General features: G+C 64.7%; 63 protein-coding genes (2 of these 63 cut by a window edge). 37 read left to right on the top strand and 26 right to left on the bottom strand.

Annotated elements, in window-relative coordinates; translation table 11 throughout:
- From lptA to JC616_RS05115, 12 genes are all read left to right on the top strand, one after another.
- A protein-coding gene (lptA, locus tag JC616_RS05170) for a lipopolysaccharide transport periplasmic protein LptA (protein WP_227107057.1) crosses the window boundary here: on the top strand, window positions 1-430 show its 3' portion. It extends 125 nt beyond the left edge of the window; 430 of the gene's 555 nt are visible here — the last part of the coding sequence; the start codon falls outside the window, past its left edge; its stop codon occupies window positions 428-430.
- Window positions 427-1,155 (top strand): LPS export ABC transporter ATP-binding protein, encoded by a 729-nt coding sequence (gene lptB, locus JC616_RS05165; protein WP_227107056.1) that lies wholly within the window; start codon window positions 427-429, stop codon window positions 1,153-1,155. Before lptA ends, lptB begins: the two co-directional genes overlap by 4 nt.
- A 3-nt stretch (window positions 1,156-1,158) precedes the next feature.
- Window positions 1,159-2,580: an RNA polymerase factor sigma-54 gene (locus JC616_RS05160; RefSeq protein ID WP_227107055.1), complete on the top strand. Its 1,422-nt coding sequence runs from the start codon at window positions 1,159-1,161 to the stop codon at window positions 2,578-2,580.
- Window positions 2,581-2,647: 67 nt separating this feature from the next.
- Entirely contained in the window at window positions 2,648-2,962 is a 315-nt protein-coding gene (hpf, locus tag JC616_RS05155; RefSeq protein ID WP_019104259.1) for a ribosome hibernation-promoting factor, HPF/YfiA family, read from the top strand.
- A 121-nt stretch (window positions 2,963-3,083) separates the two neighbouring features.
- Window positions 3,084-3,545, top strand: coding sequence for a PTS IIA-like nitrogen regulatory protein PtsN (gene ptsN, locus JC616_RS05150; protein ID WP_107798242.1), 462 nt, complete (start codon window positions 3,084-3,086; stop codon window positions 3,543-3,545).
- Complete coding sequence (gene hprK / locus JC616_RS05145) at window positions 3,538-4,494, top strand: HPr(Ser) kinase/phosphatase (RefSeq protein WP_019104261.1); 957 nt, start codon at window positions 3,538-3,540, stop codon at window positions 4,492-4,494. The genes ptsN and hprK overlap by 8 nt, the downstream gene beginning before the upstream one ends.
- Entirely contained in the window at window positions 4,475-5,317 is an 843-nt protein-coding gene (rapZ, locus tag JC616_RS05140) for an RNase adapter RapZ (protein WP_107798241.1), read from the top strand. Before hprK ends, rapZ begins: the two co-directional genes overlap by 20 nt.
- Before the next feature lie 34 nt (window positions 5,318-5,351).
- A complete protein-coding gene (locus JC616_RS05135) occupies window positions 5,352-5,987 on the top strand; it encodes a flavin prenyltransferase UbiX (protein WP_107798240.1) in 636 nt (211 codons plus the stop codon).
- 45 nt (window positions 5,988-6,032) lie between these two features.
- Window positions 6,033-7,523 carry an NAD(P)H-hydrate dehydratase gene (locus tag JC616_RS05130; RefSeq protein ID WP_227107054.1) on the top strand — a complete coding sequence of 497 codons (1,491 nt, stop codon included), beginning with the start codon at window positions 6,033-6,035 and terminating at the stop codon, window positions 7,521-7,523.
- Window positions 7,524-7,638: 115 nt separating this feature from the next.
- Window positions 7,639-8,556, top strand: coding sequence for a DMT family transporter (locus JC616_RS05125; RefSeq protein ID WP_107798238.1), 918 nt, complete (start codon window positions 7,639-7,641; stop codon window positions 8,554-8,556).
- 77 nt (window positions 8,557-8,633) lie between these two features.
- Window positions 8,634-10,178: a sensor histidine kinase gene (locus tag JC616_RS05120; RefSeq protein ID WP_107798237.1), complete on the top strand. Its 1,545-nt coding sequence runs from the start codon at window positions 8,634-8,636 to the stop codon at window positions 10,176-10,178.
- Window positions 10,175-11,773, top strand: a complete 1,599-nt coding sequence (locus JC616_RS05115) for a DUF3369 domain-containing protein (RefSeq protein WP_107798236.1) — start codon at window positions 10,175-10,177, stop codon at window positions 11,771-11,773. The genes JC616_RS05120 and JC616_RS05115 overlap by 4 nt, the downstream gene beginning before the upstream one ends.
- Before the next feature lie 108 nt (window positions 11,774-11,881).
- On the opposite strand, the gene trhA is transcribed toward JC616_RS05115, so the two are convergent.
- The 7 genes from trhA to JC616_RS05080 form a co-directional block, all read right to left on the bottom strand.
- Window positions 11,882-12,499 (bottom strand): PAQR family membrane homeostasis protein TrhA, encoded by a 618-nt coding sequence (trhA, locus tag JC616_RS05110; RefSeq protein WP_019100472.1) that lies wholly within the window; start codon window positions 12,497-12,499, stop codon window positions 11,882-11,884.
- Between the two features lie 181 nt (window positions 12,500-12,680).
- A complete protein-coding gene (adk, locus tag JC616_RS05105) occupies window positions 12,681-13,337 on the bottom strand; it encodes an adenylate kinase (RefSeq protein WP_107798235.1) in 657 nt (218 codons plus the stop codon).
- A 70-nt stretch (window positions 13,338-13,407) separates the two neighbouring features.
- A complete protein-coding gene (gene kdsB / locus JC616_RS05100; RefSeq protein ID WP_227107053.1) occupies window positions 13,408-14,181 on the bottom strand; it encodes a 3-deoxy-manno-octulosonate cytidylyltransferase in 774 nt (257 codons plus the stop codon).
- The gene (locus tag JC616_RS05095; RefSeq protein WP_048408720.1) at window positions 14,178-14,360 is read right to left on the bottom strand and encodes a Trm112 family protein; all 183 of its coding nucleotides are present in this window, start codon (window positions 14,358-14,360) and stop codon (window positions 14,178-14,180) included. Before JC616_RS05095 ends, kdsB begins: the two co-directional genes overlap by 4 nt.
- Window positions 14,350-15,372 (bottom strand): tetraacyldisaccharide 4'-kinase, encoded by a 1,023-nt coding sequence (gene lpxK, locus JC616_RS05090; protein WP_107798233.1) that lies wholly within the window; start codon window positions 15,370-15,372, stop codon window positions 14,350-14,352. The genes JC616_RS05095 and lpxK overlap by 11 nt, the downstream gene beginning before the upstream one ends.
- Window positions 15,373-15,376: 4 nt before the next feature.
- Window positions 15,377-15,790, bottom strand: coding sequence for an ExbD/TolR family protein (locus JC616_RS05085; RefSeq protein ID WP_107798232.1), 414 nt, complete (start codon window positions 15,788-15,790; stop codon window positions 15,377-15,379).
- A gap of 2 nt (window positions 15,791-15,792) precedes the next feature.
- A complete protein-coding gene (locus JC616_RS05080; protein WP_107798231.1) occupies window positions 15,793-16,407 on the bottom strand; it encodes a MotA/TolQ/ExbB proton channel family protein in 615 nt (204 codons plus the stop codon).
- Between the two features lie 22 nt (window positions 16,408-16,429).
- Here JC616_RS05080 and JC616_RS05075 point away from each other — a divergent pair, with 22 nt between their 5' ends.
- A complete protein-coding gene (locus JC616_RS05075) occupies window positions 16,430-16,705 on the top strand; it encodes a hypothetical protein (RefSeq protein WP_227107052.1) in 276 nt (91 codons plus the stop codon).
- 89 nt (window positions 16,706-16,794) lie between these two features.
- Here JC616_RS05075 and JC616_RS05070 read toward each other — a convergent pair whose 3' ends face one another.
- Genes JC616_RS05070 through JC616_RS05060 form a run of 3 tightly spaced genes read right to left on the bottom strand, consistent with a single transcriptional unit; the run spans window position 16,795 to window position 19,260 of the window.
- Complete coding sequence (locus JC616_RS05070) at window positions 16,795-17,484, bottom strand: histidinol-phosphatase (protein WP_107798230.1); 690 nt, start codon at window positions 17,482-17,484, stop codon at window positions 16,795-16,797.
- Window positions 17,481-18,155 (bottom strand): DnaA regulatory inactivator Hda, encoded by a 675-nt coding sequence (gene hda, locus JC616_RS05065; protein ID WP_043591991.1) that lies wholly within the window; start codon window positions 18,153-18,155, stop codon window positions 17,481-17,483. The genes JC616_RS05070 and hda overlap by 4 nt, the downstream gene beginning before the upstream one ends.
- A gap of 10 nt (window positions 18,156-18,165) precedes the next feature.
- Window positions 18,166-19,260, bottom strand: a complete 1,095-nt coding sequence (locus JC616_RS05060; protein ID WP_227107051.1) for an AI-2E family transporter — start codon at window positions 19,258-19,260, stop codon at window positions 18,166-18,168.
- An 86-nt stretch (window positions 19,261-19,346) separates the two neighbouring features.
- On the opposite strand from JC616_RS05060, the gene purM reads away from it, so the two are divergent.
- The 11 genes from purM (at window position 19,347) to JC616_RS05005 (ending at window position 29,057) form a co-directional block, all read left to right on the top strand.
- Window positions 19,347-20,384, top strand: coding sequence for a phosphoribosylformylglycinamidine cyclo-ligase (gene purM, locus JC616_RS05055; protein ID WP_107798228.1), 1,038 nt, complete (start codon window positions 19,347-19,349; stop codon window positions 20,382-20,384).
- Window positions 20,353-20,580: a hypothetical protein gene (locus tag JC616_RS05050; RefSeq protein ID WP_146176566.1), complete on the top strand. Its 228-nt coding sequence runs from the start codon at window positions 20,353-20,355 to the stop codon at window positions 20,578-20,580. The genes purM and JC616_RS05050 overlap by 32 nt, the downstream gene beginning before the upstream one ends.
- Window positions 20,577-21,206, top strand: coding sequence for a phosphoribosylglycinamide formyltransferase (gene purN, locus JC616_RS05045; RefSeq protein WP_107798226.1), 630 nt, complete (start codon window positions 20,577-20,579; stop codon window positions 21,204-21,206). Before JC616_RS05050 ends, purN begins: the two co-directional genes overlap by 4 nt.
- 4 nt (window positions 21,207-21,210) lie before the next feature.
- Window positions 21,211-22,383 (top strand): DUF3108 domain-containing protein, encoded by a 1,173-nt coding sequence (locus JC616_RS05040; protein WP_227107049.1) that lies wholly within the window; start codon window positions 21,211-21,213, stop codon window positions 22,381-22,383.
- A complete protein-coding gene (locus tag JC616_RS05035; RefSeq protein WP_404990270.1) occupies window positions 22,379-23,629 on the top strand; it encodes an RsmB/NOP family class I SAM-dependent RNA methyltransferase in 1,251 nt (416 codons plus the stop codon). The genes JC616_RS05040 and JC616_RS05035 overlap by 5 nt, the downstream gene beginning before the upstream one ends.
- 111 nt (window positions 23,630-23,740) lie before the next feature.
- Window positions 23,741-25,123 (top strand): chloride channel protein, encoded by a 1,383-nt coding sequence (locus JC616_RS05030; protein WP_107798223.1) that lies wholly within the window; start codon window positions 23,741-23,743, stop codon window positions 25,121-25,123.
- 79 nt (window positions 25,124-25,202) lie between these two features.
- On the top strand, window positions 25,203-25,514 hold the full coding sequence (gene grxD / locus JC616_RS05025) for a Grx4 family monothiol glutaredoxin (protein WP_107798222.1): 312 nt from the start codon (window positions 25,203-25,205) through the stop codon (window positions 25,512-25,514).
- A 124-nt stretch (window positions 25,515-25,638) separates the two neighbouring features.
- The gene (locus JC616_RS05020; protein WP_107798221.1) at window positions 25,639-26,451 is read left to right on the top strand and encodes an EAL domain-containing protein; all 813 of its coding nucleotides are present in this window, start codon (window positions 25,639-25,641) and stop codon (window positions 26,449-26,451) included.
- Window positions 26,452-26,588: 137 nt separating this feature from the next.
- Window positions 26,589-27,221, top strand: a complete 633-nt coding sequence (upp, locus tag JC616_RS05015; RefSeq protein WP_227107045.1) for a uracil phosphoribosyltransferase — start codon at window positions 26,589-26,591, stop codon at window positions 27,219-27,221.
- 74 nt (window positions 27,222-27,295) lie between these two features.
- Complete coding sequence (locus tag JC616_RS05010) at window positions 27,296-27,808, top strand: GNAT family N-acetyltransferase (protein ID WP_227107044.1); 513 nt, start codon at window positions 27,296-27,298, stop codon at window positions 27,806-27,808.
- A gap of 4 nt (window positions 27,809-27,812) precedes the next feature.
- Window positions 27,813-29,057, top strand: a complete 1,245-nt coding sequence (locus tag JC616_RS05005) for a uracil-xanthine permease family protein (RefSeq protein WP_107798218.1) — start codon at window positions 27,813-27,815, stop codon at window positions 29,055-29,057.
- A gap of 201 nt (window positions 29,058-29,258) precedes the next feature.
- Here the strand turns inward: JC616_RS05005 and JC616_RS05000 are convergent, their stop codons facing one another.
- Complete coding sequence (locus JC616_RS05000) at window positions 29,259-30,158, bottom strand: LysR family transcriptional regulator (RefSeq protein WP_227107041.1); 900 nt, start codon at window positions 30,156-30,158, stop codon at window positions 29,259-29,261.
- Window positions 30,159-30,352: 194 nt separating this feature from the next.
- Between JC616_RS05000 and JC616_RS04995 the strand changes: the two genes are divergently transcribed.
- The 4 genes from JC616_RS04995 to JC616_RS04980 all read left to right on the top strand — a co-directional run bounded on the left by JC616_RS04995 (window position 30,353) and on the right by JC616_RS04980 (window position 31,469).
- Window positions 30,353-30,520, top strand: a complete 168-nt coding sequence (locus JC616_RS04995) for a hypothetical protein (protein ID WP_227107039.1) — start codon at window positions 30,353-30,355, stop codon at window positions 30,518-30,520.
- A gap of 32 nt (window positions 30,521-30,552) precedes the next feature.
- Window positions 30,553-30,723 (top strand): hypothetical protein, encoded by a 171-nt coding sequence (locus JC616_RS04990; RefSeq protein WP_199225798.1) that lies wholly within the window; start codon window positions 30,553-30,555, stop codon window positions 30,721-30,723.
- 152 nt (window positions 30,724-30,875) lie between these two features.
- Entirely contained in the window at window positions 30,876-31,061 is a 186-nt protein-coding gene (locus JC616_RS04985; protein WP_227107036.1) for a hypothetical protein, read from the top strand.
- A 243-nt stretch (window positions 31,062-31,304) separates the two neighbouring features.
- The gene (locus JC616_RS04980; protein ID WP_227107035.1) at window positions 31,305-31,469 is read left to right on the top strand and encodes a hypothetical protein; all 165 of its coding nucleotides are present in this window, start codon (window positions 31,305-31,307) and stop codon (window positions 31,467-31,469) included.
- 40 nt (window positions 31,470-31,509) lie between these two features.
- Here JC616_RS04980 and JC616_RS04975 read toward each other — a convergent pair whose 3' ends face one another.
- Window positions 31,510-32,013 (bottom strand): GNAT family N-acetyltransferase, encoded by a 504-nt coding sequence (locus JC616_RS04975; protein ID WP_227107034.1) that lies wholly within the window; start codon window positions 32,011-32,013, stop codon window positions 31,510-31,512.
- Between the two features lie 170 nt (window positions 32,014-32,183).
- Between JC616_RS04975 and JC616_RS04970 the strand changes: the two genes are divergently transcribed.
- Entirely contained in the window at window positions 32,184-32,735 is a 552-nt protein-coding gene (locus JC616_RS04970) for a hydrolase (RefSeq protein ID WP_227107033.1), read from the top strand.
- A 464-nt stretch (window positions 32,736-33,199) separates the two neighbouring features.
- A complete protein-coding gene (locus tag JC616_RS04965; RefSeq protein WP_227107032.1) occupies window positions 33,200-33,535 on the top strand; it encodes a DUF2322 family protein in 336 nt (111 codons plus the stop codon).
- An 80-nt stretch (window positions 33,536-33,615) separates the two neighbouring features.
- Here the strand turns inward: JC616_RS04965 and rplI are convergent, their stop codons facing one another.
- From rplI to JC616_RS04920, 9 genes are all read right to left on the bottom strand, one after another.
- Complete coding sequence (gene rplI / locus JC616_RS04960; protein ID WP_048410928.1) at window positions 33,616-34,065, bottom strand: 50S ribosomal protein L9; 450 nt, start codon at window positions 34,063-34,065, stop codon at window positions 33,616-33,618.
- A gap of 22 nt (window positions 34,066-34,087) precedes the next feature.
- Window positions 34,088-34,315 carry a 30S ribosomal protein S18 gene (gene rpsR, locus JC616_RS04955; RefSeq protein ID WP_011137185.1) on the bottom strand — a complete coding sequence of 76 codons (228 nt, stop codon included), beginning with the start codon at window positions 34,313-34,315 and terminating at the stop codon, window positions 34,088-34,090.
- 5 nt (window positions 34,316-34,320) lie between these two features.
- Entirely contained in the window at window positions 34,321-34,620 is a 300-nt protein-coding gene (priB, locus tag JC616_RS04950; RefSeq protein ID WP_048415985.1) for a primosomal replication protein N, read from the bottom strand.
- A gap of 17 nt (window positions 34,621-34,637) precedes the next feature.
- The gene (gene rpsF, locus JC616_RS04945; protein WP_048410930.1) at window positions 34,638-35,015 is read right to left on the bottom strand and encodes a 30S ribosomal protein S6; all 378 of its coding nucleotides are present in this window, start codon (window positions 35,013-35,015) and stop codon (window positions 34,638-34,640) included.
- A gap of 313 nt (window positions 35,016-35,328) precedes the next feature.
- Entirely contained in the window at window positions 35,329-35,631 is a 303-nt protein-coding gene (locus JC616_RS04940) for a hypothetical protein (protein WP_048415984.1), read from the bottom strand.
- Between the two features lie 25 nt (window positions 35,632-35,656).
- Window positions 35,657-35,983, bottom strand: coding sequence for a metal-sensitive transcriptional regulator (locus JC616_RS04935; protein ID WP_043632821.1), 327 nt, complete (start codon window positions 35,981-35,983; stop codon window positions 35,657-35,659).
- Between the two features lie 91 nt (window positions 35,984-36,074).
- On the bottom strand, window positions 36,075-37,577 hold the full coding sequence (locus JC616_RS04930) for a multicopper oxidase family protein (protein WP_227107031.1): 1,503 nt from the start codon (window positions 37,575-37,577) through the stop codon (window positions 36,075-36,077).
- 179 nt (window positions 37,578-37,756) lie between these two features.
- Window positions 37,757-38,512 carry a 23S rRNA (guanosine(2251)-2'-O)-methyltransferase RlmB gene (gene rlmB, locus JC616_RS04925; RefSeq protein WP_227107030.1) on the bottom strand — a complete coding sequence of 252 codons (756 nt, stop codon included), beginning with the start codon at window positions 38,510-38,512 and terminating at the stop codon, window positions 37,757-37,759.
- A 68-nt stretch (window positions 38,513-38,580) separates the two neighbouring features.
- Entirely contained in the window at window positions 38,581-41,793 is a 3,213-nt protein-coding gene (locus tag JC616_RS04920; protein ID WP_227107029.1) for a sensor domain-containing protein, read from the bottom strand.
- Between the two features lie 363 nt (window positions 41,794-42,156).
- Between JC616_RS04920 and mfd the strand changes: the two genes are divergently transcribed.
- Window positions 42,157-45,561, top strand: coding sequence for a transcription-repair coupling factor (gene mfd, locus JC616_RS04915; RefSeq protein ID WP_227107028.1), 3,405 nt, complete (start codon window positions 42,157-42,159; stop codon window positions 45,559-45,561).
- A gap of 87 nt (window positions 45,562-45,648) precedes the next feature.
- Here mfd and JC616_RS04910 read toward each other — a convergent pair whose 3' ends face one another.
- Complete coding sequence (locus JC616_RS04910; protein WP_227107027.1) at window positions 45,649-45,933, bottom strand: hypothetical protein; 285 nt, start codon at window positions 45,931-45,933, stop codon at window positions 45,649-45,651.
- Between the two features lie 2 nt (window positions 45,934-45,935).
- On the opposite strand from JC616_RS04910, the gene JC616_RS04905 reads away from it, so the two are divergent.
- Complete coding sequence (locus tag JC616_RS04905; RefSeq protein WP_158274226.1) at window positions 45,936-46,106, top strand: hypothetical protein; 171 nt, start codon at window positions 45,936-45,938, stop codon at window positions 46,104-46,106.
- 5 nt (window positions 46,107-46,111) lie between these two features.
- A complete protein-coding gene (gene xseA, locus JC616_RS04900) occupies window positions 46,112-47,464 on the top strand; it encodes an exodeoxyribonuclease VII large subunit (protein WP_227107025.1) in 1,353 nt (450 codons plus the stop codon).
- A 62-nt stretch (window positions 47,465-47,526) separates the two neighbouring features.
- Here the strand turns inward: xseA and JC616_RS04895 are convergent, their stop codons facing one another.
- Window positions 47,527-48,084 (bottom strand): GNAT family N-acetyltransferase, encoded by a 558-nt coding sequence (locus tag JC616_RS04895; protein WP_107798210.1) that lies wholly within the window; start codon window positions 48,082-48,084, stop codon window positions 47,527-47,529.
- A gap of 152 nt (window positions 48,085-48,236) precedes the next feature.
- Here JC616_RS04895 and JC616_RS04890 point away from each other — a divergent pair, with 152 nt between their 5' ends.
- On the top strand, window positions 48,237-49,004 hold the full coding sequence (locus JC616_RS04890; protein WP_227107023.1) for a hypothetical protein: 768 nt from the start codon (window positions 48,237-48,239) through the stop codon (window positions 49,002-49,004).
- A 42-nt stretch (window positions 49,005-49,046) separates the two neighbouring features.
- On the top strand, window positions 49,047-49,388 hold the full coding sequence (locus JC616_RS04885) for a hypothetical protein (RefSeq protein ID WP_227107021.1): 342 nt from the start codon (window positions 49,047-49,049) through the stop codon (window positions 49,386-49,388).
- Between the two features lie 88 nt (window positions 49,389-49,476).
- Here JC616_RS04885 and JC616_RS04880 read toward each other — a convergent pair whose 3' ends face one another.
- On the bottom strand, window positions 49,477-49,818 hold the full coding sequence (locus JC616_RS04880; protein WP_227107020.1) for a DUF6616 family protein: 342 nt from the start codon (window positions 49,816-49,818) through the stop codon (window positions 49,477-49,479).
- A gap of 420 nt (window positions 49,819-50,238) precedes the next feature.
- Between JC616_RS04880 and JC616_RS04875 the strand changes: the two genes are divergently transcribed.
- Window positions 50,239-50,682, top strand: coding sequence for a hypothetical protein (locus JC616_RS04875; protein WP_227107018.1), 444 nt, complete (start codon window positions 50,239-50,241; stop codon window positions 50,680-50,682).
- A gap of 53 nt (window positions 50,683-50,735) precedes the next feature.
- On the opposite strand, the gene JC616_RS04870 is transcribed toward JC616_RS04875, so the two are convergent.
- The gene (locus JC616_RS04870; RefSeq protein WP_227107016.1) at window positions 50,736-52,133 is read right to left on the bottom strand and encodes an amino acid permease; all 1,398 of its coding nucleotides are present in this window, start codon (window positions 52,131-52,133) and stop codon (window positions 50,736-50,738) included.
- A 484-nt stretch (window positions 52,134-52,617) separates the two neighbouring features.
- On the opposite strand from JC616_RS04870, the gene JC616_RS04865 reads away from it, so the two are divergent.
- Window positions 52,618-54,015: a methyl-accepting chemotaxis protein gene (locus JC616_RS04865; RefSeq protein WP_227107014.1), complete on the top strand. Its 1,398-nt coding sequence runs from the start codon at window positions 52,618-52,620 to the stop codon at window positions 54,013-54,015.
- Between the two features lie 60 nt (window positions 54,016-54,075).
- Here the strand turns inward: JC616_RS04865 and adhE are convergent, their stop codons facing one another.
- A protein-coding gene (adhE, locus tag JC616_RS04860; protein WP_227107012.1) for a bifunctional acetaldehyde-CoA/alcohol dehydrogenase crosses the window boundary here: on the bottom strand, window positions 54,076-54,245 show its end. Its footprint extends 2,500 nt past the window's final position; the window shows 170 of its 2,670 coding nt (coding positions 2,501-2,670); the start codon falls outside the window, past its right edge — the gene reads right to left on this strand; it ends in the stop codon at window positions 54,076-54,078.

Raw genomic sequence — 54,245 nt, 5'->3', positions numbered from 1 at the left:
CCAGATCAAGGGCGTGTCCACTTGCGAAGGCAATGTGGTGATCATCCAGGGCACCTTGCGGCTCAACGCCGACAAAGTCGTCGCCACCCAGGACAAGCAAGGCAACCAGACCCTGGTGGCCACCGGCCGCATCGTCACCTTCCGCCAGAAAATGGACGGCAAGAACGAATGGGTGGAAGGCCAGTCCAGCCGCCTCGACTACAGCAGCGCGGCCAACCTCGCGGTGCTGACCGGCAACGCCCGGGTCAAGCGCGAAGGCGACCTGGTGGTGGGCAATGTGATCACCTACAACACCCAGAACGAAACCTACCAAGTGACCGGCGGCACCGCCACCGGCCCCAACAAGGGCCGCGTCACCGTGATCCTGCAGCCCAAGAACACCGCCTCCCAGCCGGCGACGGTCAAACCCGCCAGCGGAGCCGCCAAATGACGCAAAGCGTGCTCAAGGTGGAGCGCCTGCGCAAGCGCTTCAAGAAACGCACCGTGGTCAAGGACGTGGCGCTGGAAATCGCCAGCGGCGAAGTGGTGGGCCTGCTCGGCCCCAACGGCGCCGGCAAGACCACCAGCTTCTACATGATCGTCGGCCTGATCGGCGCCGACGACGGCGAGATTCGCCTGGACGATCAGGTGATCACCCACTACCCCATCCACCAGCGCGCGCGCCTGGGCCTCGGCTATCTGCCGCAGGAAGCTTCCATCTTCCGCCGCATGACGGTGGAGGAGAACATCGCCGCCATCCTGGAAGTGTCCGGCCTCAAAGGCAAGGAACTGGACAAGGAACTGGACCTGCTGCTGGACGACCTCAATATCGGCCACCTGCGCGACAGCAGCGCGCTGTCGCTGTCCGGCGGCGAACGCCGCCGCGTGGAGATCGCCCGCGTGCTGGCCACCCGGCCGCGCTTCATCCTGCTGGACGAACCCTTCGCCGGCGTCGATCCGATCGCGGTGATCGACATCCAGAAAATCATCTCCTTCCTGAAGGAACGCGGCATCGGCGTGCTGATCACCGACCACAATGTGCGCGAAACCCTGCGCATCTGCGACCGCGCCTACATCATCAGCGAAGGCTCGGTGCTCGCCTCCGGCGAGCCGGAAGAACTGGTCAACAACGAGAAGGTGCGCGAAGTTTACCTTGGCGAACACTTCCACCTGTAAGCGATGAAACAGACACTTCAGCTCAAGGTATCGCAGCAGCTGACCCTGACGCCGCAGCTGCAGCAATCGATCAAGCTGCTGCAGATGTCCACCCTCGACCTGCAGACCGAAGTCGAGCGCTTCTTGCTGGACAATCCCTTGCTGGAGCGCGGCGACGAAGCGCCGCAGGGCGAAGCGCCGGACGCCGCCGCCCAGGAACCGGAGGCCCCGGCGGAAAGCCGCGACGACGCCTCCGGCGACGACGGCGAACGCGGCGCGGAGACCGGCGAACTGAGCGACTGGGGCAGCGGCGGACGCCGCGGCGACGGCGACGACGAGCTGGACCCGATGCTGAACGTGCCCTGTCCTATCAGCCTGCGCGAGCACCTGCTGGCGCAGTTGGGTGAAGTGGCGCTGCCTACGCGCGATCAGGCCATCGTCCAGCTGCTGATTGAAGAGCTGGACGACGACGGCTATCTGGGCCAGACGCTGGAAGACATCGCCAGCCACCTGCCGCTGGAACTGGAAATCGAGGCCGACGAGCTGATGATAGGCCTGCGCCTGCTGCAGCAGTTCGACCCGCCCGGCGTCGGCGCGCGCTCCTTGCCGGAAGCGCTGGCGCTGCAATTGCAGCGGCTGGACCCGGACGAGCCGCAGCGCGGCCTGGCGCTGGCCATCGTCCGCGACCACCTGGCCTTGCTGGGCAACCGCGACTACACCCGGCTGAAAAAACAGCTGGGCGTGGACGACGCCGCACTGCGCGCCGCCCAGGCGCTGATCGCCCGCCTCAACCCCCGCCCCACCGCCGGTTTCGGCGCCAGCGACACCCAGTACGTGATCCCCGACGTCTCGGTCAGAAAACGCAAGGGACGCTGGGTGGCCTCCCTCAACGGCGGCGCCGTGCCTCGCTTGCGCGTCAACCAGATGTACGCGCGACTGCTGGCGGAAAACCGCGGCGGCAACGGCGAAATGTCCTCGCGGCTGCAGGAGGCCAAATGGCTGGTGAAGAACATCCAGCAGCGATTTGACACTATCCTGAAAGTGGCGGAAGCTATCGTTGAACGGCAGCAATCGTTCTTTGAACACGGCGAAGTGGCCATGCGCCCGCTGATTCTGCGCGACATCGCGGACGAGCTGGGCCTGCATGAATCCACGGTGTCCCGGGTCACCACCCAGAAATACCTGCTCTGCCCGCGCGGCCTGTTCGAGCTCAAGTATTTCTTCGGCAGCGCGCTGGAAACCGACAGCGGCGGCGAGTGCTCCGCCACCGCGATCAAGGCCCACATCCGCAGCCTGATCGACGCCGAATCGCCGAGCAAACCGCTGTCCGACAGCGCCCTGGTCGAAGCGCTGGCCAAACAGGGAATACAAGTTGCCAGACGCACGATAGCCAAGTATCGTGAAGCCATGCAGATACCGCCGGTCAACCAGCGCAAGACGCTGTGACCCAGGCGGCGGAATACAGCGATCCGGCCGACCCGACCGGACTGTCAACACCAGAAGGAGCTAGGGTATGAACCTCAAAGTAACTGGACTGCATCTGGAAGTAACTCCCGCCCTGCGCGAATACGTTGAAACCAAAATGGAGCGCGTTACTCGACATGTCGACCATGTGATCGACATTTCCGTTACTCTGTCTGTTGATAAACTGGTGCAAAAGGCCGAAGTCAACGTGCATCTGTCCGGCAAGGACATCCACGTGGAAGCCACCGAATCCGATATGTACGCCGCCATCGATCTGCTGATCGACAAGCTGGACCGTCAAGTGCTGAAACACAAGGAAAAGCAGTCTGAACACCGTGCTCCGGCGCCTGAAGCCAGCCTGTAATCCCTTGAATTGGAAGGCGGGGGCCTGCGGGTTCCCGCTTTTCTTTGCACTTGCCCGTTTTCAGTACTATCAAGGCAACGTAGAATTGCCGGGTTTTTCTCAGCCGCATGCATAATCCAATATGAACCTCATCGGCAAAATCCTGACACCCGAACACGTCCTGCTGGATCTGGACGTCGCCAGCAAGAAGCGCGTGTTCGAGCAAGTCGGCCTCTTGGTTGAAAATACCCGGGGCATCGCGCGCAGCGAAATCTTCGATTGCCTGTTCGCCCGCGAAAAGCTCGGCTCCACCGGCCTTGGCCAGGGAGTGGCGATTCCGCACGGCCGCGCGCGCGGCCTCAAGGACGCGATGGGCGTGTTCATCCGTCTGAAGACCCCGATTCCCTTCGACGCGCCCGACGGCAAGCCGGTGCAGTGCCTGTTCGTGCTGCTGGTGCCGGAACAGGCCACGGACCTGCACCTGCAAGTGCTGTCCGAACTGGCGCAGCTGTTCTCCAGCCGCCAGATGCGCGAGCAGATGCTGGGCATCCCCCTGCGCGACGAGCTCTATCAGCTGCTCAATAATTGGGTGCCCAATGCCTAGCATCAGCGTCCGCCGGCTGTACCAGGAAAACCAGCAGAAGCTCAACCTGACCTGGGTCGCAGGCACCGGCGGCGCCGACAATATGATAGGCAACGACGAACAGCGCCCCACGCAGGCGCTGGTCGGCCACCTCAATTTCATCCACCCCAACCGGGTCCAGGTGCTGGGCCTCGCCGAGGTGGACTACCTGAACCGGCTGGAACAGTCCGCCGCCAAGACCGCGCTGGACCAGCTGTTCCACAAGAGCATGTCGGTGGTGATGGTGGCCAACGACCAGCCGGTGCCCAAGCTGCTGCGCGACTACTGCCACACCCACAACGTCCCGCTGATGACCACCAAGCTGGAAAGCCCCTACCTGATGGATGTGCTGCGCATCTATCTGGCGCGGGCGCTGGCGGTGTCCACCGTGCTGCACGGCGTCTTCCTCGACGTGTTCGAGATCGGTGTGCTGATCATGGGCGATTCGGCGATGGGCAAGAGCGAGCTGGCGCTGGAACTGATTTCCCGCGGCCACGGCATGGTGGCTGACGACGCGGTGGAGCTGTACCGCATCGGCCCCGACACGCTGGAAGGCCGCTGCCCGCCCTTGCTGCGCGACTTCCTGGAAGTGCGCGGCCTGGGCATCCTCAACATCCGCACCATCTTCGGCGAAACCGCCGTGCGGCCGAAGAAGGTGCTGCGGCTGATCATCCACCTGGTCAAGGCCAACGACCAGGCGATGCAGGCGCTGGACCGCCTCAACATCCAGTCGGAAACCCAGGACATCATCGGCGTCACCATCCGCAAAGTGGTGCTGCCGGTGGCCGCCGGCCGCAACCTGGCGGTGCTGGTGGAGGCCGCGGTGCGCAACTACATCCTGCAGCTGCGCGGCATAGACAGCACCCGCGAATTCATCGAACGCCACACCAACTTCCTCAGAGACCAGGAAAATGCGCCTGATATTGATTAGCGGCCTGTCCGGTTCCGGCAAGTCGGTGGCGCTGCGCGCGCTGGAAGACGCCGGCTTCTACTGCGTGGACAATCTGCCGGCCACCATGCTGCACGAGGCGATGTCGCTGTACGCCGACTACGGCTACGAACAGATCGCCATCAGCGTGGACACCCGCTCCGGCCCGTCGCTGGGCGCCTTGCCGGCGGAAATGGAAAAGCTGCGGGCTCAGCATGTGGACGTGCGCCTGCTGTTCCTGGAAGCCACGCCCGCCACCCTGGTCAAGCGCTTCTCCGAAACCCGCCGCCGCCACCCGCTGTCCGGCGCCGACGTCACGGTGGAGGAAAGCATTCTGCTGGAACAGGACATGCTGGCCGAGATCATGGAACTGGGCACCCGCATCGACACCAGCGAGCTGTCCGCCAACGCGCTGCGCAGCTGGGTGCGCGAGCTGGTGGACGCCGACAGCAGCCGGCTGACCCTGATCTTCGAATCCTTCGGCTTCAAGCACGGCCTGCCGCGGGACGCCGACTTCGTTTTCGACGTCCGCTGCCTGCCCAATCCCTATTACGACCCGCAGCTGCGCCCGTTCACCGGCCGCGACCAGCCCATCATCGACTTCTTCCAGCAAACGCCGGAAGTGCAGCAGATGGTGGACGACATCCAGCAGCTGGTCAGCAAATGGCTGCCCTGTTTCAGCATGGAAAACCGCAGCTATCTGACCGTCGCCGTCGGCTGTACCGGCGGTCAGCACCGCTCGGTCTACATCACGGAACGCCTTGCCCGCCTGTTCGCCGCCGAACAGGTGCTGGTGCGCCATCGCCAGCTCTACCGCCAGAACTGAACGCATTCGGGCCGCCCGCCTACAGGAGACATTCATGCGCCCGATCCAAACCGTCACCGTCGCCCTGACCGGCGCCTCCGGACTGCCCTACGGCCTGCGGCTGATCGATTGCCTGATCGCCGCCGGCGTCCGCGTCTGGGTGCTGTATTCGCAGGCCGCGCAAGTGGTGGCCAAACAGGAAATGGACCTGACCCTGCCCTCGCGCCCGGCCGAAGCCCGGCAATGGCTGATGCAACGCAGCGGCGCGCGCGACGGCCAGCTGGCGGTCTTCGGTCGCGAAGAGTGGTTCGCGCCGGTGGCGTCCGGCTCCAACCCGGCCGACGCCATGGTGGTCTGCCCGTGCTCGATGGGCACGCTGGCCGCCATCGCCCAGGGCAGCAGCGACAATCTGATCGAACGCGCCGCCGACGTCAGCATCAAGGAACAGCGCAAGCTGGTGCTGGTGCCGCGCGAGGCGCCGTTCTCCGCCATCCATCTGGAAAACATGCTCAAGCTGGCTCGTCTCGGCGTTGTCATCCTGCCGCCGTCTCCGGGGTTCTATACTCATCCCAAGACCGTGGACGATATGATCGACTTCGTGGTGGCGCGAATTCTGGATCAGCTCCGCATCGACAATCAATTGACGCCGCGCTGGGGCGAGCCCGCCCCGGACCGCCCCGCGGCCCCCTAGCCAGCCGCCGCGCCGCTTGCGGCCCGGTCAAAGAGGAACCTTGGGATGCCGACACAAGACCAAAGCATTCTCAGCCTGGACGCCTTGCGCCAACTGGAGCGCCAAGCCACCGACGCCGGCTACAACCTGATGCAGCGCGCGGCGATGGCCACCGCGGACTGGGTCAGCCACCACCTGCCCAGCGCGTCCCGGCTGTTGATTTGCGCCGGCCCCGGCAATAACGGCGGCGACGCGCTGTACGCGGCGCTGGAACTGATGCGCCGTCGTTTCCGCGTCGACGTGCTGGTGCCCACCCAGCCCACTAGCCCCGCCACCTCGGAAGCCCTGCATGAGCTGGAGCAGGCCCAGGGCCATGTGATGTTCGATCTGCCGCGCGACTACCGCGCGCCGCAACTGGTCATAGACGGCCTGTTCGGCGTGGGCCTGAGCCGGGACTTCGACCTGGAATGGACCACGCTGATCGACCGCATCAACCAATTGGGCAGCCCCATCCTGGCGCTGGACTGCCCCAGCGGCCTGGACGCCTATACCGGCGTGCCGGCCAACACCGCGATCCAGGCCAGCCACACCCTGACCTTTTTGTGCCAGAAGCCCGGCCTGTTCAGCGCCTCCGGCGCCGATCTGGCCGGCAATGTGGAACTGGAACTGCTGGACTGCCCGCCCAGGCTGATCCCCGCGGCGGACGGCAGCATCAACCAGCCGGACGTCCGCGCGCTGCTGCGGCCGCGCAACAGCCACAAGGGCCTGTTCGGCACTGTCTGCGTGATAGGCGGCGCGCCGGGCATGCTGGGCGCGGCGCTGCTGGCCGGCCGCAGCGCCTTGGCCTGCGGCGCCGGCAAAGTCCATGTCTGCCCGCTGGACGACCGGCTGCCGGTGGACCCGGTGGTGCCGGAACTGATGATTTCCGCGCTGGACGAAGCGGCCGGCCTGCCCGAGGCCGACGTGCTGGCCGTCGGCCCCGGCCTGGGCCAGCAAGAACGGGCCGGCCGCCTGCTGGACCAAGTCATCCAGCTGCCGCAGGCGCTGGTATTGGACGCCGACGCGCTGAACCTGCTGGCCAACGACCACGCCGCCGCCGCCCTGATCGCCAAACGCCAGGCCGGCACCGTGCTGACCCCGCATCCGGCGGAAGCCGCTCGCCTGCTGGGACAAAGCACCGAGACGGTGCAAAAGGACAGGCTGATGGCCGCGCGCCGGCTGGCCAACCACTTCAACTGCGTGGTGGTGCTCAAGGGCGCCGGCAGCCTGATCGTCGGCCCGGACGGCTTCTACCATCTGAACACCAGCGGCGGCCCGGCGCTGGCGGTGGCCGGCCAGGGCGACGTCCTGACCGGCATCATCGCCGCGCTGCTGGCCCAGCGCATGGAGCCGTTCGAAGCCGCCAGCCTGGCCGTGCACATCCATGGCCTGGCCGGCGACGATTTCGAAATGGAAACCGGCGGCCCCATCGGCCTGTCCGCCTCCGACACCGCCTGGCGCGCCAGCCTGATGCTGAACCGCCTGATCCAGGAACGCGCGCAGGAACAGGCCACCTAGATCCAAGACCCCGCAAGCCCCCGGGGAAATCCATTTGCATTAGAATGGGTCATCGGCGCGCGGGCCGGCGGCATGGCCGTCCCGCGGCCCCTCATCCGTCACCCTGGGGATTACCTTGCAGTCACAATCTAAAGCTTACGCCTACGGACTCGCCGCCGTCCTGGCCTGGTCCACGGTGGCCAGCGCCTTCAAGATCAGTCTCGCCCACCTTAGCCCGGCCCAGTTGGTGCTCTATGCCAGCGCCGCCTCTCTCTTCTGCCTGCTGGGCTTGCTCGCCGTCCAGGGCAGGCTGCCGGAGCTCGCCCCGGCCCTGCGCCGCCACTGGCGCGCCTCGCTGATCTTCGGCGCCGTCAATCCGGCGCTGTATTATCTGATTCTGTTCCAGGCCTACGCGCTGCTGCCCGCGCAGGAGGCCCAGGCCATCAACTACACCTGGGCCTTGACCATGAGCTTGCTGGCGGTGCCGCTGCTCAAACAAAAGCTGCAGCGCCGCGACATCGCCGCCGCGCTGGTCTGCTATCTGGGCGTGCTGGTGATCGGCACCCGCGGCCAGGTGCTGGAACTGCGCTTTTCCGACTCGCTGGGCGTGGCGCTGGCGCTGGCCTCCACCCTGCTGTGGGCCGGCTACTGGATTTTCAACGCCCGCGACGCGCGCGAGCCGGTGATAGGCCTGACGCTCAATTTCGCCTTCTCGCTGCCGCTGAGCCTGGCCTGGTGCGCCTATACCGGACAGCTGGGCCCGGTGGCCTGGCAGGGCCTGGCCGGCGCCGCCTATGTCGGCGCCTTCGAGATGGGCTTCACCTTTGTCCTGTGGCTGACGGCGATGAAGCTGACGCCGAGCACCGCCCGCATCGCCAACCTGATTTTCCTGTCGCCGCTGCTGTCGCTGGCGCTGATTCATTTCCTGATCGGAGAGGCCATCCTGCCCTCCACCCTGGTCGGTCTGGGCCTGATCCTGAGCGGGCTGGCGCTGCAAAAACTGGCCCCGCGCGCCAAGCCCGCCGCGGCGCTGAGCGCCGACGGCGGCGGCTAGCTCCGCGCGCATCCGGATTTGGTATTCGCGCCAGAACTGCCTAGGATTCAGTGTGGGCACTTGGAACTGTGAACATAATGAAAAGCATAAAAACCAAATTGATGTTCTGGTTGATGGCCTGGATCACCGCCATTCTGGGGACGACGGGCCTGTTTTCCTATTTGCACAACCAGGAACGCAATGAGGCCGATTACCAATCCCAACGCGCCGCGGTCAAAGCCCGCCTGGCGATGTCGCTGCCGCACAGCGTCTGGCAGCTGGACGATGAAAACGTCAGGCTGACGCTGGACAGCGAGCTGAGCTGGCCGTCCATCATCGCCATCAGCGTCAAGGGGGAGTCCGGGCTCAGCCTGGGCCGCAGCCATGACAGCGACGGCAGCATCCGCGACATGCCACCGTCGGAGGAGCCGCGCTCCGACGACATGCTCAACATTCCCATCGTCTACCAGGGCAAGGAGCACTTGGGCAACGCCACCGTCTATCTGTCGCGCCAGGCGCTGGCCAAGCATCAGCGCGACCAGTTGATCGAACTGTCCGCCCAGATCCTGCTGCTGGACGTGATGATCTTCATGATCATGTCCTTCAATCTGCAACGCTTCCTGTTCCAGCCGCTGGCGCGGCTGCAGCAGGCCTTGAACACCGCCATCCGCGCGCCGGACGCCAGCGGCGCCCAGGTCACCCACGTCGCCGACGACGAGATCGGCGGCATCGTCAACGGCTTCAACCGCATCGTGGCGCGCACCGCCGGCGATCTGGCCAAGCGCACCGAGGCCGAAGCGGTGGCCCGCGCCGAGCGCGACCGCGCGGAAGAAGCTTACCGCCAGTTGATGGAAGCGCAGCAAACCCTGGTGGAAACCGAGAAGATGGCCTCGCTGGGCAGCCTGGTGGCCGGCGTCGCCCACGAGATCAACACCCCGGTGGGCATCACGCTGACCACCGCCTCCCATCTGGGCACCGCCACCAGCCACATCATAGAAAAGGTGGACGGCGGCACCGTCAAGAAAAGCGACTTCCAGGCTTATCTGGACACCGCCAAGGAATGCAGCGATCTGATCCTGTCCAACGCCGAGCGCGCGGCCAACCTGATCCACAGCTTCAAGCAGGTGGCGGTGGATCAGACCAGCGAGGCGCGGCGCAGCTTCCAGTTGCAGGATTATCTGAACGAGGTGATCACCAGCCTGAAGCCGCGCTTCAAGCACGCCAACACCACCATCAGCGTGCAGTGCGAGGAAGACATCCTGCTGGACAGCTATCCGGGCTCCTTCGCCCAGGTGGTCACCAATCTGATGGTCAACTCCCTGGTGCACGGCTTTGAAAACCGCAGCAGCGGCAAAATCTTGATCGAGGCCAGGCGCAACAATCCGCATTACATCACGCTGACGCTCAGCGACGACGGCAAGGGCATTCCGCCGGAAAACCTGAGCCGCGTGTTCGACCCCTTCTTCACCACCCGCCGCGGCAGCGGCGGCAGCGGTCTTGGGCTCAACATCGTCTACAACATCGTACGGCAACGCCTGGGCGGGTCGATCGAGGTGCACAGCGAAGTGAATAAAGGCACCACCTTCACCATCACCATGCCCTGCTCCGCCCCGGTCAATCAGAGCAAGGAGAACATAGCATGAGCGACATCACCAACCAGGAAGACGACTGGCTGCTGGACGATGATGACGCTCCATCTGCGTCTTCCCCAGCCTCCGCCGCCGGCGACGGCCGCCACCCGTGGAAAATCCTGATCGTCGACGATGAGAAGGACGTGCACACCGCCACCCGCATCGCGCTGCGCAACATCCGCTACAAAGAACGGCCGCTGGAACTGCTCAGCGCCCACTCCGGCAAGGAAGCCTACGAAGTGGTGCGCCAGCATCCGGACATCGCGCTGATCATGCTGGACGTGGTAATGGAGAGCGAGGACGCCGGCCTGAAGCTGGTGCACCAGATCCGCCAGGACCTGAAGAACGGCCTGGTGCGCATCGTGCTGCGCACCGGCCAGCCCGGACAGGCGCCGGAGCAGGAAGTCATCCTCAACTACGATATCAACGACTACAAGACCAAGACCGAACTGACGGTGCAAAAGCTGTTCACCACCATCATCTCCTCGCTGCGCGCCTACGAAAACCTGCTGTCGCTGGAGAAAAACCGCCAAGGCCTGTCCAAGATCCTGGAAAGCGCGTCCGACCTGTACCAGCTGTATTCGCTGCGCGAGTTCGCCTCCGGCGTGCTGCGCCAGATCAGCGCGCTGCTGGACATCGGCAGCGACGGCATCCTCTGCGTGCGCAACGACAGCAGCAACGGCCGGCCGGAACTGGAAATCCTGGCCGCCTCCGGCAATTACGAACCGCTGGGGCAAAGCGGCGACCTGAGCCCCTTCCCCGAGCTGGAGCAGGTGATCCTGCGTTCCTTCGCCGAGAAGCGCAGCATCTACCAACACCCCTACGACGTGCTCTACATCACCTCGCGCAACGGCCGCGAGTTCATCATCCACTTCACCCCGCAATGGCCGCTGGAAGAAGTGGAGCGCGACCTGCTCGACGTGTTCTGCCAACGCATTTCCGCCGCTTACGACAATCTCTACCTCTACAGCCAGCTGCGCAGCGCGCAGGAGGCCACGGTGGTGGCGCTGGCGGATCTGGCGGAATTCCGCGACACCGACACCGGCAATCACGTGCTGCGCGTGCAGCGGCTGACCGACGCCATCGCCGGGCAGATGCGGGACAACGGCGCTTATCCGGAACTGATGGGCAAGGAGTTCATGGACATGGTGGGCATGGCCAGCATCCTGCACGATGTCGGCAAGGTGGGCACGCCGGACCACATCCTGTTCAAGCCGGGCAAGCTGGACCCGGACGAGCGGGTGATCATGGAGCAGCACGCCACCATAGGCGCGCAGATTCTGGCCAGATCGGCCAGCATGGTGGAGGGGATGAGTTATCTGTCCCTGGGCTCGGAAATCGCCGGCGGCCACCACGAACACTTCGACGGCAACGGCTACCCCAGGAAGCAGAAAGCGCACGAAATCCCGCTGTCGGCGCGCATCGTCGCGGTGGTGGACGTATTCGACGCCCTGCTCAACAAACGGCCCTACAAGGAGCCGTGGACGCTGCACGACACCATGGAATACATTTCCGGCCGCTCCGGCAGCCAGTTCGATCCGGAAGTGGTGCGCGCGCTGGAAACCCTGGTCAAGGAGCGCCGGCTGCAGGACTTGCCGGACGCCTGAGCGAGCGCCAGCGTCCACGCCTCAATAAAACAGGGCGAAAGCAGCGTTTGCGCTGGTTTCGCCCTTCTTCTTCGTCCCGCCGCGGCGCGGAGGACTTCAAGCCTCGGCTCAGGCCACGTAGAACAACACGCTGACAAACTGGCAGACGCTGCCGCCCAGCACGAACAAATGCCAGATGCCGTGGCCGTGGCGGATTTTCTCGTCGTTGAGAAACCAATAGATGCCGACGCTGTACAGAATCCCGCCCAAGGCCAGCCAGAACAGGCCGCCGCTGGGCAAGGACTCGATCAAGGGCGGCAAGGCCACCAGCACCAGCCAGCCCATCACCACGTAAAGAATCATCGACAGCAAACGGGTGCGCCGGCCCAGGGTCAGTTCCTGGATGATGCCGAACACGGCCAGGCCCCAGCTGACGCCGAACAGGCTCCAGCCCCAGGCGCCGCGCAAAGTCACCAACGCGAACGGCGTGTAGCTGCCGGCGATCAGCAGATAGATCGCCGAATGGTCGCACTTCTGCAGCACCGCCTTGGCGCGGCCGCGGAAGCTGTGATACAGCGTGGAAATCAGATACAAGGCCACCAGCGTGGCGCCGTACAGGCTGAAGCTGACCACCTTCCAGGGGTCGCCCTCGCGCGCGGCCATGGTCACCAGCACCACCAGGCCGGTAATGGCCAGCAAAGTGCCGATCAAATGGGAAATCCCGTTGAAACGTTCCCCGTGATACATAGGTATTATCCTTGCGCCGGCATCGCGCCGGCTTGACGCACAAAAACTTTTGGAGCCGCTCGCGGGCTCCGGGTTCAATTGTCCGCCTGTTGCCGCCGCCGCGCCAGCCCTTTCTCTACACGTCAAAAGAAAAGCGGGCCATAAGGCCCGCTTGTCTTCTTGGAGAACCCGGAACAGGTTCTCAGGCGCCCAGCGCCTTCAGCACCTCGTCGCGCACCACTTCCACCGCGCGGGTGCCGTCGATCTTGACGTATTTCGGCGCCTTGGCGTCGCCGCTGGCGGCGCGCTCGCCGTAGAAGCCCACCAGCACCGCGGTCTGTTCGTGGTAAACCGACAAACGCTTCTTCACGGTTTCTTCGCGGTCGTCGTCGCGCTGGACCAGCTCTTCGCCGGTCACATCGTCCTTGCCGGCCACTTTGGGCGGGTTGAAGCTGATGTGGTAGGTGCGGCCGGAGGCCATGTGCACGCGGCGGCCGGCCATGCGCTCGACGATGGCCGCGTCCGGCACGTCGATCTCCACCACGTAATCGATGTCCACGCCGGCGGCGATCATCGCCTCGGCTTGCGGAATGGTGCGCGGGAAGCCGTCGAACAGGAAACCGTTGGCGCAATCCGCGTCGGCGATGCGCTCCTTGACCAGGCCGATGATGATGTCGTCGCGCACCAGGCCGCCGGCGTCCATAATCGCCTTGGCTTCCAGGCCCAGCGGCGTGCCGGCCTTGACCGCGGCGCGCAGCATGTCGCCGGTGGAGATTTGCGGGATGCCGAATTTTTCCTTGATGAAATTGGCCTGGGTGCCTTTGCCGGCGCCAGGCGCCCCCAACAGGATCAGTCGCATGAAGATCGCTCCGTCAATTTGAATAAGATGATTTGATATCGAAATCCGGGCCGCGCCGACGCGGCCCGGCTTATGAGTTCCGTCCGGCGCCCAGCAAGCGGCGCACCCGCTCCAGGTCCTCCGGCGTATCCACGCCGGCCGGCGGCGCGGACTCGACCACCGCCACCTTGATGGCGAAGCCGTGCCACAACACCCGCAACTGCTCCAGCGCTTCGAAACGCTCCAGCGGCGCCGGTTCCAAACGGTTATAGGTCTTCAGAAAACCCGCCTGATAGGCGTACATGCCGATATGCCGCAGCACCGGTAGGTCCGCGGGCAGCGCGCTCGCATCCTGTGCGAAGGCGTCGCGGGCATAGGGAATCGGCGCGCGGCTGAAATACAATGCGCGGCCGGCGTGGTCCAGCACCGTCTTGACCACATTGGGATTGAACATGTCGGCGGCGTCGCGGAACGGATGCGCCAGCGTCGCCACCGGCGCGTCGCCGGCGGCCAGGAGCGCCGCCAGCTGATCGATCAGCGCCGGATCGATCAGCGGCTCGTCGCCCTGGACATTGACCACGATCTCATCGTCGGCCAGGTTCAAGACCTGCGCCACTTCGGCCAGCCGGTCCGTGCCGCTGGCGTGGTCGGCGCGCGTCATCAACGCCTCGACGCCGTGAGCGCGACAAGCGTCCAGCACATCGGCGTGGTCGGTGGCCACGATCACCCGCGTCGCGCCGCTCTTGGCCGCCTGCTCGGCGACCCGCGCCACCATGGGCTTGCCGGCGAGATCGGCCAGCGGCTTGCCCGGCAAGCGGCTGGACGCCAGACGCGCCGGGATCACCACGCAAAAGCCGCGGCTCATTTTATTTCTTCTTCCGGCGCCAGCTCGCGGGCTTCGGCTTCCAGCATCATCGGGATGCCGTCCTTGATCGGGTAAGCCAGTCGGTCGCCCTTGCAGACCAGTTCCTGCTTGGCCTTGTCGAAAACCAGCGGGCCCTTGCACAGCGGGCACACCAGAATATCCAGGAATTTAGCGTCCATGTTTTATCTTCAGTCGATCCAGAATCCAAGCGCTCAGATCAGGCTCCAACTCCGCCTGAACCGGCAAAACCCATAGTCTAGCACGCTGCGCTGCATCATGAATCACCCGCCGCAGCTTGACCGCGTCCTTGCTGGTGACGATCACCGCGTCCATGTCGGCCGGCAGGTCCGCCGCGGCGAACTGATGATGGTCGGGCCAGGCCAGGCAAAGCTCAGGCCGCAGGCCCAGGCCGGCCAGCGTGTCGAAGAAGCGCTGCGGGTGGCCGATGCCGGCCATCGCCGCCAGCCTCAGCCCGGCGAAATCCGCCGCCGCCCGCGTCTCCTCGGGCCGGTCCAGCCGCTGCAGCGCGGCCGGACGCAAACGCATGGCAAAACGCCGCGGCCCGGCCGGCAAGGCCAGGCCGGCGGCGTCGCCGCCGTTGATCACCACCGCGCCGACGGAGCGCAGCCTAGACCACGGCTCGCGCAGCGGACCGGCCGGCAGCAGCCGCCCGTTGCCGCCCCCGCGCGCGCCGTCCAGCACCACGATCTCCAGATCGCGGCTTAAGCGGTAATGCTGCAGACCGTCGTCGGTCAGTATCAATTCCAAATCGGGATGCAGCGCCAGCAGATGACGGCCGGCGGCGACCCGGTCGCGCCCCACCACCACCGGCGCGCCGGCGGCGGCCAGCAAGAGCGGCTCGTCGCCCACTTCTTCCGGCGAGCTGTCCGGCCGCACCAGCGTGGGCTGGCGGTGGCTGCCGCCGTAACCGCGGCTGATCACCCCCGCCTTGACGCCGCCTTGTTGCAAATCGCGCAACAGGGCCAGGGTCAGCGGCGTCTTGCCGACGCCGCCCACATTGATGTTGCCGATCACCGCCACCGGCGCGGCCAGGCGCTCGGCGCGCAGCCAGCCGCGGCGGTAAGCCAGCCGCCTGGTCGCCGCCGACAGGGCAAACAGCCCTTCCAGCGGAGCCAGAAGGGCCGTCAGCCACCAGCGCGGCCGATACCATTGCCGTTCTATCCAATGCATGCGGCTATTGCGAACGGGTGGCGAAGGTCAGCTGGTTCAGACCGGCCTCGCGCGCCGCCTCCATCACCGTCACCACCGATTGGTGGGTGGCTTTGGCGTCGGCGTTGACGATGACGATCACATCGCTCTTGCCCGCGGCGTCGTCCTTCAGCTTGCTCAACAGCGCCGCCTTGTCGCCGGCGGCCAGCTTGGCCTCGCCCACCGCCATTTCGCCGTTGGCGGCCACCGCCACGGTGATTTCCGACGACTTGGTCTTGGCCTGCTCGCCCTGGGCGGCCGGCAGATTGATCTTGAGTTCGGCGAACTTGGAATAAGTGGTGGTGACCATCAGGAAGATCAGGATCACCAGCAGCACGTCGATCAGGGGAATGAAGTTGATCTCGGGCTCTTCGCGGCTGCGGCCTCGGCGGAAATTCATGCTCAACCCCCGTTTTTACGCTCGCCGTGCAGCACTTCCACCAGCTTGACCGCTTGGGACTCCATCTCCACCAGCAGGCCGTCCACCTTGGAGCGGAAATGGCGATAGAACATCATGCTGGGAATGGCGACGATCAGGCCGAAGGCGGTGTTGTACAGCGCGATGGAAATGCCGTGCGCCAATGCTTGCGGGTTGTTGCCCGCCGGCGACTGCGAACCGAAGATCTCGATCATGCCGATCACCGTGCCCAGCAGGCCCAGCAAGGGCGCCATCGCGGCGATGGTGCCCAGCGTGGTCAGCAAGCGCTCCAGTTGATGCGCCACCACGCGGCCCTCGTCCTCGATCGCTTCCTTCATCACTTCGCGATTGCCGCCGACATTGCGCAGGCCGGCGCAGAACAGGCGGCCCAGCGGCGAATGCTCCTGCAGCTTGCGCAACAGCTCTTCGCTGGCGCCGGCGCGGCGGTACTCCTGCAAAGCCTGCCCCAGCAGGCCCTCCGGCGCCACGCTGCTCTTCCTCAGGCTGAACAAGCGTTCAAAGATAATCGCCAGCGACACGACCGAGGCGGCGATGATGGTCCAGATCGGCCAGCCGGCCGCTTCAATGATTGACCACACGAGGAGGTTCTCCGAAAAACGATTGCAAACGCTGAACTTTAGCGGCATCCATGCCGGTTCAGCAACCGGCTCCGCTGCGCGCCGCCGCCGCCGCGCCCTCAAACAGGCGCTTAGCGGCGAAAACTACGCAGAGTTGTCAACAAAGCCGTCTAAACCCATCTTTTATAAAGGCTTTCGAATGCCGGCCCCATTTCATCGGCGTCGCTCGAAACTCAAGCCGGCGAAAGCCGCGCCAGGCAAGGCTTTCAACCCAGACTATCAAGATCCGCGCCATGATTGGAGGCTGCCGCTTTTTTAACCTTTGCCAGCAAAAGCCAAGCCCCGGCAAGCGATCCACACAGTTATCCACAAGGTTATTCAGCCGCCGCTGTGGATAATTGCCGCGCCTCAATCGCGCAGCGAAATCACCCGCCAGCCCTCTTGCTCGGCGTGGGCGCGCAGGGTGTCGTCCGGGTCCACCGCCACCGGATGGTCCACCAGCTTCAGCAAGGGCAGGTCATTGTGCGAGTCGCTGTAGAAAAAGCTCTGGCCGTAGCTGTCCATGCTCAGGCCGCGCTCGTCCAGCCACTGCTGCAAACGGGTGATCTTGCCCTGCTGAAAGCTGGGCACGCCGCTGACGCGGCCGGTGAAGCGGCCCTGCTCGTCTTCCTCCAGCTCGATGGCGATCAGATGCTCCACGCCCAGCTCGCGGGCGATAGGCCCGGTAATGAAGCGGTTGGTGGCGGTGATGATGATGATCTCGTCGCCCTGGGCCGCGTGCGCGGCCAGCAAATCGCGCGCCTTGCGGGTGATGATGGGCTTGATGTGCTGTTCCAGGTAGTCGGCGTGCAAGGCGTCCAGTTCGGCGCGGCTGAAACGCTTCAAGGGCTCCAGCGCGAACACCAGGTATTCGTGGATGTCCAGCGTGCCCTGCTGATACTGCCGGTAGAAATAATTGTTGCGCTCGTCGTAATGCGCCTGCTCCAGAATGCCACGCTGGATCAGGAAGCGCGGCCATTCGAAATCGGAATCGCCGGCGATCAGGGTGTGGTCTAGGTCGAACAGCGCCAGATTGCGCAATGCAGAAGTGTCGGTCATGGTTCCGGGCTTGCGGTTTGCAAAACGTTTTTCACCAGCGGCACGGTGATCGGCCGCCTCATGGCCAGAGAATAGCGGTCCAATATGTCAATCATGCCGATCAGGCTGGACAGGTCGCGCCGCCAATGGGTCAGCAGGTAGCGGTAGACATCGTCCGGAATCGACAGCTGGCGGCTGGCGGCGTGGCTGCGCAAGGCGGCCAGCTTGTCCTCGTCCGACAGCGCCTTGACTTCGAACACCAGGCCCCAGCCCAGGCGGGTGCGCAGATCGTCGCGCACCGCCAAGGCCATCGGCGGCTGGCGGCCGGCCATCAACAGCCGCGACTCCCCGCTCTCTTTCAGCGAGTTGTAGAAGGAAAACAGAGTGATCTGGTCGTCCGGCGCCAGGTCGTCGACATGGTCGACGGCGATGAAGCTGGCTTCGCGCGCGAAGTCCGGCAGATGCTCGGTCTTGCCGTCCAGATAGATGGAGGCGCGCCCCAGCCGCTCGGCGTGGGCGATCCAGGCCTGCAACAGATGCGTCTTGCCGCAGCCGGGCTCGCCCCACAGATAGATGAAGCGCTCGCCGGCCTCGGCCGTCAGCGCGGTAATCACCTCGCGGTTGCGTTCGGCCAGGAAATTGTCGAAGGCCGGCAAGGGGGTGGGCGTCAAATCAAGTATTAACTGGTCCAAGTGAAGGCGATCAAACTAGGTTTTGATGTCTATTCCTGATTTTACGCTGATAAAAGCGTGTGTTGAAATAAGCGCGCGCCAGAAAGCGGCAGATCACCAAGGTGGCGGCCGCCATCGGCAAGGCCAGCAGCAGGCCGGCGAAGCCCAATAACTGCCCGAAGGCGAGCAGGGAAAAGATCACCGCCACCGGCGACAGGCCGATGCGCTCGCCCACCAGCCAAGGCGTGATCAGCAGGCTTTCCAGCAATTGTCCGGCGCCGAACACGCCCAGCACCAGCAGCACCTCGCCGGCGGAATCGAACTGCAGCGCGGCGGCCAGGCCCGCCAGCGCGAAACCGAGAAAAGTGCCCAGATAGGGAATGAACACCAGCAGGCCGGCCACCACGCCGATGGCGATGCCGGACTCCAGGCCCAGCAAGGCCAGGCTGGACGCGAAGATCACCGCCATGATCAGCATCACCGACAGCTGGCCGCGCAGGAATTCGCCCAGCACCCTATCCAGCTCCCGCGCCAGGGCCGTCACCTCGTCCGCCCAGCGCCGCGGCACCAGCGTGGCCAGCGTCGCCGCCATCCGCGGCCCGTCCTGCAGGAAATAAAACAACAGCACCGGCAGCAACAAGAGATTGAACAACAAGCCGGCCAGCATGAAACCGCTCTGGGTGGCGCGCAGGGCCACCGCCGACAGCGCGCTCTTCAAGGCGCCGGCGTTGGCGGCCAGCACCCGCTTCCAGCCGGCGGCGTCCAGCTCCAGCTGGATGGCGAACTCGGCGCGCAGCCAGGGCAGCACCCGGCCCTGGGCGAAGTCCACCAAGACCGGCAAGCGGTCTATCAGGCCCTGGGTCTGCTTGAACAGCATGGGCGCCACCACCAGCAGCAAGGCGAAGGTGGCGGCCATGCCGGCCAGCGTCACCAAGCCGGCGACCAGCGGCCGCGGCAGGCCTTTGCCGGCCAGATAGCGCATCGCGGGATTGAGCACATAGGCCAGCACCGCGGCCACCGCGAACGGCGTCAGCGCGGCCGCCAACTGCTGCAGCAGCCAGCCGGCGAACAGCAGCGCTGTTGCGCCGATGACCCAGGGAATCAGACGGTTTTGGGAGCGTTTCATCGCGACTTCAGTTAAAATGTGCTGCTTTCGCGTCGGCGAAAGCTTGATGTAAAAATACTTCAAGATTTGCAGAAAGCGAGTTTACCTTGAACACCACTTCCCTCAGTTACCGTGATGCCGGCGTCGACATTGATGCCGGCGACGCGCTGGTCGAGAACATCAAGCCTTATGCCAAGCGCACCATGCGCCCGGAGGTGATCGGCGGCATCGGCGGTTTCGGCGCACTGGTGGAGATTTCCAAGAAATACAAGGAACCGGTGCTGGTTTCCGGCACCGACGGCGTCGGCACCAAGCTGAAACTGGCCTTCGACTGGAATCGTCACGATACCGTGGGCATCGACCTGGTGGCAATGAGCGTCAACGACATCCTGGTGCAAGGAGCGGAACCGCTGTTCTTCCTCGACTATTTCGCCTGCGGCAAACTGGACGTGCCCCAAGCCACCGACGTGATCAAGGGCATCGCCGCCGGTTGCGAACAGGCCGGCTGCGCGCTGATCGGCGGCGAGACCGCGGAAATGCCCGGCATGTACCCGACCGGCGAATACGATCTGGCGGGCTTCGCCGTCGGCGTGGTGGAGAAGAGCGCCGTGATCAGCGGCCGCGACATCGCCCCGGGCGACGTGGTGCTGGGCCTGAAATCCAACGGCGTGCACTCCAACGGCTACTCGCTGGTGCGCAAGATCATCGACCGCGCCCAGCCGGACCTGGACGCACCGTTCGAGGACGGCCGCAGCCTGCGCGACGCCATCATCGCCCCCACCCGCATCTATGTGAAGCCTCTGCTCAAGCTGATGCAGGCGCTGCCGGTCAAAGGCATGGCCCACATCACCGGCGGCGGCATCACCGAGAACACGCCGCGCGTGCTGCCGGAACATGTCGTCGCCCAGATCGACGCCGCGGCCTGGCCGCAGCCCAAACTGTTCCAGTGGCTGCAACAGGAAGGCAAGGTCGATAGCCAGGAAATGTACCGGACCTTCAACTGCGGCATCGGCATGGTGGTGATCGTGGCGGCGGAACAGGCGGAACAGGCCGTCGCCCTGCTGCAGGCCGAAGGCGAGACCGCGTACCGGATCGGCGCGGTGCGCGCCCGCAATGGAGACGAACATCAAACTCAGATCGCCTAAAGCGCTGCGTTGGATGCTACTGGCGCCGCTGGCCCTGCTGGCGGCGTTTGTCATTTATCGCGAGGCCGCCATCCTGGCCGACCTCGATCGCTGCCTGGACCTGGGCGGCGGCTGGCACGAACAAGAGTTGCGCTGCATCACCGATGCCGCCGACTGGGAACACTATCTGGCAAAGTCTCCGTCGATTCCATCATGAAGAATATCGTCATCCTGATTTCAGGCCGCGGCTCCAATATGCAGGCCATCGTCGACGCCAAGATCGCCGGCGCGCGCATCGCCGCGGTGATCTCCAACCGACCCGACGCCGCCGGCCTCGCCTGGGCGGCCGAGCGCGGCATCGCCACCGCGGCGCTGGACCATAAAGCCTTCGCCAGCCGCGAAGACTTCGACGCCGCGCTGGCGCAGCTGATAGACGGCCACCAGCCGGACCTGGTGGTGCTGGCCGGCTTCATGCGCATTCTCAGCGCCGGCTTCACCCGCCGCTACGAAGGCCGCATGCTGAACGTGCACCCCTCGCTGCTGCCGGCCTTCACCGGCCTCAACACTCACCAGCGCGCGCTGGAAATGGGCTGCAAGGTGGCCGGCTGCACCGTGCACTTCGTCACCGCCGAGCTGGACCACGGCCCCATCGTCGCCCAGGGCGTGGTGGAAGTGCTGGACGGCGACAGCGCCGACACGCTGGCCGAACGCGTGCTGCAACTGGAACACCAGCTCTACCCGGCCGCAGTGCGCCGCTTCGTCGCCGGCGAGCTGAACATCGTCGCCGGCAAGATCGCCAGCCGCGCCGCGCTTGCCGGCAGCCTGATGGCGCCCGCGCCCTGAACCCATGAAAAGCCGTCGCCTGATCCTGCTGGCCCTGGCCCTGTCGCTCGCCCTGCATCTGGGCGTGCTGGGCTCCGGCCTGCTGCCGGAAGCGGCTTTGGAACTGCCCCCGGATCAGGACTTGCGCAGCATCAGCGTCAAGATGCAGGCGCTGGACGCCGATGAGCCGGCGGCCAAGCCGGCGCCGCAAGGCGCGGTCGCCCAATTGCGGCCGGCCGCGCCCAAACCGGCGCCGGCCAAGCCCAAGCCCGCCGCCAAGAAGACGGAGGCGTCGGCGCCGCAGGCGGCGTCGGAGCCGATGGCCGCCCAGGCGCGGCCAAACAAGAACGCCGGCAGCGCGCCGCTGGCGGAGGCCAAGCCCGACGCCTCCATGCCCGACGCGGAGAACAAACTCGCCTCGTCGGCGCCGGTCGCCGATAATGTGGCGGCGAACGACAAGGACGAGGCCAGCGCGCCGGCGGCCGAAACCGCCGCAGCCGACGACGGCTACCTCCACCCCAAGAGCAAGTTGCGCGGCTTTCCGCGCCAGGCCACACTGGGCTACCAAGTGTTCTGGGGTTCGGTCATGGCCGGCACCGGCACGCTGGAATGGAGCCGCGGCAACGGCGGCTACCGCCTGGACATCAGCGCCAATCCCTTTATCGGCCCGAAGCTGCGCTATCTTTCCGAGGGCGGCTTCCAGCTAAAAAACGGGTTGCGGCCGGACAGCCTACAAGCCTGGCGCGGCGAGCAAGCCAAAGAGTCCGCGCATTTCGACTACAATGCGGGTCAGCTGCGCTACGGCGACCAGGGCGACAAACTGCTGGACCTGAAGCCCGGCGCCCAGGACGTATTCAGCCTGGCTTTCCAGCTGGGGCTGAAAGGCGGCGAACTGGGACCGGAAGCGATCCAGATCACCACCGGCAAAAAAGTGTACGAGTACCCGATGCGCCCCAGCGGCGAAGCCGTTTACGACACCGGCGCGGGCAAGATCCGGGTCATCGTGTTCCGCGCCGAGGGCAACGGCGACATTAATGAATTCTGGCTGGCGCCGGAATTCTCCAATCTGCCGGTGCGCATCAAGCGCACCGACAAGGATAAGCGGATCGACCTCAGAGCCGTCCGCATCGACGTGAACGGCGCGCCGCAATGGAAGCTGCCGCCGCAACCCACGAGAAAACACAAGAATGACTATTAATCACCATCAACTGAAACATATCGAAACCGTCATCGGCCAGATGATACGCTTCGACCGCCCGGCCGACGCGGTGCTGTCGGCCTATTTCCGCGAACACAGCAAACTGGGCGCCAACGACCGCCACATCATCGCCGAAACCGCCTTCGGCGCGCTGCGCCGCCTCTTGCAGCTGCGCGCGCTGATCGCGCCGGACAAGGCCACCCCGCGCCGGCTGGCCCTGGTGGCCCTGCTGAAAATCCACAGGCTCAACGTCAAGGAGCTGGGCGATGCCGCCAGCGCCGGCGAAAAGGAATGGCTGGGCCAGATCAAGGGCAAGGCGCTGCCGGCCAGCCTGGAAGTGGACGCCGAACTGCCGCAGTGGGTGATAGAACGCCTGGGTGAACAGACGCCGGAACAGGTGATCGCGCTGGGCAAGGGCCTGGCCGAAGGCGCGCCGCTGGATCTGCGCGTCAACACCATGAAGATGAAGCGCGACGAATTGCTGGGCCGGCTGCAGGCCGACGGCCTCGAGTGCGAAGCCACGCCCTACTCTCCGCTGGGCATCCGTCTCAAAACCAAGCCCTCGCTGGCCAAGCACGAGCTGTTCAAGGCCGGCGTGTTCGAAGTGCAGGACGAAGGCAGCCAGCTGCTGGGCCTGATCACCGGCGCGCGCCGCGGTGAAATGGTCGTCGACTTCTGCGCCGGCGCCGGCGGCAAGACTTTGCTGCTGGGCGCGCAGATGGCTTCCAGCGGCCGCTTGTACGCCTTCGACGTTTCGGAAAAGCGCTTGGCCAAGCTGAAACCGCGCCAGGCGCGTTCCGGCCTGTCCAACGTCCACCCGCAGCTGCTGGCCTCGGAAAACGACACCAAGGTCAAGCGCCTGGCCGGCAAGGCCGACCGCGTGCTGGTGGACGCGCCCTGCTCCGGCCTGGGCACGCTGCGCCGCAATCCGGACCTGAAATTCCGCCAGAGCCCGGAGAGCGTGGCCGAGCTGAACGCCAAACAGGCGTCCATCCTGGCCTCCGCCGCCCGCCTGGTGCGCGCCGGCGGCCGCCTGGTCTACGCCACCTGCAGCCTGTTGCCGCAGGAGAATCAGGACATCGTCGCCGCCTTCCTGGCCGATCACCCCGAGTTCAAGTTGGTGAAAATGGACGAGGTGCTGGCGGAGCAGAAGATCCCGCTGCAAATGGGCGATTATCTGGAACTGAAACCGCAGTTGCACAATACCGACGGCTTCTTCGCCGCGGTGCTGGAAAAAAACGCCTGAGCATGCTCAAACCCCGGCCCTTGATGCGGCCGGGGTTTGTCATTCCGGGCAATACGCCTTACCATTGAATATTAGAAAAATCTCACATATTCATTCGCAAAGGCCGGCTCCATGCCAGACACCCCCACTGCCAGACAAGTCCGCAGCCGCGTCCAGCGCCGCCTGCGTTACCTCTACTTGTCCGCAGTCCTGTGGCGTCGCCACATCCCGATCTGGACCGCCGCCATTCTGATTGGCCTGATGGCCAGCGTCTTCGCCAACGGCAGCCATCTGTCGCACGCCATCTTCACCCGCATCTACGACAACTCGCCGTACTGGAGCCTGCTGATCACTCCGGCTGGCCTCGCCCTGGCCATCTGGCTGATGCGCCATTACTTTCCCGGCTCCGCCGGCGGCGGCATCCCGCAGTCCATCGCCGCGCTGGAAGGCGGCATGCAGGCGCTGCGCGAGCGCATCCTGACCATACGCGCCGCCATCGGCAAAATGCTGCTGACCCTGATCGGCATCAGCTCCGGCGCCACCTTCGGCTATGAAGGCCCCATCGTGCAGGTGGGCGCGGCCATCAAATACTCGCTGAACCGCCACGCGGCGCTGCGCCACGAGGGCGCGGCGCGCAGCTTCATCCTGGCCGGCGGCGCCGCCGGCGTGGCCGCCGCCTTCAACGCGCCGCTGGCCGGCATCGTGTTCGCCATCGAGGAAATGGGCCGCACCTTCGATTTGCGCGCCAGTTCCACCATCCTGCTGTCCGTGATCGTCTCCGGCCTGACCGCCACCGCCATCCTCGGCAATTACAGCTATTTCGGCATGGTGTCGGTGAATATGGAACTGGAGCAGTCCTGGCTGGCCATCCCGGTCTGCGGCATCATCGGCGGCCTGCTCGGCGGCGTCTGCTGCCGCATCATGCTGGCGCTGACCCAGCGCCTGCCCGGCCCGCTGCACGGCTGGCGGCTGCAAAAACCGGTGCTGTTCGCCGCCGGCTGCGGCCTGGCGCTGGCGGTGATCGGCATCGCCAGCGACGGCGTCACCTTCGGCACCGGCTATTTCCGCGCCCGCGAAATCATCGAGGGCAGCGGCGCCGGCATGCAGGGCTACGGCCTGCTCAAACTGCTCAGCATGTTCATCAGCTTCATCAGCGCGGTGCCCGGCGGCATGTTCGCGCCGTCGCTGGCGGTGGGCGCCGGCTTCGGCCTGAACATGGCCAATCTGCTGCCCTTTCTGCCGCAGACCCTGATCGTGCTCTTGGGCATGGTGGGCTTCTTCGCCGGCATGACCCGCGCGCCGATGACCGGCTTCATCATCGTGATGGAGATGACCGACTCCTCGGCGATGATCATCCCCTTGATGGCCACCGCGCTGCTGGCGTCCAATGTGTCGCGGCTGATTACCCGCCGCGCGCTCTACGACGGCCAGGTGCACATCTTCCTGCGGCAATGGCACGCCGCGCAGGCGGCGCCCGCTGCGAAGCAAATTGACCCGCGGGCGGCCGAAAAGTAAAATAACCCATTGAAACGCTCGGGTATTTCGCCGCAGGCGGCCCCGCAGCCACATTGACGATCCAAGCAAGGACCACTGAATGAGCGCGCAACAAACCATCCAGCAAACCGTGACCGACAACCCGGTAGTGCTGTTCATGAAGGGCTCGGCCCAATTCCCGCAATGCGGCTTCTCCTCCCGCGCGGTGCAAATCCTCAAGGCCTGTGGCCTTGAACAGTTCGCGACCGTGGACGTGCTGCAAGACGCCGACATCCGCCAGGGCATCAAGGACTTCTCCAACTGGCCGACCATTCCGCAGCTCTACGTCAAAGGCGAGTTCGTCGGCGGCTCCGACATCATGTATGAAATGTTCCAAAACGGTGAATTGCAAGAGCTGCTGAAAGACCTGTAAGCGCCTCTCCCAGGTCCCGGCCAAGGCCGGGACCTTTGTTTTTGAAGCGGAATTTAGCGTTTCGAAAACACCCGCCATGTCATACAATCAGGGTGACATCCGCTTGCCCGACCCAAATCGCCCCATGCCGACACATCAGGAAACCAAAGCCGCCCTCAGCCCCGCCAGCGCCATGCCCATCGAAGAGATCTGGCGCGCCTTGGTCAACGATCAGCTCATTCCCTGGTTTCAGCCGATAGTCGAAATCTCCAGCCGCAAGGTGATCGCCGCCGAGGCGCTGGCGCGCTGGCAGCACCCGGCGCTTGGCGTGCTGTCCCCGGTCAGCTTCGTGCCGGCAATGGAAGAGCGCGGCATGATTCGCGAACTCACTGAACTGATCCTGGAAAAATCGCTGTACGCCTGCAGCGACTGGCAGGAGCGCGGCCACGACATTCCGGTCACCATCAACCTGACCTCGATGTCGCTGGACGATGAAAGCCTGTGCGAGCAATTGCTGCAGAAAGTGCGCATCCTGGGCCTGGAGCCGGCCAAGCTGACGCTGGAATTCTCCGAATCCACGCTGCGCCAGCACTGGCAGAAGGCCGACGCGCAGCTGTCCCAGTTGCGCGCCGCCGGCTTCGGCATCGGCATAGACGAGTTCGGCATCGGCGTCACCCTGACCGACAAGCTGTTGATCAGCCATTTCAGCCTGCTGAAAGTGGACCGCGCCTTCGTGCAGGGCGTCAGCTCCAATCAGCATCTGCAAGCCATCCTGCGCGAAGACATCGGCCTGGCCAAGGCCTCCGGCCTCACCACGGTGGCCATCGGCGTGGAGGACAGCGCCGACTTGGCCACGCTGGCCGAGCTGGGCTGCGACGCGGTGCAAGGCTATATCTGCAGCCCGCCGCGGGCCGCCGCCGAATTCTTGCAGTGGATTTCGGAATGGGAAAAGGGGTAAAATACCGCCCCATACCAAATACCCCGCACCGGCAGCCCGGGATCATCGAAGGCTGCCGGCTTCATAATTAATACCAAGAGCTGCTTTTGGCGCGCCCGCGCCGAAAGCAGCTCTTTGCCAAGGTATGGGAACGTCTCATGAACATCACCGTCGTCCAGCATCCGCTGGTGCAACACAAGCTCGGCCTGCTGCGCGAAGCCGACACCAGCACCATGAAATTCCGTCAGCTGACCCAAGAGCTGGCGCGCCTGCTCGCCTATGAAGCCACCCGCGACTTCGAACTGGAAAGCGTCACCATAGACGGCTGGTGCGGCAAGATCGACGTCCAGCAGATCAAGGGCAAGAAGGTCACCGTGGTGCCCATCCTGCGCGCCGGCATCGGCATGCTGGACGGCGTGCTGGACCTGGTTCCCTCGGCCAAGATCAGCGTGGTCGGCCTGGCCCGCAACGAAGAAACGCTGGAACCGGTGTCCTATTTCGAGAAGTTCGTCGGCAATCTGGACGAGCGCATCGCCATCATCATCGACCCGATGCTGGCCACCGGCGGCTCCCTGGTCGCCACCATAGACCTGCTCAAGCGCAACGGCTGCAGACAGATCAAGGCCGTGGTGATGGTGGCCGCGCCCGAAGGCGTGAAGATCGTCAACGACGCCCACCCGGACGTGCAGATCTACGCCGCCTCGCTCGACAGCCACCTGAACGAGCACGGCTACATCATCCCCGGCCTGGGCGACGCCGGCGACAAGATCTTCGGCACCAAGCAAGCCTGATCATGAGCCCGTCCAGCGCCGCTGCTCCCACTCCGGAAGCGGCGCTTTTTTGCGCGCCCAGCCCGGCCCCAAGCATGAAAATACGTCCCGCTACCGCAAGCGACCTCGCGGCGATCTGCCGCCTGGCCGACGAGATCAACCTACAGCACCATCGCGCGCTGCCGCACATCTTCGCCGCCAACGGCGCCGCCGACCGCGACCGCGCGTTCTGGGCCGGCCTGCTGGACGCGCCCGGCGGCGCGCTGCTGCTGGCGGAATCCGGCGGTGAGGTCAGCGCTTTCATCGCTCTGTCCCTGCTGGAACTCACCCTGCCCTTCCTGCGGCCGCGCCGCATCTGCCGCGTCACCACTCTGGTGGTGACGGCGGCTGAGCGCGGGCAAGGCCAAGGCAGCGCGCTGCTGGCGGCGGCCGAAGACTGGGCGAGGCGGCATTCGGCCGACGAGATCCGCCTGGAGGTGAAGGACTTCAATCAGGCCGCGCTGAATTTCTACCTGCGTCGCGGCCTGGAACCGCAGTCGCGCATTCTGGGCAAGCGGCTGGACCAGGCCCTCGCCCCCCATTCAGACCAAGACGAGCCAAAAGGTTAAAACCATGTTCCAACAACTCAAGCTGGCCGTGTCCGGCGCCCAGATCCTGTTCGTCGCCTTCGGCGCGCTGGTGCTGGTGCCGCTGCTGACCGGCCTCAATCCGGCGATGGCGCTGCTGGGCGCCGGCGTCGGCACCCTGCTGTTCCAGCTGTACACCGGGCGCCAGGTGCCGATCTTCCTCGGCTCCTCCTTCGCCTTCATCGGCCCCATCATTTATTCCATGCACACCTGGGGCCAGGGCGCGACGCAGTTCGGCCTGTTCTGCGCCGGCTTCATGTATTTCCTGTTTTCCGCCGTGGTCCGCTGGCGCGGCATGGCCTTCGTCAACCGGCTGCTGCCCCCGGTGGTGATCGGCCCGGTGATCATGATCATTGGCCTGTCGGTGGCCTCCGCGGCCTCCGGCATGGCGATGGGCGTCGCCGGCGGCAAGCAGGTGACGCCTTACGCGGTGTCCATGCTACTGGCGGCGATCTCGCTGGCCACCACCGTCATCGTGTCCATCTACGCGCGCGGCCTGTTCAAGCTGGTGCCCATTCTGGCCGGCGTCATCGTCGGCTACATCGCCGCCGCCCTGCTCGGCGTGGTGGACTTCGCCAAGCTGGCCGCCGCGCCGTGGTTCGCGATGCCCGCCTTCCACAGCCCGGAAGTCAATTGGGCCGCCGCGCTGTTCATGCTGCCGGTGGCGATTGCGCCGGCCATCGAGCACATCGGCGGCGTGATGGCGATAGGCGGCGTCACCGGCAAGGACTACACCAAGTCGCCCGGTCTGCACCGCACCCTGTCCGGCGACGGCCTGGGCGTCTGCGTGGCCGGCCTGATCGGCGGCCCGCCGGTCACCACCTACGCCGAAGTCACCGGCGCGGTGATGATCACCCGCAACTTCAACCCGGTCACCATGACCTGGGCCGCGCTGTTCGCCATCGCCATGGCCTTCTTCGGCAAGTTCAACGCGCTGCTGCAGTCCATCCCGCTGCCGGTGATGGGCGGCATCATGGTGCTCTTGTTCGGCACCATCGCCTCCATCGGCCTGAAGACCCTGATCGAGGCCAAGGTGGACCTGATGGAACCGCGCAATCTGGTGATCATCTCGGTGGTGCTGACCTCCGGCATCGGCGGCCTCAGTCTGAAGCTGGGGGATTTCGAGCTGGCCGGCGTCGGCCTGTGCTCGCTGCTGGCCATCGTGCTGAACCTCTTGCTGCCCAAGCGCGCCGCCAGCCATGACGGCATCGTCGAGGGCCAGGACGTGTAAGAAGCTGTTTACGATCTGCTGCGCTTCGTGAGACGTGGCATGGCGAGTACGCCTTCGAAATGCTCATGTACCACGTGTACATTCCGCTTTCTCAGCCGTTTTCGCCTTGTCTCGCCTTAGCTCGCGAGATCGTAAACACGCTCTAAGAACCCCCACGCAATTGAGCCTATCCGGCCGGCCTCCTCGCGGACGCCGGCTTTTTCACGGCCGCAGCTCGCCCGCCTCCACCGCCTGCTCCAGCCGCTGGATGAACCACTGCAAAGCCTTGCCCGGCTGCGCCTGCTTCCAGGCGAAACACATCTGGTGGTCCGGGCTGTCCTCGGCCACCTCCTTGGCCACCAAGTCCCCGCTGGCCAGATAAGGCCCCACCATGGAGCGCGGCAGATAACCGCTGCCCAGGCCGGCCAGGATCACGTCCAGCTTGGCGCGGCTGCTGTGCACGGTCAGCACGTCCTGGCCGTCCAGCAAACCGCCGGTGCGCGGCTGCAAGCGCCGCGAGGTGTCGCCTATCGCCACCGCGCGGTGCTGGCGCAACACATGCGGCGGCAGCGGCTTGTCCTCCGCCGCCAGCGGATGGCCGGCGGCCACCACCAAGACAAAATCGTAACTGCCTATGGTGCGGGTGAAATAATCCCCGGGCGGCGGCATATTGGGCGCGCCTATCACCAGATCGGCGCGGTCGTCGTACAGCGCGTCCCAGGTGCCGCCGAAAATCTCGCTGCGGAAAATCAGCCGCGTGGCCGAGGCCAGTTGATCGAATTCCGCGATCAAGGGAATCACCTGGGCGAAATCCACCAGGTCTCCGATCACGATGCGCAACTGATGTTCCCAGCCCTGAGCCTGCTTGCTGACCCGCAGCTCCAGCTGACGCGCCGCGTCCAGCAGATGCCGGCCGTCCTTGAGCAGGCGCTCGCCGGCCGGCGTCAGCCGGGCGCGGTGGCCGCTGCGGTCGTAGATCTGCACGCCCAGACTCTGCTCCAGTTTCTGCACGGTATAGGTGACCGCGGACGGCACCCGGAACAGGGCGTCCGCGGCGGCGGCGAAGCTGCCGTGATTATCGATGGCGTCCAGCACCAGCAAAGCGTCGAGAGATAGTTTCATATTCAAATTTACTGATGGTTCAGTGCAAATCATTCCGCTATCTGCGGCGAAAAAACATCCTTAATATTCAGTCACTAAGTCGCACAGCCCGCCAGAGCAGGCTAAGCGACTCCTTAGCGGAACGCCGGATCGATTCTAGCATTTTGAACATCCTCGCCGCCGCCAAGCCACTCAATCACACAAGGATTTTGACCATGTTGAAGCAAACTCTTATCGCCGCCCTGTCTCTGATCGTTCTGTCCGGCGCCGCCGCCGCCGGCGGCGAGGGCGCCGGCAACGCTCGTGAAATGCGCGAACGCATGCAAGCCCAGATCGACGCCAAGCAGGCCCAAGCCCCGGCCCAGGCTCCGCAAGCCAAATAAGCGCCCATCCCACACTTTACAAGGAATTCACCATGTTGAAACACAGCCTTATCGCAGCCCTGTCCCTGATCGTTCTGTCCGGTGCCGCCACGGCCGGCGGCGAAGGCGCCGGCAACGCCCGTGAAATGCGCGAACGCATGAACGCCCAGATCGCCGCCAAGCAAGCGCCGACAGCGCCTCAAACCAGCCAGGCCGGCCGATAATCCGGCTTTGTAAACGCCGTCAAAACTCATTAGCACACGCTCACAATCGTTTACCGCACTGCGGCAAAGCCCGCCATAGAATGTCGACTCAAGCCCTGCCGCCGGATGCAGCAAGTCCGGCCCCGGCAAGATCGCAATGAAAGGAAACCATCATGAAAAAGACCGTACTCACCGCGCTGTCCCTGATCATTCTGTCCGGCGCAGCCATGGCCGGCGGCGAAGGCGCCAGCAACGCCCGTGAAATGCGCGAGCGCATGGAGGCCCAGATCGCCGCCAAGCAAACCGCCGCGCAGCCAAGCGCGGCAGCCGGCGCTCAGACCAGCCAATCCGCCAGCTAAGATGGCGAACCGCCCCCTCCCGCCCGCGCTCCGCGGCGGGAGGCCAGGCCCCGCGAAACGCGATTCACACTCGTTTGCAAATTGATCACCGCCATGGCCGGACAAAGTCCCTGCCTTCACTAGAATTCAATGGCGATGCAGGCCGCCCAAACAGCGACAGGCTTCGCCAGGCCCGCAGCCGACCTCCGTCGACGCCCTGCGCCGAGCCGGTCGACCGGTCGATTTGCCATGAAAGGAAACATCATGCTGAAGAAAACCGTACTGACCACCCTGTCCCTGATCCTGCTATCCGGCGCCGCGATGGCCGGCGAAGGATTGTCCAATATGTGGGAAATGCGCGCGCGCATGGACGCTCAGCTGCAAACGCAGCAACCGGCGCCGCAAGCGCAGGACGCCGCCGGCAAATAAGCACGCAGCCGCGCCAGCGCCCGCCCACGCGGGCGCTTCGTCATTCCGGCCGCCGCAAACGCGCCATGATCAAGGTGTCTTCATAACGGCCGGCGCGCAGTTGCTCCATCCGCCGTCGCCCTTCCAGTTCGAAACCGAATTTGCGATACAGGGCGATCGCCGGCTCGTTGTCGTGCACCACCGCCAGCTCCACCCGCAACAATCCCAACCAGTTGTCGGCCAGCTCCAGCAGCGCCCGCAACAAGGCGGAGCCCACGCCGCGGCCGTGCCAGTCCGGATGCACGACGATGAACAGGCTGGCCGCGTGCCGGATGCGCGGACGCTCGTCGCCTATCAGGCCGGCATTGCCTATCACCCGCCCTTCGGCGTTGCAGGCCACCAGGGAATGCACATGCGGCGGCGTGTGCGCCAGCTTCCGCCGCCAGTCTTCAACCGATTGGTAGGGCAGTTGCAAAGTATTGGCCACCACCTCCTCCAACACCATCATCGCCGCCAAGACGGGCGCGTCTTCCGGCTCCACCTTGCGGATATGCAGTCCATCCACGATTCACCTCCTGTCGATTATTGCGATTCGGCCTTTGAGTCATCATCAACGGAACGGGATAAGGCCGGCAAGCGAAAATGACAAAAGGATTTCAGCGCGGCGCAAGCCCACGTCAAAACAGGTATCCTGAATGCTGCGACAAACCCCTCACACGCCCCAAGGAGCGCATTATGCTGATGCACAAGGAGTTGGCCAGCCTGCTGGTGGTGGACGTCCAGGAAAAACTCGCGCCGGCGGTCGTCGACGCGGCCGGCATGGCGGCGCGCTGCCGCTGGCTGATCAGCGTGGCCGGCGACCATGGCCTGCCGGTGGTGTTCTCGGAGCAATATCCGCGCGGCCTGGGCCACACCCTGCCCGAGCTGCTCGCCCAGGCGCCGGAACCCAAGGTGGTCGAGAAGACCCATTTTTCCTGCGTCGCCGCCCACTGTCTGCCGGACGCCGTGCTGGCCCGGCCGCAAGTCATCGTCTGCGGCATGGAAGCGCATGTTTGCGTGCTGCAAACCGTGCTGGAACTGCTGGAGCTGGATAAGCGGGTCTTCGTGGTGGCGGACGCGGTGTCCAGCCGCAAGGCGTCCGACATTGAACTGGGCTTGCAAAGGATGCGCGATGCCGGAGCCGTCATCGTCAGCAAGGAGATGGTGCTGTTCGAATGCTTGCGCCAGGCCGGCAGCGAGCACTTCAAGCGGATGAGCCAGCGCTATCTGGTGGGCGAGCAGCCCTGATACGCTGAAAATGAAACGGGGTCGCCGGCTTCGCCGATCGACCCCGATCCAAGGCGGCTTTGCCGCTCTCTTATCCCCTTTGGAGACTGGCGCGAGACGCCGGGCCATGCCCTGACGTCACCAGATCGCTTTATAGTTAGCAATTGCCGTGCCAAGTTAACAATCACAGGCCAAGCCTTTGATTCATTAACAAATTCGCAACACAAAATCATCCAAAGCATGGTGTAATGAAGAGCTGCCGGCATACATTGCACCAAATCAAGGCAAGACGGCCGAGCGGCCGCACCAAAAATGTGCAACGCGCGGCAGCCGGCTGAACTTTCTCAGCCGGCCCGCCGCCTAATACCCGGCTACACTGGAACGGTCTTGCATCCGGCCCGGCCCAACGCCGCGGCCCATGCGCAACGCCCCCTCAACGGGCCGCCCCGGCGGCCCGCCACGATAACGACAATAGGAAACACATCATGCAAGCAAGCGCTTTCAAGGACATCCTCAACACCCTGCCCGCCGTCGACGACATTCGCGCCATCGTGCTGCTGGACGCCAGCGGCGAGCCGGTCGGCCGGCTGGACAATCAGCCCGGCACCGCCGGCTCGGTGCGCGTCTACCACGCCCTGATCAAGACCCACGGCCATATCGACCGCAAGGCCGCGCGCGAGGGACTGGCGCTTTACGCCGAACACACGCCGGACGCGCGCGCCAATCCGGGAAAACACCCCAATATCGACCGCCTGCTGTCCATCGCCGAGGCCGACGCGCCCGGCTTGCGCGCGCGCCTGGTGCTGAGCCAGGACGATTGATCCGCGCCCCGGCGCGCGCCCAAACAAAAAGCCCGCTCGAATGAGCGGGCTTTTTGATAAAGCGTTCCTGAAAACAGGAATTAAGCTTCGGCAACCACCACGATCTTGATCGGGGTCACGACGTCGTGATGCAGAGCGATCTCGATGTCGTACTCGCCGATGGCCTTGAACGGGCCGTTCGGCAGGCGAACTTCGGTGCGCTTAACCGCAACGCCGAAGGCGGTCACGGCTTCAGCCACGTCGGCGTTGGTCACGGAACCGAACAGACGGCCGTCAACGCCGGCTTTCTGAGCGATGGTGACAACGGCTTCGTTCAGCTTCTCGGCGCGGACCTTGGCGTCGGCCAGGATCTCGGCTTGCTTGGCTTCCAGTTCGGCGCGACGAGCTTCGAACTGTTTCAGGTTGGCTTCGGTAGCGCGCTTGGCTTTGCCTTGCGGGATCAGGAAGTTACGACCGTAACCATCCTTGACTTTAACCACATCACCCAGTTGACCCAGGTTGGCAACTTTTTCGAGCAGAATGATTTGCATCTTTTAAGTTCCTTTTCCCGGCTTAGTGCTGGTCGGTGTACGGCAGGAAGGCCAGGAAGCGAGCACGCTTGATAGCGGTGGTCAGCTGACGCTGGTAGCGGGCCTTGGTGCCGGTGATGCGAGCCGGAATGATTTTGCCGTTTTCGGCGATGAAGTCTTTCAGGAGATCAACGGATTTGTAGTCGATTTCCTTGATGCCTTCTGCCGTGAAGCGGCAGAACTTCTTGCGCTTGAAGAGTTGACGAGCCATTTTGACTAACCTTTTACAAATTCAACATATTCGATATTGAGCACTAACCGCGGATTCCTGAGGCTGCGCTGGGACAGAAAGCCGGTGAGATTCACCGTGTTTCCCGCCAGTTTCCCGGAAAACTTCCGGGCGTCTTCGCCTATCAGCACGGCCTGTATTTCGCAGGCCACATCCCGATCAAAACCGTGAGCTGTCTGTCTGGACTGATGCTTGAGCCACATTTCCAACACCGGCAAGCCGGCGGGCGTGTATCTCAGCGCATCCTCTCGGTCGACCGTGGCGGTCAGCGCCAGACGGTTCTGCAAGACTTTGCTCCGGCCAATTAGGCGGAAGCTTCAGCCTCGGCTGCCGGCTGCTGGGCATCCAGCAGGTTCTTGGCCTTTTCGTCCTTCATCATCGGGGACGCTTCGGTAACCGCGCGCTCCAGCTTGATGGTCAGGTGACGCAGAACAGCGTCGTTGAACTTGAAGGCGTGTTCGATTTCGGCCAGGGTCTCGGACTGGCACTCTACGTTCATCAGAACGTAGTGAGCCTTGTGCAGCTTCTGGATCGGGTAAGCCAGTTGACGGCGGCCCCAGTCTTCCAGACGGTGGATCTTGCCCTCAGCGGCCAGAACCATGCCCTTGTAGCGCTCGATCATGGCCGGAACCTGTTCGCTCTGGTCCGGGTGGACGATGAACACGATTTCGTAATGACGCATGTTAACTCCTTGTGGCTATTGAAGCCTTTTGCCATGCAGTTGCAAAAGGCAAGGGGTTGAAACCGCAGCATTCTACGCGTTAAGCCGGCGGCAGGCAAATAAATCAGGGGCTTCCGCGCGGAATGGCGGCAAGGCTGTGGCGAAGACGGGATTCGGAATCCGCCCCAAGTCGCGGTTCAAAGCCTCGCAAGCGAGGGCGAGGCAAGGCGAAAACGAGCGAAAAAGCGAAATGTACGAGGGAGGTACATGAGCATTCTGAGCTCGTACTCGCCGTACAACGCTTCACGACGCGCAGCAGACCTTGAACAGGTTCTCAGAGCTTTTTGTCGCGGGAGATATCCACCACCACCCCATTGCTCAGCGTCACCGTGGTGGTATAGGGCACGGCGTCGTTGGCGAGCCAGGACAGCGAGCGGGTGCTGGTTTCCACCACCGCGTTGGCGTCCTTGGTTTTGACCGTGGGGCCGTTGCTGCTGTAATCGGGCGCGCCGGCCTGGGACACCAGTTCGGCCTCGGACATGCCCTTGTGCAGCTTGATGTAGACCTCGAACGGAATCGGCCCCGCCGCGGCCAGCGCGGAAGCGAGGGACAACAGGACGGCGAGCGGGGTTTTCATATGCATTCCTTTGCGGCGACGCGGCTCAGCGCACTTTTTTGACCACGTCTATCAGTTCGGTGACCATGCCGGTGGCGTCGCCCTGATGCAGCGCGCGCGCCACGCAGCCTTTCATGTGATTTTCCAGCAATTGCATCGACACCGCGTCCAGCGCCGATTTGACCGCGGCCACCTGGGTCAGGATGTCCACGCAATAACGGTCCGCCTCCACCATGCCGCTGATGCCGCGCACCTGACCCTCGATGCGCGCCAAACGCTTGATCAGCGCGCTCTTGCCCGGCTGCACCACGGTTTTGTCGGAAAGCGGGGCCGCTGCGTCACAACAGCCGTCCTGCGGTTTTTCTTGCGTCATGTCCATCCTAATCCAAGCGGGTTCAAAGCGAGCCCGGCCGCCGTCCGGCGGGCCGGGCTGCGGCCATTGTGACGCAGTTGCGCGCGGCCGCCTAGGCCTCCACCCGCAGCATGCCCATCATCCCCGCGTCTTCGTGCTCGAGGATGTGGCAATGGAACATGCGCAGGCCCGGCATGTCCTGGCGGAAACGCAGCCGCAGCGTCTCGCCGGCGGAGACGTTGGCCACGTCGCGCCAGGCCAGGAACGGTTCTTCGCGCCAGACGCCGTCCTTGCGGCGCGCCAGCGCCTGGAACTGGGTGCCGTGAATGTGGAAGGGGTGGTCCATATCGGCCTCGTTCACGATCTCCCACTCCTCCACCGCCCCCACCTTGCCCAGGAAGTCCGCCCGCTCCATGTCGAAGGTCTTGCCGTTGATCAGGAACATCGCGGCGGGATTGGCCATGTCTTCGGACAACACCACCCTGCGCCGCACCGCCGGCGCGCCCAGGGGCCGGATTTCACGCAGCCGCTCAGGCAGCGGCGCCGTGGCTTTGGCGACGGCGCCCCGGCGCAGCTCCAGCAGCGTCAGGCTCGCGTCCTGCTCGGCCGACATCATCTTGCCGCGCCGATACGGCAGGGCCAGCAGGCCGGCGCCGTGGCCGGGCGCGAAGCGTCCGGTCACCACCAGCTCGGCGCGGGCGCCGGGCGGCAGCGTCAGGCTGTCGATGCGTCGCGGCCGCTGCAGCAGGCCGCCGTCGCTGCCCACCAGTTCCAGTTCGTGGCCGGGCAGGGCCAGCTTGAGCACGCGCGCGCTGCTGGCGTTCCAGACCCGCCAGCGCTGGCGCTCGCCGACGCCCAGCGTCAGATGCGGCCGCCAGGCGCCGTTGACCAGCAGGAACTGGCCTTCGCGGCCGTCCATGCGATCGGCTTCGCTATTGGCCGCGATCTTGCCGTCGGCGTCCAGCTTCAGGTCCGACAACACCAGTCTTTGCTCCGGCAGATGCGCCAGCGGATCGCTGCGGCTCTTGACCACGAACACGCCAGCCAGTCCCCTATAGACCTGCTCGGCGGTATGTCCGTGCGGGTGCGGGTGATACCAGTAACTGCCGGCGCAGCCCTGCGGCAAGGTAAAGCGGTATTCGCGGCTCCCTCCCGGCGGCACCGGGTCTTGCGGATTGCCATCCTGGTCAGCCGGAATCGGCAGGCCGTGCCAATGAATGGTGGTGGGCTGGGACAGGCGGTTTTCGAAATGCAGCCGCAATTCGTCGCCTTCGAACACTTCTATCGTCGGCCCCGGCACCTGGCCGTTATAGCTCCAGAACACGGTGGCGGGCTTGCCGGGCAACAGCGGCAGCGCCTGCGCGCCGGCGCTGAGCGCCGTGCTGAACACGCCGGGCAAGGCGCTCTGGTTGCGCAACAGCGGCAGGGCCGGCAAAGCCAGGCCCGCCGGCAGGCCCAAAGCGGCCGCGGCCGGCATTGTCTCCGCCGCCGCGCCCATGCCGCCATGTCCCATCGCCGCGTGATCGACGGCGGGCGGCTGCGCCGCCCAGACCTGCCGCAACAACGGAACCAGAGCCAACGCCGCGCCGGCGCCGATGAATCCACGTCTATCCATCACTGCACTCCCCCTCTCGCAAATAGGATACCCAGGTAAGGTATCAACAAGACTGCGGCGGCGCCAGATCGGTTCCGTATTCTGTCTACTTTTTTAGGCTCGTATCTGATCACAGTCAAACCCCGCACCCAAGAAAAAGCCCCCGAGGACGGGGGCTGGGCGGTGCGGGTGGCCAGGGCTCAATCGGCCTTGGCCTGCGCCAGCGTGCGCTGGCGGCGGCTTTCCGACAGCACCATGCCGGCGGACACCGACACGTTCAGGCTTTCCACCGTGCCGAACATCGGGATGGACACCAGCACGTCGCAGTGCTCGCGGGTCAAGCGGCGCATGCCCTCGCCTTCCGAGCCCATCACCCAGGCCAGCGGGCCGGCGGCGTCGCAGTGGTAGAGGTCGGTATCCGCTTCCATGGTGGTGCCGGCGATCCAGATCCCGGCGTCTTTCAAGTCGCGCAGCGTGCGCGCCAGATTGGTGACCGTGAGATAGGGAATCACCTCGGCGGCGCCGCACGCCACCTTGGATACGGTGGCGTTGAGGCCGGCGGAACGGTCCTTGGGCGCGATCACCCCGTGCGCGCCCATCGCGTCCGCCACCCGCAGGCAGGCGCCCAGATTGTGCGGATCGGTGACGCCGTCCAGGATCAGCAACAAGGGCGGTTCGCTCAGATTGTCCAGCACGTCGTCCAGGTGCACGAAGTTTCGGCTGGCGTCTATCATCGCCGCCACGCCCTGGTGGCGGGCGTTGCCGCTCATGCTGTCCAGGCGTTCCTTGTCGACGATGTGCAGCTTGATGCCCTCCTCGGCGGCCTTGTCCAGCACCGCCTTGGCGCGGGCGTCGTGGCGGCCGCCGGCCAGCCAGACTTCCAGCAGGCTCTTGGGGTTCTGCCACAGACGGGCATTGATGGCGTGAAAGCCGTGGATCAGGCGTTTGTTGCTCATGGCGATTCTCTAATGACAATCCCGCCATTTTAGAGCGCGCGGCGGTTCAGGGCAAAACCGGCTTGCGTTCAGCTGCCCAGCACCTCCACGCCGGACATCAGCCCGAGCTGCCGCTGCTCGCCCACGGCGACGATGCCGGCCAGCAAGGCGGGCAATTCCGCCGCCGGCACCGGGCGGCCGAAGTGATAGCCCTGCAGCAAGGCGCAGCCCTTGCTGGTGAGGAATTGCGCCTGGCGCTCGCTCTCCACGCCCTCCGCCACCACTTGGAACTGCAGCTTGCGCGCCATCGCCAGAATGGCTTCGGCGATGGCGGCGTTGTCGCCGTCGTCCGGCAGGCCTTCGACGAAGGATTGATCGATCTTCAAGGTATCCAGCGGAAAACGCTTCAGATGGGACAGCGAGGAGTAACCGGTGCCGAAATCGTCGATCGACAGACCCACGCCCAGCGCCTTCAATTCGCCCAGCTGGCGCACCGCCTCGCCGGGGTTGAGCATGATCATGCTTTCGGTGATTTCCAGCTCCAGCCGCGCCGCGGACAGGCCCGCCGCCCGCAACGCCTCCGCCACCTTGAGCGGCAGCAGCTGCTGTTCGAACTGGCGCGCGGACAAATTCACCGCCAGCCGCGGCACCGCCACGCCCTGACGGTCCCAGACCGCCAATTGGCGGCAGGCTTCCTGCAGCACCCAGTCGCCTATGGGCTTGATCAGGCCGGTTTCCTCCGCCAGCGGGATGAAGCGGCCCGGCGGCACCAGGCCCAGTTGCGGATGGCGCCAGCGGATCAGCGCTTCCGCGCCCAGCACCCGGCGGCTGACCGCGTCCACCTGCGGCTGGTAATGCAGTTCCAGCTCGCCGCGCTCCAGCGCCAGCCTCAGGCCGTTCTCCAGCAATAGGCGTTCGAAGGTCTGGGTGTTCATTTCCGCGGCGAAGAACTGGTAAGTGTTCTTGCCCGCCTCCTTGGCGCGGTACATCGCCACGTCGGCGTTCTTGAGCAGGGTCTGGGCATCGGTGCCATCATTGGGGTAGACGCTGATGCCTATGCTGCCGGTGACGTAGACTTCGTGGTTTTCCAGCCGCAGCGGCTGGCCCAGCGCCGCCAGCGTGTCCTCGGCGGCGGTCACCAGCGCGGCGGCGTCCTTGAAGCCGGTCATCACCAGGGTGAACTCGTCGCCGCCCAGCCGCGCCAGCAGGCCGCGCGCCCCCACCGCCCGTTGCAGGCGCAACGCCGTCTCGCGCAACAACTCGTCGCCGGCCTGATGGCCGAAGGAGTCGTTGATCAGTTTGAAACGGTCCAGGTCGATGAACATCACCGCCAGCGAGCCGCTGGCGCAATCCAGGCTGATGATGGCCTCGTCCAGACGCGTGGTCAGGCTGCTGCGGTTGGGCAGCTGCGTCAGCGGATCATGATTGGCCAGAAACTGCAGACGTTCCTCGGACTGCTTGCGCAGGGTGATGTCGGAGAACACCGCCACGTAATTGCTGAGCGCGCCGCCAGCGTCGCGCACCGCCGAGATCGCCAGCTCGGCCGGATACCACTCGCCGCTCTTGCGGCGGTCCAGCATCTCGCCCTGCCAATGGCCGCCGCCCGCCAGCGCCTCCAGCATCGCCTGCCGGCTCAGCTGTTTCTGATCGCCAAAAATGCGCGACACCTTGCCCAGCGCCTCGGCCTCGGCGTAACCGGTGATGCCGCTGAAGGCGTGGTTGACCGCGATGATACGCGCCTCGGCGTCCATCAGCAGAATGCCTTCCGCCGAGTTTTCGAACACCTTGGCCGCCAGCCGCAGATTGGCGTCCGCCGCCAGCCGTTCGGAAACATCCATCACCACGCCGATGATGGCTTTCTTGCCCTCGTAGTCGAACAGCCGGCTGTGGATTTCCACGTCCACCACCACGCCGTCCTGGCGCACCGCGCGGGTGCCGTATTGCAGCACCGCGATGTTCTCACGATAGCGCTTGACGATTTGCTGGCGGATGCGCGCGGCCTCGCCCGGCACCAGCAGTTGCTCCAGCCCCATGCCCTCCATTTCCTTGGGCTGATAACCGATGATGGCGGCCAGCTTGGGGTTGGCGTAGATCAGCTTCTCGTCCTGCAGGATGTAGATGCCCACCAGCGATTGCTCCACCAGCGCGCGGTAACGCTCCTCCGTTTCGCGCTTGGCTTTCTGCTCCTGACGGGTTTGGGTGATGTCGGTGTCCACGCTGCCCACCCCGGCCGGGCGGCCATGGGCGTCGAACAAGGGAAACTTGGTGACCAGCAAATGGCTGAGCACGCCGTTGAACAGAAAGCTCTCCTCGAACTGGCGCGGCTCCAGGCAGGACAGCACCACCGCGTCCTGCTCGCGGATCTGGGCGGCGTCCTGCTCGTCGAACAGCTCCTCCACCGTTAGACCCTGCATGCCCTGAGGGGCGCGCCCCACCCGGCGCGCATAGGCGGCGTTGGCCAGCAGAAACCGGCCGTCCAGCCCTTTAAGCGACATCATATTGGGACTGTTGTTGACCAGGGACTCCACCCGCGCGCGAAACTCGCGCAGCGCGCTCTCGTTCTGACGATGGCCGTCGGCCAAGACCGACACCAGCAGGGTGGCGCAACTCAAGGCCAGGGTCAGCGCCACCTCGCTGGCGCCGTTGAGCACGCTGGCGTGCATGGTCAGCTCCGGCGCCAGCACGTATAGCGACAGCAGGCCGAGCACCCAGGCCCCCACCAGCGCCGCGCCGCGGAAACCGACGCGGAAAGCCGCCCACAGCATCAGCGGGAAAAACAGCAATTGGCAGGGCAGCGAATAGGCGACACTGCTGCCCAGCAGGCTGAACCACATCACGCTGGCCAGGGCTAGGATCAGGGCGGTTTCCAAGACCTGGCGCCGCGTCGGCGGCGCGCCGGACGCGTACAAGGCCGGCGGCGCGCACAAGGACAGGGCCAGGCCGGACACGCCCCAGGCCTGCGCCGCCCACGACCACAAGCCCTCCATGCCGAACCAGCGCCAGCCGGCGCCGGCGGCCAGGCCGGCCAAAAGCACCGAGGGATAGCAGGCGAGCCGCAGCAGCAGCCGCAGCAAGTCCGCCGGCTGACGCACCGCCAGCCCCCCGCGCAGGCCGGCCGCGTATAGGCCGGGCGCCAGCGCGTACAGGCTGATCAGCAGCAGGGCCGCCCATTGCGGCGGCGACCATTGCGCCGCCAGCGCGGCGGCGGCCAGCGGCCACCACCAGGACTGGCGCCAGCCGCGACGCAAAAAACGATAGCTCCATACACCGTGGGCGAGGAAGGCCGCCAGCGAAAATCCCAATACCGGCTCGCGCGGCCAAAAAGCCGTGCACGCCAAAAACCCCAGAAACACCGCCGCGTCCCGGCAAGCCGATCCGACTGTCACGCCACCCCGCCCCCATTCGCGCCGGCGCCCCGCCGCGCGCCGAAATTAATTTTGCATTAACAAATCAAGCGCATATATGCCAAACGAAAAACAAAATCACCCGGCTGACATACAATATATGCAATTGCCGGATGCAGCCAGACAATGACGATGAAAATATTCACCCCGCTGGACACAAGCGACGCCCGCCCAGCGCAAGCCGGGTAAACGGCGCGCGCCGGACGGCTGCTATAATCCCGAAACCGCCAAGCCCGAAACCGCCAAAACTAGTGAAGCAGCATGCTGGATAACCTCCCGCGGATCCCTCCCGCCAGTCAGAAAACTCGTCACGGACGCCTGCCCGCCGGGCTGGACGCCAACATCGTCGCCCGCCTCGCCGCAGAGCGGCGTCCGCTGCTCATCCTCGCCGCCGACGCGCAATCGGCGCAGCGCCTGCAAGCCGAGGCTCCGTTCTTCGCGCCCTCGCTGCGCGTGGCGCTGCTGCCGGACTGGGAGACCCTGCCCTACGACCATTTCTCCCCGCACGGCGAACTGGTCAGCGAGCGGCTGGCCACCTTGTGGCAGATCCATCAGCGCGAATGCGATGTGATCATCGCCCCGGTCAGCACCGCGATGACGCGGCTGGCGCCGATCGGCTATCTGCTGGGACGCACCTTCTTCCTGCAGGCCAAGCAGCGGCTGGATGTGGAGCAGCTGCGCGCCAATATGGTCACCGCCGGTTACCACCACGTCACCCAGGTGATGGCCCCGGGCGAATTCTCCATCCGTGGCGGTCTGATCGACCTCTTCCCGATGGGATCGGCGCTGCCCTACCGCATCGATCTGTTCGACGACGAAATCGACAGCCTGCGCACCTTCGACCCGGACAATCAGCGCACCCTGTACCCGGTGCCGGAAATCCGCCTGCTGCCGGCGCGGGAATACCCGGCGGATGAAAGCGGGGTCACCGCCTTCCGCCAGCGCTACCGCGAGCGCATCGAAGGCGACCCCAGCAAGAGCCGCATTTACAAAGACGTCTCCCAGGGCCTGTGGCCGGCCGGCATCGAATACTTCCTGCCGCTGTTCTTCGACGACACCGCTACGCTGTTCGACTACCTGGGCGAGGACGCGCTGATCGTGTTGCACCACGATGTGCAACAGGCCGCCCAGGTCTTCTGGCAAGACGTGGAAAGCCGCTACGACATGGCGCGCGGCGACACCGAGCGCCCGGTGCTGCCGCCGGCCGACATCTTCCTGCGCCCGGACGAACTGATGGCGCGGCTCAAGCCTTACGCCCGCGTGGAACTCGCCGGCGACGGCGAACTGGCGGAAGGCTGCGCCCCGCTGCCGGAACTGGCGGTGGAGCGCCGCGCCGAACAACCGCTGCACAAGCTGGACGCTTTCATCCGCAGCGGCGGGCAACGCATCCTGATCACCGTGGAAAGCCTGGGCCGCCGCGAAACCGTCCACCAGTTCCTGCAAGAGCACGGCATCAAGCCGCGCCCGGTGGACGGCTGGGCCGAGTTCATCGCCGGCGACATGCCGCTGGCGCTGAGCGTGGCCCCGCTCTACACCGGCTTCGCCCTGCCCGGCGCCGGCATCGCCGTGGTCACCGAATCCGAGCTCTACCAGCATGTGGCGCGCAGCCACACCCGCCGCAAAAGCGCGCGCGCCGGCTCCGACTCCATGCTGCGCGACCTGGCCGAGGTCAAGGCCGGCGACCCGGTGGTGCACGAACAGCACGGCATCGGCCGCTACGTCGGCCTGGTGTCCATGGACCTGGGCGAAGGCGAAACCGAGCTGATGCAGCTGGAGTACGCCGACAGCGCCACCCTCTACGTGCCGGTCAGCCAGCTGCATCTGATTTCCCGTTACGCCGGCGGCGCGGCGGACCAGATCCACCTGCACAAGCTGGGCAATCCGGCCTGGGAGAAAGCCAAGAAGCGCGCCGCGGAAAAAGCCCGCGACACCGCCGCCGAGCTGCTCAACCTCTACGCCCAACGCGCCGCGCGCGAAGGCCACAGCTTCAGCCTGTCCCACCACGACTACGAAGCCTTCGCCGCCGGCTTCAGCTTCGAGGAAACCCCGGACCAGGCCAGCGCCATCGAAGCCGTGGTGCAGGACATGTGCTCTGGCAAGCCGATGGACCGCCTGGTCTGCGGCGACGTCGGCTTCGGCAAGACCGAAGTCGCGCTGCGCGCCGCCTTCGTCGCCGTCCTCGGCGGCAAACAGGTGGCGGTGCTGGTGCCCACCACCTTGCTGGCGGAACAGCACTTCCAAAACTTCTCCGACCGCTTCGCCGACTGGCCGGTGAAAATCGCCGAACTGTCCCGCTTCCGCAGCGCCAAGGAAAGCAAGGCCGCGCTGGCCGGCCTGGCCGACGGCGGCGTGGACATCGTCATCGGCACCCACAAGCTGGTGCAGCCGGACATCCAGTTCAAGAACCTGGGCCTGGTCATCATCGACGAGGAACACCGTTTCGGCGTGCGCCAGAAAGAGCAACTGAAACGGCTGCGCGCCAATGTGGACGTGCTGACGCTGACCGCGACGCCGATTCCGCGCACGCTGTCGATGGCGCTGGAAGGCCTGCGCGACTTCTCCGTCATCGCCACCGCCCCCAGCCGCCGGCTGGCGGTGAAAACCTTCGTCAGCCCGGTGGCCAACGGCGTGATCCGCGAAGCGGTGCTGCGCGAACTCAAACGCGGCGGCCAGGTGTTCTTCCTGCACAACGAGGTGGACACCATAGAAAACATGCGGGAAAAGCTGGCCGAACTGGTGCCGGAAGCCCGCATCGGCGTGGCCCACGGCCAGCTGCGCGAACGCGAGCTGGAACAAGTGATGCGCGACTTCCTGCAGCAGCGCTTCAATGTGCTGCTGTGCTCCACCATTATTGAAACCGGCATCGACATCCCCAACGCCAACACCATCCTGATCAACCGCGCCGATAAGTTCGGCCTGGCCCAGCTGCACCAGCTGCGCGGCCGCGTAGGCCGCAGCCACCATCAGGCCTACGCCTATCTGCTGACGCCGGACGGCATCACCAAGGACGCGATGAAACGGCTGGAAGCCATCCAGATGTCCGAGGAACTGGGCGCCGGCTTCTACCTGGCGATGCACGATCTGGAAATCCGCGGCGCCGGCGAAGTACTGGGCGAAGGCCAGTCCGGCGAGATGCAGGAAGTGGGCTTCTCCCTGTTCACCGAAATGCTCAAGCAGGCGGTGCGCGATCTCAAGAAAGGCCGCACCCCGGACCTGGACGCGCCGCTGGGCGTCACCACCGAAATCAATATGCACAGCCCGGCCCTGCTGCCGGACGGCTATTGCCCCGACGTGCACGAGCGGCTGGTGCTCTACAAGCGGCTGGCCACTTGCGAGAGCGAACAGGAAATCGACGATATCCACGAAGAGCTGATAGACCGCTTCGGCCTGCCGCCGCAAACCGTCAAGACCCTGATAGACAGCCACCGCCTGCGTCTGCTGGCCAAGCCCTTGGGCGTGCAAAAGCTGGACGCCAGCGAAGTGGCCATCCAGGTCCACTTCGCCAAGAACCCGCCGATAGACCCGATGAAAATCATCCAGCTGCTGCAAACCAAGCGCAACTACAGGCTGGCGGGACAGGACAAGCTGCGCGTGGAGGCCGATATTCAGGACGTGGCGCTGCGCGTGGTCAGGGTCAAGGAACTGTTGAAGGAGTTGAGCTCCTAAAGTCTGTCGCGCGGCCTCGCGCAACGGCGAGGGCCGGGCAATGCCCATGCGCCAAACACGCATGCCGCTTTCCCGGTCCCGGCGCCTTTATCGCTCAGGCTCGCAAGAGACTACACCCGCTTTGGGATGGCAAACGCCCGGCTCAGCCAGGCGGCCGGCAAGCCAATCCAAAGGCATAATGAAGCGACAATACCAAGCCTTCGGCATGGCCTGCGGACGAAAGAAGAAAGCGCTTACTTGAGCAACATCAAGATAAACGAGGACAGCGACTCTGAGGCAAAAAGCCTTGCCCCTTGTTTTTACAGGAAAAAATAGCGTCACAGGATTGAAACCGAAAACCCTGTGGATAACTTTGTTGATAAAACTGTGCAAATATGCTCTCAAGCCAAGCGCCAAGCCGTTTTGAGCTGAAAGCCGCCCTGGATAAGAAAACAATCAAGTTATTGATTTTATTGATCTTTTTAGAGATATCAAACGCTACGCAAGCCAAGTTGCAACTCGCTTTAGCTGAAAATATTTTCCACCCACCGCTGTGGATCACTTGACAATCATGTTTTTTACCGCACCCCAGAACGACGTCATCAGCGTCTCCTCCCTCAACCGCATGGCGCGCGATCTGCTGGAAAGCGGACTGCCGCCGATGTGGATAGGCGGCGAAATTTCCAACCTCACCCTGGCCGCGTCCGGGCACGCCTATTTCTCCCTGAAAGACGGCGGCGCCCAAGTGCGCTGCGTGATGTTCCGCGGCAAAGTGTCGCAACTGCCCTTCCGCCCGGCGGAAGGCATGCAGGTGGAGCTCAAGGGCACCGTCACCCTGTACGAGGCCCGCGGCGACTTCCAGATCAACGTCGACCAGATGCGCTCCGCCGGCCTGGGCCGTTTGTACGAGGCTTTTGAAAAACTCAAGGCCAAGCTGCAGGCGGAAGGCTTGTTCAACCCGGCGAGCAAACGTCCGCTGCCGGCCCACCCCGCCGCCATCGGCATCGTCACCTCGCCCGCCGCCGCCGCGCTGCGCGACGTGGTCAGCACGCTGCGCCGGCGCATGCCCTCCATCCCGCTGATTCTCTACCCGGCCCAGGTGCAGGGCGAAGGCTCGGCCCAGCAAGTGGCCGACGCTATCCGCAGCGCCGGCGAACGGCGCGAGGTGGACGTGCTCATCGTCTGCCGCGGCGGCGGCAGCATCGAGGACTTGTGGTCGTTCAACGAGGAAATCGTCGCCCGCGCGGTGGCCGCCAGCCCCATTCCCACCGTCAGCGGCGTCGGCCACGAAACCGACTTCACCATCTGCGACTTCGTCGCCGACAAACGCGCGCCCACGCCCACCGCCGCCGCGGAACTGGTGTCCCCCAGCCGCGAGCACCTGAACGCTCAGCTCGAAACCGCCAAGCGCGGCCTGGAGCGCGCGCTCGGCCGCCTGCTGACCGACAAATCCCAGCAGCTGGACTATCTGGCGCGCCGGCTGGCCCACCCCGGCGAAAAGCTGCAACGCCAGCGCGAAGCGCTGCAGCGCCAGCAAGAGCGGCTGCAACGCCGGCTGGGCAGCCTGTTCGAACAACGGCGTTGGGCGCTGCAACTGGCGGACAGCAAACTGCAAGGCCGCCGACCGGACCTGGCTCAAACCGCGCAAACGCTGGACCGGCTGCAAACCCGGCTGCAGCGCGCGCGTCGGGATCTGCTCAACCGGCAGGCCCAGAAACTGGACACCCTGGCCGCCACCCTGCTGGCGCTCAATCCGGAAGCGGTGCTGGCCCGCGGCTACGCCATCGTGCAAAAACAGGACGGCACCGCGGTCAAATCCCCGGCGGAACTGCGCGACCGCGAACGCGTCAGCCTACGCCTGGCCGAAGGCAGCACCGAGGCCGTGATCGACCATCCGCAAGGCGCGCAGCCCAGCTTGTTCTGACGCCGCCGGCGCCAGTGGGCCGGCGCCGGCGGAAAACCGCACGCCCCCATTGCCGCTTCCGATCAGAAATATCCAAGAGGACGCTCAGCCAGCGCCAGCATGGCGTCCTCCCACAGCTCCGGCGCGCATAGCATCATCCCCAGCGCATCGCCGCGCGCTTGCGAAGCCTCAGGCAAGACTCGGAAGCCAAAGCGTCGATAAAACTCGCAGTGGATATCGGCGTACAGCAAAAACACCTCCGCCAAACTTTGTTCTCGGTAGGCGCTCAACACTTCCTTCAAAAATAGGCTGGCAAAGCCCTGACCACGCCTGGCAGGCGCCGTGGCGATCGAACCAATGCCAACGGCCTCCCGCTCCGCCAGCGACGGCAAGCGATAGGCAATCGCCGAACACAGCAAGCTTCCATCCGTATCCGCCAACACATGCCAGCTGCCGCGTCGATACTTATGCGAATCCCGGCAGATTCGCAAATACTCGGCCTCGGAGCAGCCCTCGCCCCAAACATCCCGCCCCATCAGATAAACCGCCTCCATCTCCTCCGCAACCGCCGCCCGCAAAAGCAGACCATTGCCATGCCGGGCCGGCAACGCCGGCGCCGGGCTTAAAGCTTCAAGCGCCATCCTCTCCCCCAATCAATGCTGCGCCGGACATGACCAAAGTCTCGCCGGCCCAAGCAATTTATGCGCTTGGACTCAAGCTATGCTAGCATCCGGCCCCTAGCGCGGCCCGCGCCCGCAACCATCCCCCCTCCAGCCACCGCCAGGGAAGCCCCATGTCGCCAGTACACAAATGGGAAATCACCGTCGCCGCCGGCGGCTACTATCCCGATCTCGCTCATCATTTCTTCGGCAACGACATCGATCTGGGCTACGAGAACGACCACATCGGCATGCAGTTCTACGCCTATTCGCGCCACATCGACGAACTAGACGACCCCGATCACGTATCCGAACGCCTCTACAGCCTGCAACTGCTGCTCAACGGCGCCTTGCGCGCCGCCGCCGGCTGCGTGAGCAGCATGCCCATCCAGTTTCTGGGCTTCAGCGCTTATGAGAACGGCTGCAGCTATCCCGTCAGCGCGCACCGGATCGAAGAAGACCCGTTCAGCCGCAACCCCAGGATCGACCAGATCCACACCCGTTACGAAGATCCGCGCCAGCGCTACCCGTCCTACCTGCTCTACCTGGCCAAGCGCGACCCCTGTCTGCGCGATCTGCTCTTCCTGCTGGGCCTGATTTCCACCAACACCACGCTGGAAAAAGTGCTGGCCTGGAGCACGCTGTACAAGATACTGGACAGCGTCAAACACTACGCCAAGGAGATCGACGCCGGCATCGACGCCTTCGCGGATCCGGAACAGCTCAGCCTGTTCACCGCCGCCTGCAACAACACCAGCATCCTGGGCATCTACGCCCGCCACGGCGCGTCGGAAAACCCGCCACCCAAGCGCGCGCTCACCAATATCGACGACGCCAGCGCGCTGATCGCGGGCATGACCGCCCGCTTCTGCCGCTGCTATATCGCCGCCAAATATCCCTGAGCCGCGCAAGCCGCGCGCCATGCCCACCGCCCGCGGCCGCAGGTGCGCGACGACGCCGATCCCCATGAGGAGATCGCTTACCAGATCCACCTGAACAACGTGTCGGTCAGCGCTGACATCCCGCCCAATGAACCACGGTCTATTCCGCGGATTGAAAACGGCAAGGGCATCGCCACCTTCGCCGGCCTGCTGCCCGGCGGCACATGGTCGGTGGCCGTAGCTGGCGGCGAGCGGCCTAAACCGCTGCAAGAAGGCATGACCGTCACCATCGCCGGCACCAATGTCGCCACCGGCAAGCCCTTCCACATTCCGGCGGTCTTCGAGACCAAGGAAACCGGCGATCCCGCCGAGTTCGTGGAGTGGCGCGTGCTGCGGGAACGGTAAGCGGAACGGCCGGCTGTCCGCCGGCCGCCCTTGACGTCTCTTTGCGGACGACAGCCCAAGCTGCCGTCCGCAACGGTTTCCAAAGCGCTTACTTGACTTGCAGCAGGTCCGCCAGATGCACGTCCACGCCGCCGGCCGCGCCCACCGCGTTGACGTGATCGAAATAATCGTACCAGCCGCTGGCGCGGATGCCGGCCAGCATCCCCTCACAGGCCTCTTGGTCAGGCAGGCTCCACACGCCCAGGAAGCGATAGGGCGCCGCCTGATCGGCGTCGGCCGCGATCTGGCTCAAGGTCAGCAGTTGAATGCCCAGGCCGGGCAGCGCCTCGATATTGCTTTTGACCTGATCCAGGAAGTCGGTGCGGTGCAAAAAACTCAAGGCCAGCCAAGCCGGCTTCGGGCTGTACAATTCCACCAGATAATGCGCCATAGAAAATCTCCGTGAGTGTGAACGGCCTAAGAACCGGTTTACGATCTGCTGCGCGTCGTGGAGCCTTACACGGCGAGCACGCCTTCGAAATGCTCATGTACCACGTGTACATTCCGCTTTCTCAGCCGTTTTCGCCTTGCCTCGCCTTAGCTCGCGAGATCGTAAACAGGTTCTAAGCCGCGGCCTGCTGATTAAGCCGCGCGCCGCTTCGCCTGTCATTGCATCTTATTGCCAGCTGAAAAACTTTAATGTTATAAAAAGCATCCGCCCGCTCCCATTGAAATTTACAGGAGCGGCGTTCAGCCACCGCGGCCACGGCCGCGCCAGCCAATTCCCCCAACAAGAGCATTCCGCGCGCCCCTCCCTGCCTGGCAGCAGCCGGGCGCCAGCGGCATTGCCACCGCAGGACAAAGATCCATCATGCAGTGTAGACACGCCCTATTGCTGTCGCTGGCCGCCTTGAGCGCGAGCCTGGCGGCGGCGCCTCTGCCTTCTTACGACTTCGCCGTCAAAGACCCTTGGGAGACGCGCGCCAAGCCGTCGATGAAGGCGAAGGACAAAACCGATAAAGCGCTCAAGTACAAGGGCGCGGTGCAATTGAAGAACCTGGACGCCGGTCCGGATTTCTCGGTCAAGGCCGAAATACGCAGCCCCAGCCTGCTGGAGCGGCGGCAAAGAGAGCAAATGCAGCATTGCGTCGGCGTCAACCCGCCGCCGGGCTGCCCCGGCTTCAACCCGCTGCCGCGCTGCTTCGGCCAGAGCGACTGCGGGCAGCACGCGCCGCCGCCGGCCCATCCGCTCAGCGGCCCCACGCGGCAGCAAGCCGGCGATTACTCGTTGAGCGGCAGCTGGCTGCCGCGTTAAGACGCAAAAAAGCCCGCTCCAAGAGAGCGGGCTGACAAGACGGCGGCGCGCGCTCAGCGAGCGTTCTGCGCCAGCCGCGCCACTTCCTCGGCGCTGCGCTTGTTGTAGCCCAACAGATAATAGGCCACCACCAGGAAGGCCAGCCAACCCGGGCCGATGATCAAGGCGATGCGGGTATCCGGGAAATAGGCCATCAAGCCCACCACCAGGATCAGGAAGCCCATGGCGATGTAGGAGCCATACGGCCATAACGGCATCTTGTAGGCCAGCGCCGCCAGCTGCTCGCGGCTCAAGGTGCGGCGGAAGCGCAGCTGGGCCAGCAGGATGATCACCCAGGTCCAGATCGCGCCGAAGGTGGAGATCGCGGTCAGCCAGGTGAACACTTCCTTGGGCGCCAGATAGTTGAGCAGCACGCCAACCAACAGCGCGAACACCGACATCAGCAAGGCGAACACCGGCACGCCCTGACGCGACACTTTGGCGAAGATGGGCAGCGCCTGCTGTTGCTGGGCCAGGTTGTACAACATGCGGCCGGTGCTGAAAATGCCGCTATTGCACGAGGACAGCGCGGCGGTGAGCACCACGAAGTTGATGATGCCGGCGGCGGCGGGGATGCCCAGCTGCTCGAAAGTGAGCACGAAGGGGCTGCCGCGGGTGCCCAGCTCGTTCCACGGATAAATCGCCAGGATCACGAACAGCGCGCCGATGTAGAAAATCAGGATGCGCCAGAACACCGAATCCACGGCGCGGGCCAGCGCTTTCTTCGGGTTCTTGGCTTCGCCAGCGGTCAGGCCCAGCATTTCCACGCCCAGGTAGGCGAACATCACCATTTGCAGCGACATCAGCACGCCGCCAAAGCCGTTGGGCATGAAGCCGCCGTGGCTCCACAGATTGGAGATGCCGGTGGCCACGCCGCCGTGTCCCAGGCCGAACACGATCATGCCCAGGCCGCCGATGATCATCAGCACGATGGTGACGATCTTGATCAGCGCGAACCAGAACTCGAATTCGCCATAAGCCTTGACCGCGATGAAGTTGACGCCGCCCATGGCCACCAGCGCGGCCAGCGCCCAGTACCAGGCCGGAATGTCCGGGAACCAGATGCCCATATAGACGCCGACGGCGGTGATTTCCGCCATGCAGGTCACCAGCCACAGAAACCAGTAATTCCAGCCGGTCAGGTAGCCGGCCAAGGGGCCGAGGTAATCCAGCGCGTAGCGGCTGAATGAGCCGGCCACCGGATTGTGGATGGCCATTTCGCCCAGCGCGCGCATGATGAGGAAGATGGCGAAACCGCCCAGGGCGTAAGCCAGCATGATGGCGGGGCCGGCCATCTTGATGGCGGTGGCCGATCCCAGAAACAGGCCGACGCCGATGGTGGCGCCCAAGGCCATGAGGTTGATATGCCGCTCTTCCAAACCCCGGTGCAGGGTGTCTTGAGCAGGTTGCATAGTTGCTCCTTTAACTGTCTTTGTATTGCGTAAGGGTTGTGGCCTTGGCGCTTAAGGCCTGTTCAAAGCGTCGCGTGCAAGAGCGAGACAAGGCGAAAACGGCTGAGAAAGCGCACGGCGCACAAGGCACATCGGCGTTTCGCAGCGGTACTCGCCGCGCCGGCTTTCACGAAGCGCAGCAAACTTTGAACAGGTAAACGGCAGCGCCGCCGCCGGTGCTATGGCTTTGGATTGTCGTTATGGCCCATAACACATGGGGGTCGAGATTACCTCAAGACCCTTGTCATGTCATGTTTCAGAATATACATGCGCGCAAAAGGCATAAACGCGACGCTTTGTGATCAAGCGTCCCCGCTTAATGCCATAAGGATTTAACGCAAGCCCCGCCGCCGTTTCCGCCGCCGGCATCCGGCGGCCCGGCCCAAGCCGACAGGTGCTATCAATAAAGCGTTGAATCGGTTTATCGAGCCGGGAGCATGCACCCATGCGGCACCACAGCATCAGCCTGAAGCTCAACCTGGCCTTCATGCTCATCATGTCCGCCCTGCTGGCGGCCTTCGGCGCGCTGGACTATTGGCGCACCCAACAGGAACTGCGTCAGGAACTGGACGGAGAAATCGCCGCGATCAGCGCGCGGCTGGCGGCGAATCTGGCCGGACCCATGTGGAATTTCGACAGCGCGCAAGGCTTGCGGGTGCTGGAGGCTGAGATGGGCAAACGCGCGCTCCGCGGCGTGTTCGTCCGCGACGCCAACGGCGTTCCCTTCGCCGGCTACCGCCGCGAGGCCGACGGCTCGCTGCTGCGCGGCGCCGCTCCGGCGCCGGACGCGGACCTGACGCGCGAACGCGCCGTGGTCTTTCACGACGGCGCGACCGCGCGCGTCGTCGGCAAGCTGAGCCTGCAAGTGTCCACGGAAGAAATCCGCGAGAAACTGCGCGCGGTGCTGTGGCGGGTGACGGCGGAAATCCTGCTGCTGGACCTGGTCACCGTCCTGGTGCTGTCCCTGCTGGTGCGCCGCCTGCTGCACCGGCCCATCCGCGAGGTGAGCCAGGCGCTGCACGCCATCGCCGACGGCGATCTGACCGCGCCGCCGCGCTACGCCAGCCAGGACGAACTGGGCGATCTGGCCGAATCCACTCGCCGGCTGGTCGCCAAGCTGGCCGGCATTCTGGCGCATATCGACGCTTTTTCCTCGGACCTGGCCAACGCCGCGCGCCAGATCAGCCAGGCGGTGGACACCCTGAGCCAGCAAGCGTCGGAGCAGGCCAACAACATCGACAAGAACAGCGCCAGCCTGGAACAGATTTCCGCCTTCGTGTGGAAGAACCGGGACGACGCCCGCACCACGGATCAGATGGCCAGCGACAGCAGCAGGCACGCGGCGGCCGGCGGCCAGGCGGTGGACGAGACCATCGCCGCGATGTGGGACATCGCCAACAAGGTGCTGATCATCGACGACATCGCCTACCAGACCAATCTGCTGGCGCTGAACGCGGCGATCGAGGCGGCGCGCGCCGGCGAACACGGCCGCGGCTTCGCAGTGGTGGCCGGCGAAGTGCGCAAGCTGGCGGCGCGCAGCCAGCAGGCGGCCAAGGAAATCAGCCAGCTGACGCAAAGCAGCGTGCGCCGCGCCGAACACGCGGGCGAACTGTTCAATCAGATGTTGCCGACGATACAGAGCACCGCCAGCTTCGTGCAGGAAATCAATCAGTCCTCCAACCAGCAGGCGCAGCGGGTGGAGCAGATCAATCAGGGCGTCAGCGAAATCAGCCGTTCCATGCAGGCCAACGCCGCGGCGTCGGAACAGCTGACCGCCACCGCGCGCGGCATGAGCGAGCAGGCGGTGGAGCTGGCGCAGACCATAGGTTATTTCAAATACTGAGCCGCGCCGTGAAAAAGCCGCCGGGCTGAGGCGCGGCGGCTTGGCGGACGGCTGCGGGACTCACACCGCCTTGAGCTTGCCCTTGGCCGGGCGCGCGTCCGGCTTGGCCTCCGCGCCGGCTTCGCGCTCCCAGCTTTCCTTGTAGGCGCGGCCGTAATAGCTGTCCAACAGCAGCTGCTTCAGTTCGCTGATCAGCGGATAACGCGGGTTGGCGCCGGTGCACTGGTCAT

This window comes from Chromobacterium rhizoryzae, assembly GCF_020544465.1.
In the GTDB taxonomy this organism is placed as follows: domain Bacteria; phylum Pseudomonadota; class Gammaproteobacteria; order Burkholderiales; family Chromobacteriaceae; genus Chromobacterium.
The sequence above is the reverse complement of the archived record's forward strand: the minus strand, read 5'-3'. Positions and strand labels throughout refer to the sequence as shown.

Bases quoted from the DNA above. Each gene is read 5' to 3' on its own strand.
- lptB (WP_227107056.1), top strand. From the start codon at position 427: ATGACGCAAAGCGTGCTCAAGGTGGAGCGCCTGCGCAAGCGCTTCAAG.
- JC616_RS05160 (WP_227107055.1), top strand. From the start codon at position 1,159: ATGAAACAGACACTTCAGCTCAAGGTATCGCAGCAGCTGACCCTGACG.
- hpf (WP_019104259.1), top strand. From the start codon at position 2,648: ATGAACCTCAAAGTAACTGGACTGCATCTGGAAGTAACTCCCGCCCTG.
- ptsN (WP_107798242.1), top strand. From the start codon at position 3,084: ATGAACCTCATCGGCAAAATCCTGACACCCGAACACGTCCTGCTGGAT.
- hprK (WP_019104261.1), top strand. From the start codon at position 3,538: ATGCCTAGCATCAGCGTCCGCCGGCTGTACCAGGAAAACCAGCAGAAG.
- rapZ (WP_107798241.1), top strand. From the start codon at position 4,475: ATGCGCCTGATATTGATTAGCGGCCTGTCCGGTTCCGGCAAGTCGGTG.
- JC616_RS05135 (WP_107798240.1), top strand. From the start codon at position 5,352: ATGCGCCCGATCCAAACCGTCACCGTCGCCCTGACCGGCGCCTCCGGA.
- JC616_RS05130 (WP_227107054.1), top strand. From the start codon at position 6,033: ATGCCGACACAAGACCAAAGCATTCTCAGCCTGGACGCCTTGCGCCAA.
- JC616_RS05120 (WP_107798237.1), top strand. From the start codon at position 8,634: ATGAAAAGCATAAAAACCAAATTGATGTTCTGGTTGATGGCCTGGATC.
- JC616_RS05115 (WP_107798236.1), top strand. From the start codon at position 10,175: ATGAGCGACATCACCAACCAGGAAGACGACTGGCTGCTGGACGATGAT.
- trhA (WP_019100472.1), bottom strand. From the start codon at position 12,499: ATGTATCACGGGGAACGTTTCAACGGGATTTCCCATTTGATCGGCACT.
- adk (WP_107798235.1), bottom strand. From the start codon at position 13,337: ATGCGACTGATCCTGTTGGGGGCGCCTGGCGCCGGCAAAGGCACCCAG.
- kdsB (WP_227107053.1), bottom strand. From the start codon at position 14,181: ATGAGCCGCGGCTTTTGCGTGGTGATCCCGGCGCGTCTGGCGTCCAGC.
- JC616_RS05095 (WP_048408720.1), bottom strand. From the start codon at position 14,360: ATGGACGCTAAATTCCTGGATATTCTGGTGTGCCCGCTGTGCAAGGGC.
- lpxK (WP_107798233.1), bottom strand. From the start codon at position 15,372: ATGCATTGGATAGAACGGCAATGGTATCGGCCGCGCTGGTGGCTGACG.
- JC616_RS05085 (WP_107798232.1), bottom strand. From the start codon at position 15,790: ATGAATTTCCGCCGAGGCCGCAGCCGCGAAGAGCCCGAGATCAACTTC.
- JC616_RS05070 (WP_107798230.1), bottom strand. From the start codon at position 17,484: ATGACCGACACTTCTGCATTGCGCAATCTGGCGCTGTTCGACCTAGAC.
- JC616_RS05060 (WP_227107051.1), bottom strand. From the start codon at position 19,260: ATGAAACGCTCCCAAAACCGTCTGATTCCCTGGGTCATCGGCGCAACA.
- JC616_RS05050 (WP_146176566.1), top strand. From the start codon at position 20,353: ATGGAGACGAACATCAAACTCAGATCGCCTAAAGCGCTGCGTTGGATG.
- purN (WP_107798226.1), top strand. From the start codon at position 20,577: ATGAAGAATATCGTCATCCTGATTTCAGGCCGCGGCTCCAATATGCAG.
- JC616_RS05040 (WP_227107049.1), top strand. From the start codon at position 21,211: ATGAAAAGCCGTCGCCTGATCCTGCTGGCCCTGGCCCTGTCGCTCGCC.
- JC616_RS05030 (WP_107798223.1), top strand. From the start codon at position 23,741: ATGCCAGACACCCCCACTGCCAGACAAGTCCGCAGCCGCGTCCAGCGC.
- grxD (WP_107798222.1), top strand. From the start codon at position 25,203: ATGAGCGCGCAACAAACCATCCAGCAAACCGTGACCGACAACCCGGTA.
- JC616_RS05020 (WP_107798221.1), top strand. From the start codon at position 25,639: ATGCCGACACATCAGGAAACCAAAGCCGCCCTCAGCCCCGCCAGCGCC.
- upp (WP_227107045.1), top strand. From the start codon at position 26,589: ATGAACATCACCGTCGTCCAGCATCCGCTGGTGCAACACAAGCTCGGC.
- JC616_RS05010 (WP_227107044.1), top strand. From the start codon at position 27,296: ATGAAAATACGTCCCGCTACCGCAAGCGACCTCGCGGCGATCTGCCGC.
- JC616_RS05005 (WP_107798218.1), top strand. From the start codon at position 27,813: ATGTTCCAACAACTCAAGCTGGCCGTGTCCGGCGCCCAGATCCTGTTC.
- JC616_RS05000 (WP_227107041.1), bottom strand. From the start codon at position 30,158: ATGAAACTATCTCTCGACGCTTTGCTGGTGCTGGACGCCATCGATAAT.
- JC616_RS04995 (WP_227107039.1), top strand. From the start codon at position 30,353: ATGTTGAAGCAAACTCTTATCGCCGCCCTGTCTCTGATCGTTCTGTCC.
- JC616_RS04990 (WP_199225798.1), top strand. From the start codon at position 30,553: ATGTTGAAACACAGCCTTATCGCAGCCCTGTCCCTGATCGTTCTGTCC.
- JC616_RS04985 (WP_227107036.1), top strand. From the start codon at position 30,876: ATGAAAAAGACCGTACTCACCGCGCTGTCCCTGATCATTCTGTCCGGC.
- JC616_RS04980 (WP_227107035.1), top strand. From the start codon at position 31,305: ATGCTGAAGAAAACCGTACTGACCACCCTGTCCCTGATCCTGCTATCC.
- JC616_RS04970 (WP_227107033.1), top strand. From the start codon at position 32,184: ATGCTGATGCACAAGGAGTTGGCCAGCCTGCTGGTGGTGGACGTCCAG.
- JC616_RS04965 (WP_227107032.1), top strand. From the start codon at position 33,200: ATGCAAGCAAGCGCTTTCAAGGACATCCTCAACACCCTGCCCGCCGTC.
- rplI (WP_048410928.1), bottom strand. From the start codon at position 34,065: ATGCAAATCATTCTGCTCGAAAAAGTTGCCAACCTGGGTCAACTGGGT.
- rpsR (WP_011137185.1), bottom strand. From the start codon at position 34,315: ATGGCTCGTCAACTCTTCAAGCGCAAGAAGTTCTGCCGCTTCACGGCA.
- rpsF (WP_048410930.1), bottom strand. From the start codon at position 35,015: ATGCGTCATTACGAAATCGTGTTCATCGTCCACCCGGACCAGAGCGAA.
- JC616_RS04940 (WP_048415984.1), bottom strand. From the start codon at position 35,631: ATGAAAACCCCGCTCGCCGTCCTGTTGTCCCTCGCTTCCGCGCTGGCC.
- JC616_RS04935 (WP_043632821.1), bottom strand. From the start codon at position 35,983: ATGACGCAAGAAAAACCGCAGGACGGCTGTTGTGACGCAGCGGCCCCG.
- JC616_RS04930 (WP_227107031.1), bottom strand. From the start codon at position 37,577: ATGGATAGACGTGGATTCATCGGCGCCGGCGCGGCGTTGGCTCTGGTT.
- rlmB (WP_227107030.1), bottom strand. From the start codon at position 38,512: ATGAGCAACAAACGCCTGATCCACGGCTTTCACGCCATCAATGCCCGT.
- mfd (WP_227107028.1), top strand. From the start codon at position 42,157: ATGCTGGATAACCTCCCGCGGATCCCTCCCGCCAGTCAGAAAACTCGT.
- JC616_RS04905 (WP_158274226.1), top strand. From the start codon at position 45,936: ATGCTCTCAAGCCAAGCGCCAAGCCGTTTTGAGCTGAAAGCCGCCCTG.
- xseA (WP_227107025.1), top strand. From the start codon at position 46,112: ATGTTTTTTACCGCACCCCAGAACGACGTCATCAGCGTCTCCTCCCTC.
- JC616_RS04895 (WP_107798210.1), bottom strand. From the start codon at position 48,084: ATGGCGCTTGAAGCTTTAAGCCCGGCGCCGGCGTTGCCGGCCCGGCAT.
- JC616_RS04890 (WP_227107023.1), top strand. From the start codon at position 48,237: ATGTCGCCAGTACACAAATGGGAAATCACCGTCGCCGCCGGCGGCTAC.
- JC616_RS04880 (WP_227107020.1), bottom strand. From the start codon at position 49,818: ATGGCGCATTATCTGGTGGAATTGTACAGCCCGAAGCCGGCTTGGCTG.
- JC616_RS04875 (WP_227107018.1), top strand. From the start codon at position 50,239: ATGCAGTGTAGACACGCCCTATTGCTGTCGCTGGCCGCCTTGAGCGCG.
- JC616_RS04870 (WP_227107016.1), bottom strand. From the start codon at position 52,133: ATGCAACCTGCTCAAGACACCCTGCACCGGGGTTTGGAAGAGCGGCAT.
- JC616_RS04865 (WP_227107014.1), top strand. From the start codon at position 52,618: ATGCGGCACCACAGCATCAGCCTGAAGCTCAACCTGGCCTTCATGCTC.